The organism is Mesorhizobium denitrificans (genome assembly GCF_003403035.1).
GTDB lineage: Bacteria > Pseudomonadota > Alphaproteobacteria > Rhizobiales > Rhizobiaceae > Mesorhizobium_G > Mesorhizobium_G denitrificans.
Window position 1 is genome coordinate 223,749 of the sequence record NZ_QURN01000006.1, and the last position, 55,245, is coordinate 278,993.

General features: G+C 56.0%; 63 protein-coding genes and 1 tRNA gene (2 of these 64 running past the window's edge). 28 read left to right on the forward strand and 36 right to left on the reverse strand.

Annotated features, from left to right (window positions below):
• The 7 genes from DY251_RS09705 to DY251_RS09740 all read right to left on the reverse strand — a co-directional run.
• Positions 1–570: the 5' portion of a hypothetical protein gene (locus tag DY251_RS09705; protein WP_116623682.1), read on the reverse strand. It extends 264 nt beyond the left edge of the window; only the first 570 of its 834 coding nucleotides appear in the window; it begins with the start codon at positions 568–570; its stop codon lies off the left edge, out of view.
• Positions 571–583: 13 nt separating this feature from the next.
• On the reverse strand, positions 584–961 hold the full coding sequence (locus DY251_RS09710; protein WP_116623683.1) for a hypothetical protein: 378 nt from the start codon (positions 959–961) through the stop codon (positions 584–586).
• A complete protein-coding gene (locus tag DY251_RS09715) occupies positions 958–1,251 on the reverse strand; it encodes a hypothetical protein (RefSeq protein WP_116623684.1) in 294 nt (97 codons plus the stop codon). Before DY251_RS09715 ends, DY251_RS09710 begins: the two co-directional genes overlap by 4 nt.
• A gap of 719 nt (positions 1,252–1,970) precedes the next feature.
• The gene (locus DY251_RS09725) at positions 1,971–4,364 is read right to left on the reverse strand and encodes a phage NrS-1 polymerase family protein (RefSeq protein ID WP_147307432.1); all 2,394 of its coding nucleotides are present in this window, start codon (positions 4,362–4,364) and stop codon (positions 1,971–1,973) included.
• Positions 4,365–4,492: 128 nt separating this feature from the next.
• Entirely contained in the window at positions 4,493–4,687 is a 195-nt protein-coding gene (locus DY251_RS09730; protein ID WP_147307433.1) for a transcriptional regulator, read from the reverse strand.
• Positions 4,688–4,767: 80 nt separating this feature from the next.
• Complete coding sequence (locus DY251_RS09735; RefSeq protein WP_147307434.1) at positions 4,768–5,250, reverse strand: hypothetical protein; 483 nt, start codon at positions 5,248–5,250, stop codon at positions 4,768–4,770.
• Positions 5,247–6,368, reverse strand: coding sequence for a tyrosine-type recombinase/integrase (locus tag DY251_RS09740; RefSeq protein WP_245415910.1), 1,122 nt, complete (start codon positions 6,366–6,368; stop codon positions 5,247–5,249). The genes DY251_RS09735 and DY251_RS09740 overlap by 4 nt, the downstream gene beginning before the upstream one ends.
• Before the next feature lie 599 nt (positions 6,369–6,967).
• Between DY251_RS09740 and DY251_RS09745 the strand changes: the two genes are divergently transcribed.
• Together DY251_RS09745 and DY251_RS09755 are read left to right on the forward strand one after the other, a co-directional pair.
• The gene (locus DY251_RS09745) at positions 6,968–7,366 is read left to right on the forward strand and encodes a VOC family protein (RefSeq protein ID WP_116623690.1); all 399 of its coding nucleotides are present in this window, start codon (positions 6,968–6,970) and stop codon (positions 7,364–7,366) included.
• A 279-nt stretch (positions 7,367–7,645) separates the two neighbouring features.
• Positions 7,646–8,446: an inositol monophosphatase family protein gene (locus tag DY251_RS09755; RefSeq protein WP_116623692.1), complete on the forward strand. Its 801-nt coding sequence runs from the start codon at positions 7,646–7,648 to the stop codon at positions 8,444–8,446.
• Here DY251_RS09755 and DY251_RS09760 read toward each other — a convergent pair.
• From DY251_RS09760 to tsaA, 5 genes are all read right to left on the reverse strand, one after another.
• Complete coding sequence (locus DY251_RS09760) at positions 8,443–9,513, reverse strand: ABC transporter ATP-binding protein (protein ID WP_116623693.1); 1,071 nt, start codon at positions 9,511–9,513, stop codon at positions 8,443–8,445. The two genes, DY251_RS09755 and DY251_RS09760, sit on opposite strands and share 4 nt — an antisense overlap.
• Positions 9,514–9,534: 21 nt before the next feature.
• Positions 9,535–11,799, reverse strand: coding sequence for an ABC transporter permease (locus tag DY251_RS09765; protein WP_116623694.1), 2,265 nt, complete (start codon positions 11,797–11,799; stop codon positions 9,535–9,537).
• Positions 11,800–11,808: 9 nt separating this feature from the next.
• Positions 11,809–12,840 carry an ABC transporter substrate-binding protein gene (locus tag DY251_RS09770; RefSeq protein ID WP_116623695.1) on the reverse strand — a complete coding sequence of 344 codons (1,032 nt, stop codon included), beginning with the start codon at positions 12,838–12,840 and terminating at the stop codon, positions 11,809–11,811.
• A gap of 253 nt (positions 12,841–13,093) precedes the next feature.
• Entirely contained in the window at positions 13,094–13,582 is a 489-nt protein-coding gene (locus DY251_RS09775; RefSeq protein WP_137113619.1) for a hypothetical protein, read from the reverse strand.
• A 29-nt stretch (positions 13,583–13,611) separates the two neighbouring features.
• Entirely contained in the window at positions 13,612–14,103 is a 492-nt protein-coding gene (gene tsaA, locus DY251_RS09780; protein ID WP_116623697.1) for a tRNA (N6-threonylcarbamoyladenosine(37)-N6)-methyltransferase TrmO, read from the reverse strand.
• Between the two features lie 288 nt (positions 14,104–14,391).
• Between tsaA and DY251_RS09785 the strand changes: the two genes are divergently transcribed.
• The 3 genes from DY251_RS09785 to DY251_RS09795 all read left to right on the forward strand — a co-directional run bounded on the left by DY251_RS09785 (position 14,392) and on the right by DY251_RS09795 (position 17,133).
• Positions 14,392–15,237, forward strand: coding sequence for a hypothetical protein (locus tag DY251_RS09785; RefSeq protein WP_116623698.1), 846 nt, complete (start codon positions 14,392–14,394; stop codon positions 15,235–15,237).
• A gap of 190 nt (positions 15,238–15,427) precedes the next feature.
• A complete protein-coding gene (locus tag DY251_RS09790; protein WP_116623699.1) occupies positions 15,428–16,384 on the forward strand; it encodes a cation diffusion facilitator family transporter in 957 nt (318 codons plus the stop codon).
• 23 nt (positions 16,385–16,407) lie between these two features.
• A complete protein-coding gene (locus DY251_RS09795) occupies positions 16,408–17,133 on the forward strand; it encodes a hypothetical protein (RefSeq protein WP_116623700.1) in 726 nt (241 codons plus the stop codon).
• Positions 17,134–17,162: 29 nt separating this feature from the next.
• Here DY251_RS09795 and DY251_RS09800 read toward each other — a convergent pair whose 3' ends face one another.
• Positions 17,163–17,453: a hypothetical protein gene (locus DY251_RS09800; RefSeq protein WP_116623701.1), complete on the reverse strand. Its 291-nt coding sequence runs from the start codon at positions 17,451–17,453 to the stop codon at positions 17,163–17,165.
• A gap of 46 nt (positions 17,454–17,499) precedes the next feature.
• The gene (locus DY251_RS09805; RefSeq protein WP_116623702.1) at positions 17,500–19,503 is read right to left on the reverse strand and encodes a sensor histidine kinase; all 2,004 of its coding nucleotides are present in this window, start codon (positions 19,501–19,503) and stop codon (positions 17,500–17,502) included.
• A gap of 146 nt (positions 19,504–19,649) precedes the next feature.
• Here DY251_RS09805 and DY251_RS09810 point away from each other — a divergent pair, with 146 nt between their 5' ends.
• From DY251_RS09810 to phoB, 8 genes are all read left to right on the forward strand, one after another.
• On the forward strand, positions 19,650–20,009 hold the full coding sequence (locus DY251_RS09810) for a response regulator (protein WP_425373288.1): 360 nt from the start codon (positions 19,650–19,652) through the stop codon (positions 20,007–20,009).
• Positions 20,010–20,056: 47 nt separating this feature from the next.
• A complete protein-coding gene (locus DY251_RS09815) occupies positions 20,057–21,076 on the forward strand; it encodes a PAS domain S-box protein (RefSeq protein WP_116623704.1) in 1,020 nt (339 codons plus the stop codon).
• A 203-nt stretch (positions 21,077–21,279) separates the two neighbouring features.
• Positions 21,280–22,317 carry a PstS family phosphate ABC transporter substrate-binding protein gene (locus tag DY251_RS09820; protein WP_116623705.1) on the forward strand — a complete coding sequence of 346 codons (1,038 nt, stop codon included), beginning with the start codon at positions 21,280–21,282 and terminating at the stop codon, positions 22,315–22,317.
• Between the two features lie 100 nt (positions 22,318–22,417).
• Complete coding sequence (gene pstC, locus DY251_RS09825) at positions 22,418–23,872, forward strand: phosphate ABC transporter permease subunit PstC (protein ID WP_116623706.1); 1,455 nt, start codon at positions 22,418–22,420, stop codon at positions 23,870–23,872.
• Complete coding sequence (pstA, locus tag DY251_RS09830; RefSeq protein WP_116623707.1) at positions 23,869–25,185, forward strand: phosphate ABC transporter permease PstA; 1,317 nt, start codon at positions 23,869–23,871, stop codon at positions 25,183–25,185. The genes pstC and pstA overlap by 4 nt, the downstream gene beginning before the upstream one ends.
• 12 nt (positions 25,186–25,197) lie before the next feature.
• On the forward strand, positions 25,198–26,022 hold the full coding sequence (pstB, locus tag DY251_RS09835; RefSeq protein ID WP_116623708.1) for a phosphate ABC transporter ATP-binding protein PstB: 825 nt from the start codon (positions 25,198–25,200) through the stop codon (positions 26,020–26,022).
• 26 nt (positions 26,023–26,048) lie between these two features.
• Positions 26,049–26,756, forward strand: a complete 708-nt coding sequence (gene phoU, locus DY251_RS09840; protein WP_116623709.1) for a phosphate signaling complex protein PhoU — start codon at positions 26,049–26,051, stop codon at positions 26,754–26,756.
• 10 nt (positions 26,757–26,766) lie between these two features.
• The gene (gene phoB, locus DY251_RS09845; protein WP_116623710.1) at positions 26,767–27,456 is read left to right on the forward strand and encodes a phosphate regulon transcriptional regulator PhoB; all 690 of its coding nucleotides are present in this window, start codon (positions 26,767–26,769) and stop codon (positions 27,454–27,456) included.
• Positions 27,457–27,458: 2 nt separating this feature from the next.
• Here phoB and DY251_RS09850 read toward each other — a convergent pair whose 3' ends face one another.
• From DY251_RS09850 to DY251_RS09860, 3 genes are all read right to left on the reverse strand, one after another.
• A complete protein-coding gene (locus DY251_RS09850) occupies positions 27,459–27,905 on the reverse strand; it encodes a hypothetical protein (protein ID WP_245415911.1) in 447 nt (148 codons plus the stop codon).
• A gap of 60 nt (positions 27,906–27,965) precedes the next feature.
• Entirely contained in the window at positions 27,966–28,130 is a 165-nt protein-coding gene (locus DY251_RS09855) for a DUF1328 domain-containing protein (protein WP_116623711.1), read from the reverse strand.
• A gap of 89 nt (positions 28,131–28,219) precedes the next feature.
• Positions 28,220–29,023 (reverse strand): response regulator, encoded by an 804-nt coding sequence (locus tag DY251_RS09860; RefSeq protein WP_116623712.1) that lies wholly within the window; start codon positions 29,021–29,023, stop codon positions 28,220–28,222.
• Positions 29,024–29,248: 225 nt separating this feature from the next.
• Between DY251_RS09860 and DY251_RS09865 the strand changes: the two genes are divergently transcribed.
• Both DY251_RS09865 and DY251_RS09870 read left to right on the forward strand, forming a co-directional pair.
• Positions 29,249–29,425, forward strand: coding sequence for a NepR family anti-sigma factor (locus DY251_RS09865; protein ID WP_281004451.1), 177 nt, complete (start codon positions 29,249–29,251; stop codon positions 29,423–29,425).
• Between the two features lie 6 nt (positions 29,426–29,431).
• Complete coding sequence (locus tag DY251_RS09870; protein WP_116623714.1) at positions 29,432–29,980, forward strand: sigma-70 family RNA polymerase sigma factor; 549 nt, start codon at positions 29,432–29,434, stop codon at positions 29,978–29,980.
• On the opposite strand, the gene DY251_RS09875 is transcribed toward DY251_RS09870, so the two are convergent.
• A complete protein-coding gene (locus DY251_RS09875; RefSeq protein WP_137113620.1) occupies positions 29,966–30,346 on the reverse strand; it encodes a response regulator in 381 nt (126 codons plus the stop codon). The genes DY251_RS09870 and DY251_RS09875 overlap by 15 nt on opposite strands.
• Positions 30,347–30,567: 221 nt before the next feature.
• Here DY251_RS09875 and DY251_RS09880 point away from each other — a divergent pair, with 221 nt between their 5' ends.
• The 4 genes from DY251_RS09880 to DY251_RS09895 all read left to right on the forward strand — a co-directional run bounded on the left by DY251_RS09880 (position 30,568) and on the right by DY251_RS09895 (position 32,235).
• Entirely contained in the window at positions 30,568–30,891 is a 324-nt protein-coding gene (locus tag DY251_RS09880; protein ID WP_116623716.1) for an ElaB/YgaM/YqjD family protein, read from the forward strand.
• Positions 30,892–30,934: 43 nt separating this feature from the next.
• Entirely contained in the window at positions 30,935–31,342 is a 408-nt protein-coding gene (locus tag DY251_RS09885; protein ID WP_147307435.1) for a hypothetical protein, read from the forward strand.
• A gap of 80 nt (positions 31,343–31,422) precedes the next feature.
• The gene (locus DY251_RS21635) at positions 31,423–31,593 is read left to right on the forward strand and encodes a hypothetical protein (protein WP_170971352.1); all 171 of its coding nucleotides are present in this window, start codon (positions 31,423–31,425) and stop codon (positions 31,591–31,593) included.
• 108 nt (positions 31,594–31,701) lie between these two features.
• Positions 31,702–32,235 (forward strand): PRC-barrel domain-containing protein, encoded by a 534-nt coding sequence (locus tag DY251_RS09895; protein WP_116623719.1) that lies wholly within the window; start codon positions 31,702–31,704, stop codon positions 32,233–32,235.
• A 49-nt stretch (positions 32,236–32,284) separates the two neighbouring features.
• Here DY251_RS09895 and DY251_RS09900 read toward each other — a convergent pair whose 3' ends face one another.
• Positions 32,285–33,841 (reverse strand): alkaline phosphatase family protein, encoded by a 1,557-nt coding sequence (locus DY251_RS09900; protein ID WP_116623720.1) that lies wholly within the window; start codon positions 33,839–33,841, stop codon positions 32,285–32,287.
• Positions 33,842–34,030: 189 nt separating this feature from the next.
• Here DY251_RS09900 and DY251_RS09905 point away from each other — a divergent pair, with 189 nt between their 5' ends.
• From DY251_RS09905 to DY251_RS09915, 3 genes are read left to right on the forward strand one after another with little or no spacing between them, the layout of a single operon-like run.
• On the forward strand, positions 34,031–34,963 hold the full coding sequence (locus tag DY251_RS09905; RefSeq protein ID WP_116623721.1) for a VOC family protein: 933 nt from the start codon (positions 34,031–34,033) through the stop codon (positions 34,961–34,963).
• A 3-nt stretch (positions 34,964–34,966) separates the two neighbouring features.
• A complete protein-coding gene (locus DY251_RS09910; RefSeq protein ID WP_116623722.1) occupies positions 34,967–35,593 on the forward strand; it encodes an alpha/beta hydrolase in 627 nt (208 codons plus the stop codon).
• Positions 35,590–35,880 (forward strand): GNAT family N-acetyltransferase, encoded by a 291-nt coding sequence (locus DY251_RS09915; RefSeq protein ID WP_116623723.1) that lies wholly within the window; start codon positions 35,590–35,592, stop codon positions 35,878–35,880. The genes DY251_RS09910 and DY251_RS09915 overlap by 4 nt, the downstream gene beginning before the upstream one ends.
• Here DY251_RS09915 and DY251_RS09920 read toward each other — a convergent pair.
• From DY251_RS09920 to DY251_RS09935, 4 genes are all read right to left on the reverse strand, one after another.
• Positions 35,877–36,809: a phosphatidate cytidylyltransferase gene (locus tag DY251_RS09920; protein ID WP_116623724.1), complete on the reverse strand. Its 933-nt coding sequence runs from the start codon at positions 36,807–36,809 to the stop codon at positions 35,877–35,879. The two genes, DY251_RS09915 and DY251_RS09920, sit on opposite strands and share 4 nt — an antisense overlap.
• Complete coding sequence (locus DY251_RS09925) at positions 36,809–37,474, reverse strand: lysophospholipid acyltransferase family protein (protein ID WP_116623725.1); 666 nt, start codon at positions 37,472–37,474, stop codon at positions 36,809–36,811. Before DY251_RS09925 ends, DY251_RS09920 begins: the two co-directional genes overlap by 1 nt.
• 9 nt (positions 37,475–37,483) lie before the next feature.
• Positions 37,484–38,089: a CDP-alcohol phosphatidyltransferase family protein gene (locus DY251_RS09930; protein WP_116623726.1), complete on the reverse strand. Its 606-nt coding sequence runs from the start codon at positions 38,087–38,089 to the stop codon at positions 37,484–37,486.
• Between the two features lie 65 nt (positions 38,090–38,154).
• Positions 38,155–38,370 carry a hypothetical protein gene (locus DY251_RS09935; RefSeq protein WP_137113622.1) on the reverse strand — a complete coding sequence of 72 codons (216 nt, stop codon included), beginning with the start codon at positions 38,368–38,370 and terminating at the stop codon, positions 38,155–38,157.
• Positions 38,371–38,625: 255 nt separating this feature from the next.
• Here DY251_RS09935 and DY251_RS09940 point away from each other — a divergent pair, with 255 nt between their 5' ends.
• Positions 38,626–40,149, forward strand: coding sequence for an oligosaccharide flippase family protein (locus DY251_RS09940; RefSeq protein ID WP_158553243.1), 1,524 nt, complete (start codon positions 38,626–38,628; stop codon positions 40,147–40,149).
• Between the two features lie 15 nt (positions 40,150–40,164).
• Entirely contained in the window at positions 40,165–41,184 is a 1,020-nt protein-coding gene (locus tag DY251_RS09945; protein WP_116623729.1) for a glycosyltransferase family protein, read from the forward strand.
• Here the strand turns inward: DY251_RS09945 and DY251_RS09950 are convergent.
• From DY251_RS09950 to DY251_RS09980, 7 genes are all read right to left on the reverse strand, one after another.
• Positions 41,160–42,353 (reverse strand): glycosyltransferase family 4 protein, encoded by a 1,194-nt coding sequence (locus tag DY251_RS09950; protein WP_116623730.1) that lies wholly within the window; start codon positions 42,351–42,353, stop codon positions 41,160–41,162. The two genes, DY251_RS09945 and DY251_RS09950, sit on opposite strands and share 25 nt — an antisense overlap.
• 108 nt (positions 42,354–42,461) lie before the next feature.
• Positions 42,462–43,676 carry a DegT/DnrJ/EryC1/StrS family aminotransferase gene (locus tag DY251_RS09955; protein WP_116623731.1) on the reverse strand — a complete coding sequence of 405 codons (1,215 nt, stop codon included), beginning with the start codon at positions 43,674–43,676 and terminating at the stop codon, positions 42,462–42,464.
• A 7-nt stretch (positions 43,677–43,683) separates the two neighbouring features.
• Complete coding sequence (locus DY251_RS09960) at positions 43,684–44,298, reverse strand: acetyltransferase (protein ID WP_116623836.1); 615 nt, start codon at positions 44,296–44,298, stop codon at positions 43,684–43,686.
• Positions 44,299–44,311: 13 nt separating this feature from the next.
• On the reverse strand, positions 44,312–44,905 hold the full coding sequence (locus tag DY251_RS09965; RefSeq protein WP_116623732.1) for a sugar transferase: 594 nt from the start codon (positions 44,903–44,905) through the stop codon (positions 44,312–44,314).
• 143 nt (positions 44,906–45,048) lie between these two features.
• Positions 45,049–45,453 (reverse strand): hypothetical protein, encoded by a 405-nt coding sequence (locus tag DY251_RS09970; RefSeq protein ID WP_116623733.1) that lies wholly within the window; start codon positions 45,451–45,453, stop codon positions 45,049–45,051.
• 342 nt (positions 45,454–45,795) lie between these two features.
• A complete protein-coding gene (locus tag DY251_RS09975; protein WP_281004447.1) occupies positions 45,796–46,893 on the reverse strand; it encodes an MFS transporter in 1,098 nt (365 codons plus the stop codon).
• Positions 46,894–46,998: 105 nt separating this feature from the next.
• Positions 46,999–47,334 (reverse strand): hypothetical protein, encoded by a 336-nt coding sequence (locus DY251_RS09980; RefSeq protein WP_116623735.1) that lies wholly within the window; start codon positions 47,332–47,334, stop codon positions 46,999–47,001.
• Between the two features lie 56 nt (positions 47,335–47,390).
• Between DY251_RS09980 and DY251_RS09985 the strand changes: the two genes are divergently transcribed.
• Together DY251_RS09985 and DY251_RS09990 are read left to right on the forward strand one after the other, a co-directional pair.
• Positions 47,391–48,791, forward strand: a complete 1,401-nt coding sequence (locus DY251_RS09985; protein WP_116623736.1) for a sensor histidine kinase — start codon at positions 47,391–47,393, stop codon at positions 48,789–48,791.
• Positions 48,788–49,435, forward strand: coding sequence for a response regulator (locus DY251_RS09990; protein WP_116623737.1), 648 nt, complete (start codon positions 48,788–48,790; stop codon positions 49,433–49,435). Before DY251_RS09985 ends, DY251_RS09990 begins: the two co-directional genes overlap by 4 nt.
• A gap of 43 nt (positions 49,436–49,478) precedes the next feature.
• On the opposite strand, the gene DY251_RS09995 is transcribed toward DY251_RS09990, so the two are convergent.
• From DY251_RS09995 to DY251_RS10010, 6 genes are all read right to left on the reverse strand, one after another.
• Positions 49,479–50,045: a hypothetical protein gene (locus tag DY251_RS09995; protein WP_137113624.1), complete on the reverse strand. Its 567-nt coding sequence runs from the start codon at positions 50,043–50,045 to the stop codon at positions 49,479–49,481.
• 285 nt (positions 50,046–50,330) lie between these two features.
• Positions 50,331–51,005, reverse strand: a complete 675-nt coding sequence (locus DY251_RS10000) for a LysE family translocator (protein ID WP_245415913.1) — start codon at positions 51,003–51,005, stop codon at positions 50,331–50,333.
• Between the two features lie 180 nt (positions 51,006–51,185).
• Positions 51,186–51,359, reverse strand: coding sequence for a hypothetical protein (locus DY251_RS21460; protein ID WP_158553244.1), 174 nt, complete (start codon positions 51,357–51,359; stop codon positions 51,186–51,188).
• A gap of 270 nt (positions 51,360–51,629) precedes the next feature.
• On the reverse strand, positions 51,630–51,806 hold the full coding sequence (locus DY251_RS21465) for a hypothetical protein (RefSeq protein WP_158553245.1): 177 nt from the start codon (positions 51,804–51,806) through the stop codon (positions 51,630–51,632).
• 190 nt (positions 51,807–51,996) lie between these two features.
• Positions 51,997–52,073, reverse strand: a tRNA-Arg gene (locus DY251_RS10005).
• A 53-nt stretch (positions 52,074–52,126) separates the two neighbouring features.
• Complete coding sequence (locus DY251_RS10010) at positions 52,127–53,290, reverse strand: M20 aminoacylase family protein (RefSeq protein ID WP_116623739.1); 1,164 nt, start codon at positions 53,288–53,290, stop codon at positions 52,127–52,129.
• Positions 53,291–53,449: 159 nt separating this feature from the next.
• On the opposite strand from DY251_RS10010, the gene DY251_RS10015 reads away from it, so the two are divergent.
• Both DY251_RS10015 and DY251_RS10020 read left to right on the forward strand, forming a co-directional pair.
• A complete protein-coding gene (locus tag DY251_RS10015; protein WP_116623740.1) occupies positions 53,450–54,601 on the forward strand; it encodes a D-alanyl-D-alanine carboxypeptidase family protein in 1,152 nt (383 codons plus the stop codon).
• A protein-coding gene (locus DY251_RS10020) for a CobW family GTP-binding protein (RefSeq protein ID WP_116623741.1) crosses the window boundary here: on the forward strand, positions 54,598–55,245 show its 5' portion. The gene runs 453 nt beyond the window's last position; the window shows 648 of its 1,101 coding nt (coding positions 1–648); it begins with the start codon at positions 54,598–54,600; the stop codon falls past the right edge of the window. Before DY251_RS10015 ends, DY251_RS10020 begins: the two co-directional genes overlap by 4 nt.

A 55,245-nucleotide genomic window follows, 5' to 3' on the forward strand; every position in this document is an offset into this window, starting at 1 on the left:
TTGCTCGCGCTTGTTGACGGCTTCGGTCATCGCCTTCGCGACACGCTCAAGCTGTGCAGCCAAATCTCCGGATATGCCCGCGTGATCGACGCTGATTTCGACCAACGGCGGCTCGTCATCCAATGCCCGATGCGCGTCGATCATATTCCGGTTCGCAATCGAATAGGCTGTGATCGTCGCCGCCGCCTTTTCAAATTGCGGTGCGAGCGCGTGAAGCTTTTTGAGGCAGCTTTCGTAACTTTCCGCTGCCGACGCGCGGGCGGCAAGTTTGGCGGCGCGATCTTCGCTTTCCTGTCGCGCATCGCGCAATACCTCAAGGCGCGGAATGGCGTTGCGCATTTTTTCAAGTTCGACTTCGCCTTCATACAAAGCGCTTTGCGCAACGACTGATTTGTTCAAATCAATGGTGGGATCGCCGATAAATTTGTGTTCGTCGTCAAGGTATCCTTGAATATCCGCGACGCGCCTTCCCGCTTCCGCGATAAGGTCGGAAAGTTCGGAAGCGGTGTGACTGGCATCCGGTGCTAGAGCCTGCACGACGCGTCGCAAAATCGTTTCAAAATTATCCATTTTAGAATTCCTTTCAGTGTGGACCAGAATTAACCATTGCGGCGAAAGCTTCGGCTTTTTCTTGCGTGGTCATGCCGCTCAAAGCGCCGTGGTCAGTAACTGGCGGGCGGCGCGCGTCTTCGATTACAGTCCGATCACTCCAAATCGCCAAAGCGCGACCGGCTAATTCGATAGCGGCGGTCTTGGAATGCATGGTGATTGTAGGTGCGCCGAACCGGTCAAACTTGATTGAGGCGATGGAAAACTTTACCGCGTCCGGCAGACTTCGAAGCTTCTCCGGTACGGGTCGTCCGTCACTCACTGCGATAGCAGCAAGCGCATCGACGGGGTTCGCGGCGATCAATGTCGCCAGCGCCGCCATCAGAGTTTTCGGATCAAGATCGTCGCTCATGCGGCAAGCCCCTGAAACCGGCGATAGCGGTCGAGTTTTGCCAGCAATGATTCTAAACGGGTGAGCATCGCCGGATAACTCGCAGGGAGAGGCTTGGCGTCGTTAATCCATTCGCGTTCTGCGCTTTCGATCCAAGCAATCAAAATGGCGGCGCGCCGTGCGTAAATCAGGATGTCACCGGTCAACGGGACGCCGCGAAAGTCGTCAGCCCAACCGGCAAGCGTTTCCTTGACCTGACGCGCAAGGTTGGTCCGACCGTCCAGACGTTCGATTGCGGTAATTTCGCTCATTTTCGACCTTTTTCGCGCTAAGTTGGGTCTTTCGTAAGACACTAGCACGGTCGGCGGTCGCTAAGTAATTGGGAAGATTAGTCTAAGGACTATGCAAACAGCGTTCGTTTGCGCCTTGTATCAGCGCCAAGTGATTATGATCCACGGCATCGGCGAGGGCGAATCAAAAGCTGGTCGTGTTCCAAATTACAGCGGAAAGAGTTTGTGCAATGCTCTGAGCATGCGCTGACATTCTTCGGGATTATCGGACCACTTGCACTTTACGTTTTCCAACGCGTCGCGAGAATCGTCTCGTTTAATGGCGCTGACTTCCTCAAGAGATAACTCTCTCTTGATTCCGTCCGCTTCTTCGATCGTACACGCATTCTCTGTGCATCTAATGACCTTAGCGAAAGCTTGGGTAGAGACTAACCCAACAAATAGTATCACCGTTCCTAGTGATATTTTCCAAAACACAATTTAAGCTCCCATTTTTGATTATGCCAATTTTGAAGAATAATTTGTTGCCAAATTCTTATTCGTTTTATGTGTGGATAGACGATGGATACCCACACGTGGGGAAGTAATTGTAATAGTTAGATATTTTAATCGAAGCGTGTGGGTGTGTGGGTAAAATCCCATAGTGGGCAAACATATACCTATGACGCTCACAGTTTTGATTTCTAAAATTCCGATCCTTTGCTTTTCACATATTTAAGAATCTACCCACACTACCCACACTACCCACACGAATTGCGGGAGAACGCAGGAATTAATTGGGGATCAAACCGTGTGGGTAACTGTGGAGCTAATATACCGTTACCCACACTACCCACACCGCCGTAGTCATTGTCCGCCGCCATCTGTGCATTCCTAAATGCGTTTGCAGCGTCGATAATCTGCTGTTTGATGGTGCTAGGAGCCATCTTGGCGATGTCATCTTTGTTGATCGCCGTGTTAACGATAAGCACGCCGCACCATTTATCGGTGGTGCGCCTTAACTGTATTCCGGTTTGTCGAATTCCTGCCCGCCGCACCATGTGGTTCAAAGCAGCGTCCTTCGGCATTTCATCGGTCCGGGACGCAATATAACTTTTAAGATCATACATACCGGCAAGATCACCGGGCCAATTCGCCGCGAAGTCGATGACTGCTTTTTCGGCTTCGCTTCTCAAGGAATCTAGCGCAACGGCCCGCATTTCGTTTCGTGGGGCGTGCATACCGGGATTGAAGCCCTCAAGCGAATACATATACAAGAATGTCTGAATCGACGCGATGAATAGCGGATCGTGCTTGAGACGATGAAGTTCGGCATAAAAGCTTTCTTCGAGCTTGTGGTCCGGACCTTTGATGAAAACCCAACGTCGATCTGTTTCGTCAAATGCCATCCCGTCGTCATGGTTCGAACACACAAACCATCGGGTGCAATTCTGCTCGACGACCATCGCACCATATTTATTGTTGATAACGCGGTGGGAGGCGGTCAGCATAGATTTGACAGCGTCGATACGATCGTACTTGCCGCCCGTTCCTATCCGGATTTCATCCACAATCGCGAAGATTTTTTGTGATAGCGGCCCGTTAAACCCTGTCCCCAAAAGCATCTCTGGTTGGCAGCTAAGCGCGACGTACCCTTTAAAAGTTTCGCTGATGATTTCTGCAAGTGTGCCGCGTCCCGTTCCCGTGATCGGCGAGACGTGGAAGAATCCGAAATGTGGTAGGATGTCAGGATGCTGAAAGGCATGCGCGAGCCATTGAAGAAACAGCCGGCTTTCTTCCTCAACGGGAAATAGATACTTGACCAGATCGAGGAACGACTTGATCCGTTTTTCATAGTCAAGCGGCGGCAACATCAAATCGAAACCACGCCATAGGTTGACGCCCGATTTCCCATCAGGAGAAGCACAAAACGGAGAATGGTTTGGACGCCACGTCGCTACTTGAGCGAATTTTGCTGACTTGCTCTTGATCCAAACTGGAAGGGCCGGAATACTCTTTGGTTTTCCCTTGTCATCAATGGTTTCAGTTTCGCACGCTGCATAAACAACGGCTGCTGCTTTGTTGAGGTATGCTTCTTTCGTTTGCAGATCGACGGTATATGTTCCGCCTACCATAACTAGATGCGCTTCCATTTCAGCGAGCGTGTACAAAGGCCGTGGGTTTTCTCTGTCAGGTGTGCCGAAGTCATAGACTCTATCAACGCGCGCTCGCGCATCTTCGATTTCGTCACGCAATAAGGCATCGCGACCGTGGCGCTTCGTGTAATTGTTCCAGAAAGGCGACTCTCGCAATACCCTGTTCATCAGATCGGCATTCCGACCGCACCAAAAAGCAAGGTGATGGAGGAACGCCATCAGCGCCGCACTACGATCAAACGCATCGTTGCTGGACGCATATCGTTGCGCGAGAATTATCTCGCTACCTACCCAAAATGCTCTTAGTGGAATTTTCTCCGCGCCGACTGGCAAAGGTCCGTTGAACAGGGGTGCAGCGGACTGGCGATCACTGGCCGCCAACATCTTGTCTTTTAGCTTTTCGATGCTCCAATCGCGTCCCGTGTATCGTGGGTCAAACTCGCCGTCGAAATCGACCTCTCCCGCTTGTTCCTTGGTCGGCACATGTTGCAAGAGTTGGGCGCTGCAATCGACATCAAAGTCGCCGCTGAAACCGTAACCAAGCGCGACGAATCTTTTTGTCGTGTAAAATTCCTGCCACTTTTCTCCACTGCGTCCGGGCGAATCGAACTTGTGCGCGCGATCCTTCAAAAGCTGCTGATCGCAGCGCCCCATGACGTGATAGCCGGTCCCGCTGATCGACACTTCCGCAGCCGCACCCAAGTCGGCGAAGGATTTCAGAATCTCATACGCTTCCGGGGTGTAGTTGCCCGTCGCATGATCACGGCAAGCGTCGAGATCGTAGAAAAAGTATGGGTCGTCGTCACACAGAACGAAACCGACACGGCGACTATATTTCTGTGCTGCCGCTTGAGCGTCGGCGTGCGACATCCAATTGTCAGGGTCATGGGCGCTAATTTCGTAACCGTGTTCTGGATGGCAAGGAACCTTGCGCGGCTTTTTCCCTGTCTCCGGGACTTCCATCCAGCAAATGAATTGTTTTCGTGAGAAGATCGACACTTGGGGCGCTCCGATTGACAGTGCGCGCGCGGCTCTCTATAACCACAACTGCACTTGCGTTGCATTCGCAACTGTGTTTCTGATGAACTTGGATAAAAAAGGCGCGATGCTCGGTTCGCGCCTTTTTCTTATGCCGCTTGCGCGCCGTGATCGCGCTCGTTTGCGGCGATCCAGTCAGCCTCGGCCTGCTTTGAAATGAAAATTTTGTTGCCGATAAGCATGTCGCGGGGGGCTCGACCGTACTTGCGCAAGTTGTAATAGCTAGCGCGGCAAAGCTTCCATTTGGCGAGAAATTCCTTGAGGGTTAGGCGGTCCGTTTCCATTTGTTGCTCCGTGTCTTTGACTGCGATGAGCAACAAATGACACAACAGTGGACTGTGTCGGGAGGGTACGAATAACGTATTCAAACCCTGCGTTTGTTTTGCCGGCGCGACGCCTCTTTGCGCTGCTTTCTTGCAAGGTTCTTTATTGCTTCACGTACAGCGTCGCTGTCTATATCACCATCAAAAGAGCCCTTGGCGCATTGGCAAGCTCGCTCAACCATCTCGGATTTCGATGCGGTCGAAAGCCAAGGGTCATGAGGTAGATTCAGTTTTCGACGTTGCTCAAATGCTACGTATATCTCCACGGCGTGATGAACAGCGGCGTCCTTTTGACCGCCCGGTTTCTTCGACGACGCTAGAACCATGTCAGCATCAACGTCCAAACCCATCGCCCTCAACTCGCTCACGATACGATCGATTTTACCTCGCCTAAACTCTCGGAAAGCATGCACACTTATGCTGGAAGACTCCTTGTTGAGCCCTGTTTCCAACATCGCGTAGACGGTTCGGCTCATCTCACCCCATGGAGTCAGTTTAGGCAATGCTGGATTTCGCTTCGTCATCTTAGCACCGCCAAATTATCTTTCGCGAAACCGAAGCGCGGCGCGGATGCGCGAACTGCTTCGGCAACATACGACGGCGCAAGATGACCGTAATGCTTCTCGACCATCCGCGTGTCGGCATGTCCTAAATTGCGAGCAACTACCATCAACGGCATTCCGCCCATAACCGACAACGACGCCCACGTGTGCCTAAGACCGTGAAATCCGACGGGTGGTGAAATCTTGGCGTTCTTGCACGCCGCTGCCATTGGTCGAAGCTGATGGCAGTCGCCCCATGCGCTGCCGTCCTCCTTAAAGAACAACGTCTCTGATCCGGCTCGACCGGCAGTCAGTCGCTTAAAGAGTTCTGCACCATCGTCGGTCAGAATAATGTGCCGTGGTTTGCCCGATTTGCTTTGGCGGATGGTCACAGTTGCGTTGTCAGAATGAAAGTCGGCAACTCTCATCGCCGCCAGTTCGCTATAACGTGCGCCGGTTTCCAACGCGGCTTGCACAAGCTGGCGAAATGGCGGTTCGCATGCGTTCACGAGACGTTGGCATTCCTTCACTTCAAGACATTGCACGCGCGCCGCGTCGACGCCTTCAAACGGTTCGACTCTACGCCAAGCTATGTCAGATGAAACGTGACCCTCACGGAAAGCATGGTTCAATGCCGCTTTTAGAATCGTTGCAGTTCGATTTGCCGTGGCTTTCCTCTTGCGCAGCGCGTCGGGATCATCGCTAGGCATTTCCCGGAACTTAGGTTCGCTGCCTTTCTTTGAACGCAGGCGAGGGGGCGTCTTAATCAGCTTTTGAATCCAGTCGCGAATATCCTTTGCCGTCAGATCGGCGACTTGGGTTTTGCCGAGGGTAGGGATGATCAACGCTTCTGCACGATAGCGCGCATCCTGTGCAGATTTTCGATGTCCTTCCATCCATGTTAAATAGTCAGCGATGGCGTCCGCGACGGTGATTGGCCTTTTCGGTTCGCCAGCTTTCTTGTGAAGGTCGCGGATGTGATCTTGTGCCTGCCAGAAATCTAGAACGTCCTTACCATTTGCGTCAGCCGTATCATCGGCGGTCGCGAACGTTTCCAGCGAATAGTGCCCATCGCCTTCATAACGACGGACACACCACACGCCGCATGTGCGGTTCTTGCGGTAGCCAATGTAAAGCTCGCCCGTGACTTGCTTGAAATATGGCTTGCGACGGACCGCGAGTTTCTCGCGCGCGGTCCGAGATTCCAGCTTCGCATCACGAATGCGCCGTGCCATTTGCCAACCCCGTGTCCAACATGTGACCCAATGTACCGGGATGGACAGGGATTTGCAATAGACCGCACGAGGCTGTACAAATTTCTAGAAAACTTGTTAAATCAATTGGTTATATAGAACGTGGGTGATACGAGGATAGACAGTTTATAAGTTCTCTCACGGCGCAAACAGGGGTTCGATTCCCCTTGGGCGTACCAAAGATTCCAATCACTTAGCTGGCGCTTCCAGAAAACCATCAAAGAACGGTCAAATAAGTCATTTGAACCGCGCTTGTTTGAGCCTGTTGCGCTTCCAACCTCATGACGCCCCAATCGGTGCAGTTATAGGCCGGCCATTTGGTTCGGCTCCGCAAAGACACGAGACAAAAAATAAATCGCGATCGCGTGTCGGTCTTGCCAGCGCTCCGCCGTCTTTAAACTGAAGTTGCTTGCCGTACCGGCAACCCGGCGAAGAAAGAAGTGGTTATGAGCAAAAAGATTTTCATAAGCCTACCGGTCTCCGATGTGAATGCATCCGTGAAATTCTATGAAGCCCTCGGATTCAAGATGAATCCCAAGTTTAGCGGTGAGATGGCCACGGGAATGGTGTGGAGCGATGAGATCAACTTCATGCTGCTCAGTCGTGAAAGCTGGCAAATGATGACTACTCGTCCTATTCCTCCCTCAACGCATAGCGAGGTAATGTTGGCGCTTTCCCTCGATAGCCGTGAAGCTGTCGACGAGATGGCCGCTGCAGCCGCCGCGAATGGCGGCACTGCCGACATCAATCCAATTGAGGATCATGGGTTCATGTACACCCGCGACCTTGCTGACCCTGATGGTCACGCGGTGGGCGCGATGTGGATGGATATCTCTGCGATGTGAATAGCGCTGCATTTCAGCGCTATATAGCTCTTCGCTCCGGATCCTGCAGGCTGGCTTGACTGCCTTTGTCTTGCCAGCCGAGTTTGTGCTCGCGCTTGCGAGCCTTGTGTGTGCGCGCAGTTGGCCTAAGCTGAGCTCCTCCGAACAAGAATCTGTGGAGCTCGTTATCTTGAACCGCTATCTCGCGAATGTCCTATCCGATCTCACTATTGTTTTGGCGGCGGAGCCGCTCGCTGATGCGCCATCCTGCTTGCAACCAGCTTACCCAGAGAGCGTGTCGTGAGCGATCAAGATTTCAACAAGCGACTCGAATTTGCGGTTGATCTGGCGGAGCGGGCCGGTCAACTCGGTCTGAAATTTTTCCGCGAGATCGACAAGCTCACGATTGAGAGCAAGGGCCACCAGGATCTCGTCTCGAACGGCGACCGCGAGGTTGAGCTGTTCGTTCGCGCGGAGATTGCGAAAGCATATCCAGAGGATGGAATTGTCGGCGAAGAACATGCTCCGACCGTTGGCACTTCTGGACATGTCTGGATTATCGATCCGATTGACGGAACGGCAAACTTCGTGCGCGGCATTCCGCAATGGTGCGTGATTATCGCCTGCATGAAGGATGGCAAGACGCACACCGGCGTCGTGCACGAGCCGGTCAACAAGGAAACATTTTACGCCCATAAAGGGGGTGGCGCTTTCCTGAACGCACGACCGATCAGGGTGGCTTCAGTCCGTTCGATCGGTGAAGGGTCTATCGGCACGGGGTTCAACAACCGCACCGAAGCGGAGAATATCATTCCTGTGGTGGGCGCCATTGTTCGTGGCGGCGGAATGTTTTTCCGCAACGCATCGGGCGGGCTGATGCTGGCCTACGTCGCAGCGGGCCGCCTTATTGGCTATACCGAAGAGCACATGAACGCGTGGGATTGCGTGGCAGCCATGTTGATTGTCGAAGAGGCTGGCGGCAGATGCGAGCCATATAGCCGCGAGGATGTGCTAGCTGAGGGCACAGTGGTAATCGCAGGTGCGCCGGGCGTGTTCGACTGGATACGCAAAATTTCCTTCGAAGCGTTCGCGCTGAACTAGGCTCCGATCAGCACCGGACCGCTGCGGGCGAAGGCGACACCAACCGTCGCCTCGGGTGCGTGGATTTGGTCCACGTCTTGCGAGATGATGAAAATCTCGCCCTTGTCGGTCGAAACCACATATTCCGCATGACTGCCGACATAGGTGGATTTCGCGATTTTGCCGGGCAGCGTGTTTTGCGCGCCAGCCTTTGCCAATTCGATCCGCCGCGGCCGTGCTGCCAGCTTTGCCGGTCCGGGCGTCTGGCCGCGCGAGGGCAATTTGAGCGTCACGGGGCCGAGCTTGACCGTTGCAATTGCCTTCGAGACAGACTCAATCTCGCAATCGAATATATTTGCCTCGCCAATGAAGTCGGCCACGAAGGCGTTGGCTGGTGCTTCGTAAAGATCGCGAGGCGTCCCGTCCTGCGCGATGACCGCGTTGTTCATCACCACGATACGATCGGAAACGGCCAGCGCCTCTTCCTGGTCATGAGTGACGTACACGACAGTCAATCCGAGGTTTTGCTGTATCTCGCGGATTTCCTCGCGCACATGGCGTCGCAGCTTCGCATCAAGGTTTGACAGCGGTTCGTCAAACAAAAGCACCTGCGGCTCCAGCACAAGTGCGCGAGCGACCGCCACACGCTGCTGTTGGCCGCCTGAAAGTTCGGAAGGCAGGCGATGCCCGAACTTCGCAAGCCCCACAAGCTCTAAACCGGCTTGTGCTTTTTGCGTAATTTCCTTTTTCGGAACCCCGGAAAACTTCAGCCCATATTCGACGTTTTCCATCACCGTCATGTGGGGAAACAGTGCGTAGGACTGGAACACCATCGACACATCGCGGTCGGTCGCGGGCAGGCACGTAACGTCCTTGCCGCCGATCATAATGCGGCCCTCTGTGGCCATTTCCAGCCCGGCAATCATGCGCAATGTCGTGGTCTTGCCGCAGCCGGAAGGGCCAAGCAGCGTCACCAGCTTGCCCGCTTCAATGTCCAGCGACACATCATTGACTGCCGTGAATGAGCCGTATCGCTTCGTCACGTGATCGAACTTCACAGTGGCTGCATTGCTGCGGACTTCGCTCATGGTTCGGCTCCGCTTCTCATTTCATCCGGCCCCCGGCGTTTGCACAACAGGCGCAGCGACGTTGGTTCGCGATTGCGACATGTCTGATTCTACGCCGCGGCGACCGATCCGTCGCGACCCGACAACGAGTTGCATCAAGCCGATGACAATCAGCATCACGACGATCAGCACAGTCGAGTAGGCGATGGCGATGCCGTATTCATTGTTTTCAACTCGGCCAACAATATAGCTCGTCGACATGTCGTAGCGAGCGCTAACGAGAAAGATGATCGCGCTGATCGCTGTCATGGCACGCACGAAGGAATAGACCAGCGCCGCGAGAATTGCCGGGCGCAGCAGCGGCAAGATCACTTTGCGGAACGTCTGCCACGAGTTTGCGCCTAGCGTCAGCGAGGATTCATCCAGGCTCTTGTCGATCTGGGACATTGAGGCGATGCCCGCTCGCACCCCAACCGGCATATTGCGGAAGATGAACGACAGAACAAGGATGATGCCCGTTCCCGTCAGTTCGATGGGCGGGACGTTGAACGCAATCACATACGCCACGCCAATAACAGTGCCAGGAATGGCAAAGGATAGCATCGTGCCAAATTCGAACGCCTCCTTGCCCTTGAAGTGTTGGCGTACCAGCAGATACGCCGTGACGAGGCCAATCGCGGCTGTCAGAGGTGCGGAGATCAGCGCGATTTCTATCGTCGTCCAGAATGAACTCCACGCTGCGCCGGAGAAGTGGATACCATGCTCCGTGCGCCCTATGGAGAATGATTTCACGTAGTGTTGCAGCGTGAGCGAATAGTCGATGCCCCAGCGTGTGACAAAGCTGCCGTAGAAGATCGTTGCATAGACGAAGATCGTGAAAAACGCCCAAAGCCCCGCGACGGTAAATAGCCCCTTCTCAAGCAGGGATGGCAACCGTGGATGCACGCCCGCATCGCCCTTGCCTGACATCGTGGTGTATGATTTGCGGCCTAGCCAGAAGCGCTGCGCATAAAACGCGCCAAGTGTGAAAAACAGCAGCACGATTGCCAGAACGGCGGCCTGTGCGGGATCGTTTTGTGCCCCGACGATTGCGAAGAAAATCTCCGTCGATAACACGTCGAAATTGCCGCCGAGCACGAGCGGGTTGCCGAAGTCGGCCATCGACTCGATGAAGCCGAGCAGGAAGGCATTTGCGAGGCCGGGACGCATCAGGGGCAAAGAGACATTCCAGAACGTCTGCCAGCGATTTGCGCGCAACGTCTGTGAGGCCTCTTCCATTGAAGGTGATACGCCTTCGACCACTCCGATCAGCACCAGAAATGCAATCGGCGTGAACGCCAGCACTTGCGCCATCAGCAGCCCCGGCAGGCCGTAAACCCAGCGCGTTGGCTGGATGCCGAAAATGCCCGACACGAATTGCGTCACCGCGCCTGAAAGGCCGAACAGGAGTATGATTGCGAGGCCGATCACAAAGGGCGGCGTTATGATGGGCAGCACCGTCAGCGCGCGCAGAAGTCTGCGATAGCGAAAGCCGGTGCGTGTCGCGACCAGCGCAAACACCAACCCTAAAAGCGTCGTCAGTACACCGACGAGGATCGCCAGAAACAGCGAATTGAGTGCCACACCGCAGCGCGTTCCTGTAAAGCAGCCGAGGCTCCACAGCCGCTCACTGAAAATCTTCGATATGAAGCTTCCAAGCGAATAGCCGCCATCCGGCGTGACCAGCGCATTTGCCAGCATTTGAAGCACCGGCATGAAGATGAAAACGCCAACGGTCGCTACGACGAAACCGATGGCGGACACCACAAACACATCGCCGCCTACGGCGCCGCGCGCGGCAAGCCCAACGCAAAACAGGAACAGGAAGGCCGTGACCGTCAGCAATGCGCCGTAGCCCATTCCGAACTGTCGGTCGTCAAGCTCTCCGAACAGTTGGTTTAGCCACGCAAAGTTCCAGCCACGCAGGCCAATACCGAAGCCCTGCATGAAGAACCAGCCCATGCCGATTGCCCCGACTGCGATTAGCAGCTTGCCAAACAGCGGGTCATTCCTGTTGCGCCCATAGAGCGTCAGAGGCAGGGCGAGCAACAGCGCGAAGGGGGCGAGCCAGAGTTTTTGCCCCTGCAGATTTAAAAAGAGCGCAGGGGCAACATCATCATCGAGCGGATAGCCGTCGAGCAGCCAACCCAACAGGAAGAAATTGTCGTCCAACCCATACCAGGGCACGACAGCATAACCAATCCACCCGACCGCCAGCCAAAGCAAAACAGTCGGGTGAAAGCCGGCGGTTGAGGACTCCGCGCGCATCGCTCTCGCTTACTGCGGCAGCGAGGCTACGTCATTGTCCCACTTGGAAAGAAGCCGCTTGCGCTCTTCCGAGGAGCCATACTTTTTGAAGTCGTAATCAATCAATTTGATCTTGGAGATATCCGGCACCTTGTCGGAAATCTTGGCGTTCTTGTTCGACGGAATCTGGAAGGAATTCACTTCCGCCGCTTTTTCCTGAACCTTGGCTTGCAGCACCCAATTATAGAACTTCTTGGCCTCTTCAGGATTGCGCGCGCCCTTGATCAGCGACATGGACCCGATTTCATAACCAGTGCCTTCGCATGGCGCGACCGGCTCGATTGGGAAGCCAGCAACTGCCTGTGCTACCGCATCATGCAGGAAAACGATGCCGATGGTCGTTTCGCCGAGACCGGCCGCCTTGATCGGCGCAGAACCAGACTTGGTGTACTGATTGATGTTCTTATGAAGCGCCTTCAAATAGTCGAAAGCCTTCTCTTCGCCCATCAACTGCACGAGTGTCGCCAGCATGGTGTAAGCCGTGCCGGATGAGTTGGGGTTCGCAACCTGAATGTGGCCTTTATATTCGGGCTTGATGAGATCGGCCCAGCATTTCGGCTCCGGAAGATTGTTCTTGGCCAGCAGGTCCTTGTTATATCCAAAGCCCAGCGCTCCGGAATAAACGCCGATGGTGCGATTACCGGAAGCTTCCGCTTGCTTGATCGCCCAATCATAAAGCTCGGGGCGCAATGGAGAGTCCGCATAGACCTCAGTCAGGTCCTCGGCTGCTGCCTGCAAATGCGGGTCGCCAGTGCCACCCCACCAAACGTCTCCCTTGGGATTCGCGGATTCCGCTTTCACCTGTGCAAATGTTTCACCAGAACTTTTGCGTGTCATGTCGACGGTAATGCCTGTCTCTTCCTCAAAACCGCGCGCAAGCTGTTGGCACCAAGCTTCGTCTGCGCTGCAGTAGAGGGTAACGCTGTCGGCGCGTGCCGCTTGTGCTGCGGACAAAGCGCCGAACGCGACGCCAGCGGCAAAAAGCAAATTTCTCGAAATCATCTGCACTCCTCCCGAATCTTTGCCGTCTTATGAAACCGGACTGATTTCATTGCGGAATAGTGAGAAGATTGAGTGCTTTTGATTTGGATTGCAACCGACAATAGAAGCTTTTTGCAGCTTCTGTGAAAGTGGAACGCTGGCTAACGAGCCATGGGGAATATTAACGGTGCCTCAGCGCCCGCTGCGTGAAGCGCTGCTGATGCGTGTGCCTGGGACGCCTTCGACTTGATCAGAGCCTCGTTCAGACAGCTCGCTATCGTAGTTCAATGGACACAATATCGTGGATAGCTCGTGCGCCGCGCTTGTCTCCTGGAACGACAAATTGCCCACGGCCTTTGACTGGCTCACCATTGATTTCCGTAACGAGCATAACTGGCGAATTGCCGAAGTCGGGATGGATTTCTCCTATCGAGAAAACAATTTCGTAGCCGTCGCTCGCTTTGACCAGCAGCGTCTTTTTCAGTTCCGCGTTGTGCTGCAGACCATCGAAAGCCTTTTGCGCCTTCAGAACGTCCCAGACCAACACGCCCTTGTAATGGCCACTCGACATGCCTTTCGATGTCTGGAACGTGATATCGCGCTCTACCATTGGCAGACCGGTTAGCACCTCCGGCGTGATAGAAATTGCATTCGGCCCGATCCCTGAAAGGGATACGGCAGGCGGCATGGTGTTCGAATCCGAAAGCGCCGGGCTCTGCACCCAGAGCATAATCGCCATAACAACGAGAACTCTCGAAAACATGACAACCTCCATGACCAGCGACTGTTCGCTCAGCCGGTTTCGAAATCGCCCTTCTGGGGTGGCGCAATGGGGACAAACAAGGTCCTGTCCGGCTTCAGATCAAGCAAAGGAGTCCCATCGAGGCAATCCAAACCTTTGACGTCCAGACTGCCCGCGTTCACGGCAATAAGCTCGACCACCGAAGTGCCGATTGGATTTGGGCGCACTGGCGAGCGGAGCGCGAATGTTCCCCTTACCGCGCCGTCATTGGCGGGACTTTGCAAAACGAGATCCCTGCGCGACATGTGCAGCCAATACAGGACTTCAAGGCGGCCGTACCTTTTAATTCCTTCGAGCGCCGGTACCCACGGTTCGAAAACTTCGATACGGCATATGGGACCATCCGGGCGGCCTTGACGTGGTGCATCGAGCCTTGAAGTCCAAGGCGTGCGAATACGTCCGATGAATATGACTTCGGCATCGAATCGTTCCGGCAGCGCTACGGCGAGTTCATTCAGTCGAACTTCATTTTCCCTGACCATCAGCCGGCGGCGACTCCATTTAGCCCTTATTCAGGTCAATTGATGGGGCGAGAGTCAACCGCTATATTCGTTTGAATATCTCGAAATATGCCGACAGGACTGGACGACAACGGAGACTTTGATGGCGACGACTTCCCACAGAGTCTTCGCGTTGTGACGTCCTTTCGGTGGATATGGACGCGTCCGCTCGTGCGTAATATAGATTGAGCCAGGGCCCGCGGCGATGCTCTCATTTTACTGCGTCACTGAGGCGGGTGACGAAGACTTTCGATATCAGGAAGGATGACAATGAGCGACAACAAGCCGGAACGCGACGTCACCAAGGATTGGCAAGCATCGCAAGGGCAGAAATCCTCTGCGGCGACACTGCGCATCATGGCAGCTATATCCTGGCTCATCGCCATTGGCGGTGAGATATACGGCATTGTCATGCTCTATAAGGGCAAGTTCAATGAAGGTAATCTATCGCTTCTGATCGGCCTGCTGATCGGTATCGCGGTTTTCGCCATCATCGGAAACTTCCTTTGGAAGCGAGCCAACGAGCAAGATCCGGCCCGCGCATCGGATACGGCGCGTTTCTTCTTTCAGAATCAGCTCGGCGCCATCATCACGCTGATCGCTTTCGTCCCGCTGCTTCTTCTCATCCTCAACGATAAAAACCTCGATCCGCGAACCAAGAAGGTTGCCGGCGGTGTTGGCGCGGTGCTGGCTGTGATCGCAACGCTGATCGGTGTCAGCTATCAGCCTCCATCAGTCGAGCAATACACGCAGGACATGAACGAGTGCGCTACGCAGATCAGGTCGGGACAAGCAACGACGGCCTGCTCGCCTGAGGTCGCTGCTCAGGCGCAGGATATTGCCAGGGATACGGGCGCGATCACTGCGGCAACAAAGGACGCGAGCCATCCGGACGGTCAGGATATCGTCTATTGGATTGCACCAGAGAACGGCGCCAAGAAATCGGCCGATCCGCATGTTTTCCATCTCTGCGCCAATGTCAGCCCGCTAAAGGACAAAACCGTTAACAGCGGGTCGGTGACTGAGGCTTATGCGCAAAATGCCATCCGCATTACCAAGCAGATCGAGATGGAACAGAAGCAGTGCGGGTTCACTGGCGCCGCCAGCACGAATTAATTCCCCTTGCATACCGTCGTGTTCCCGAGGATGGAGCACGACGGCGTGAGGCCCGCGGGGCGCACCATTGAGAGTGGTGGCGAGTTGCCTCATCCAGCCTGCTTTATTGCACCTTAAATAACTGCGTTGAGATGTGGCGGTCTATGCCTCATATCTAGCGGGTCGCAAGGAAACAGGGGTAGCCCTAGCTATGAAGCCAACCGGCTCCAGGATTGTCATCTACGCTGCGCTCGCTGGAAATCTTGCTATAGCCGCGACGAAATTTGCGGCGTCCTGGTACACCGGCTCAAGTGCGATGCTGAGTGAGGCGATCCACTCGCTGGTGGATACGAGCAATCAGGTTTTGCTCTTGTTCGGGCTGAGGCGCGCGGCCAGACCCGCCACCCCGAACCACCCTTTTGGACACGGTATGGAGATCTACTTTTGGGCGTTCGTCGTGGCGCTGATGATCTTTGCGCTGGGTGGAGCGCTTTCGATCTACGAGGGCATTGCAAGGTTGCAAGAACCTACCCCGATGACAACGCCTTGGGTGAACTTTGCGGTGTTGGGCGCGAGCATCGTCATCGAATCATTGTCGCTTAGAGTGGCGTGGAAGGAACTCAGGGAGAACGACCCAAACGGTTCGGCGCTGAGTGCCGTTCGCGGCAGCAAAGACCCAAGCATCTTCGCAATATTTTGCGAGGATGCCGCTGCACTTGCAGGTCTTGCCGTGGCCCTTCTTGGCATTACACTCGCCGTGCTGCTCGACAAGCCTATTTTTGATGGTATCGCGTCAATCGCAATCGGGCTGATATTGATTGGCACATCCGGCTTTCTGGCGCGCGAAACACTCAGTCTCATGACCGGTGAGAGCGCCTCGAAGGAAGTGCTCAACGATGCGCGAGACGTTCTCGAATCTGACAAGCGAGTCGTGTCGGTTGAAGACATATTGAGCATGCATCTTGCGCCGGACGACGTCTTGCTCGCTGTATCCATCGACTTTCGGGACGACATGACGAGTGACGAAATAGAAGATGCCGTTTATCAACTCGGGGAGCGCCTTCGTGAGCGACAGCCCGTCATCAAGCGGATATTCCTGCGCCCTGTGGGTCGAAAAGATCATCCGCGCAGCATGAAGGCGCGCTCAACTGTTCAATCCAGCACGTGAATTGAGCGTCGTCGGAGCAATCAATGCGTAATTTCGATTTCAGTTCCTGGCAGGCGGTTCTCACCACACTTTTGGGTATTGCGCTGTTTGCGCTCATCAGCATGGGCATCCGCCTTCTTATGATGTTTACGGTGCAGCAGCGCCGCGAGCGCATGAACCGGCAGATCAACGAAAGGCTGCGTACGCTGATCGCGGCCTACAAGACGCTTGGCGGTTCCTTCACGGGCAATCTTGCGGTGAACCCCTCCCATCTTCGGGACCAGCGCGAGGTAAAGGAATCGCACGACGAGGGCGAGGGGATTGTAATTTCAGGTGGGTCAGAACGTTCTCGGCGGATACGTGATGCTGTCGAGGCTGCTCTTGCCGATATCATCCTTCTTGGCACGGAAGAGCAGGTTCGTCTTGCAGAGCGCGCCGCGCGAGACATGGTTGCGGGCAGGCCGGTGCATACCGCCGAATTGGTCGTATCGCTGCGAAGCTTTATCCGTATGGCGCTGGATCTCGCTCCGCTCCCGGCCGATTTGCAGGTCCCCGTTCAGGGTCCGGTGCGACCGTCAAGTTCGTCCGGTTCTGGAAAGGGCAGCAGGCAAGACGGCGAACGCAGCGGCCGGGGTGGAAGTGGCGGCATGGGAATGGGCGCTGGCATGGGTGCCGGTATGGGCGCTGGCATGGGGGCTGGCATGGGCCTCGGTTCTGCGTCAGCCTTACACTCCGACGAAACGACCGATCCCGATGAGACGGCAAAATAGCTTTGCCGCCACACTTCGTTATCGAATTTTTAAACGTCTGATGTCGCCGAATTTTGCAGCTTGGCGGATATGTCCGTCCAAAGGCGCTCGATGGTAGCTGCTGCGCGCAGCATCTCGTCTATCTCGTCGGAACTGTCGAGAATTCCCAATCGATCCATCAGCAGGCCAAGTTCAACCTGCTTGCTTTCGATTGCGGGCAGCATGCGCGCCTTGTGCTCCTCAGTGAGCGTCGATGTATCAACAAGTCTTGCAACGACCTGTGCCGTTTGGGAGGCCAATTGGCCGTTCTCGCGAAGCTGGTTCATCAATTCTTGTGACATGCAAAAGCCATTCGCAAAGGAATGTGGCGGTCTGTTGGTTCGATGTTCAGCGATCGAGATTGATCCCGAAGGAACACACAAGGCCCGTCTCCACGAAATCGAAGCGAACCTCGCCCGTTGGATCGGAATCCAATACTCTTTGTATCATCCGTGTGCCGAATCCCTTACGTGACGGCTGGCTTACAGTTGGCCCGCCCTTTTCCTGCCAAACGATCGAAAGCCGGTTATCTGTCGGCGCAAGGTTCCACGATACGGAAACAGTGCCTTTGTCATTCGAAAACGCACCGTATTTTATGGCATTGGTCGTAAGCTCGTGAATGCCGAGCGCTAGAGACAGTGCAAGGTTCGGCGCGATGCGCACAGGGCCGCCGCGGAGCGTAAAGCGATCGGGCTGAACCTGCGCGGTCATGGTGCGTTCAAGCAATTGGTGCAGGTCTGCGCCGCTCCAATTTTCGTGTGTCAGAATGTCGTGTGCCTTTGCCAGTGCAATCAGGCGCATCGACAACGCCTCCTGCGCCTCTTTCACACTTGGCGAGTTTCGCAATGTCTGGCTTGCCACCGCCTGCACCACCGCGAGGGTGTTTTTGACGCGGTGGTTCAGTTCATTCACAAGCAGCTGCCGCTGTTGTTCGCCGCGCTTACGCTCGGTGATGTCAAGGCTGATTTGAACGGCACCAACCAGCTTTCCGTCATTGTTGCGGATCGAGCGGGCGCTGCTCAGCAGTGTCCTTTGTGCGCCGTTCACGGTCACGTAGGTGTATTCTTCACTCTCCGTTTCATCGCCCCGCATTGCGCGGGTCAACGGGCGGTCCTGACGTCCTACGACCTCACCGTCGCGTGTGGCAAATGTTTCCGCGACATGCGCAGGAGCGCCGTAGGTCGTGCCTTCTTGCAATGGCAGGCCCATTAGCTGTGCGGCGTGTCGGTTTCGGATGACCTGTAGCGCGTCGGGATCATAGGTAAACCACACTCCGACAGGCACTGTGTTCATGACCGCCGCGAGTTCCTGTTCTCGCTCATGCAGTGCTTCGTCCGCATCCTTGAGCGCGTCGGCAATCGTTGCGAATTCAACCACGGACGTGGTCATTGGCTGCACCGATTCTCGCCTGCCCAACGCCGTCGCGCGGCCCGCGAGGTCACGCGCTGCTTTGGTAATGCGACGACCGACCAAATAGGTCAGGGCGGTCGATACCAGCGTTGAAATAAGCCCGATCAGCGCAAATTCGAGAATGGATCGGCGCAACGGTGCTTGTGCTACAGCAAGGGGAATGTTTGCCGAATAGAACCAGCCTGAATAATCGGAGCGGACATAACCTGCCAGAAGGGTGGTGCCCTGAAAATTTGTCGAGGTGAATGTGCCCGCGCTTCCCGTGATGTTTTCCAGATATTCCGGGAGGCCCGGCTTGCCTGTGGTTTCCTCATGCATTTTCGAGCGGGCAACATATTTCCCATTTCGGTCGCCAACACCTATTGTCCATTCTGCGGGGACGGCAGGCTTCATTGTATCCCGTATTTCAGTCGTCGGAATTGTGACCGCAAGAATCCATGGATCGAGATTTGGACGCAGTATCGCAATCGCGACAGCGATGCGCTGTTCGTTGGTGAGGTCGTCGAGATATACGCCGGTGACAATTGGCGCCCCTTTGAGAATTTTCTCGCGTTCTTCCGGTGAAAGAGCAAGCTGCGAAGCAGCATCCGTTCCCAGAGGGCGCCGGGTGTCGAAAACCTCTTGCCCGTCCAGCGGGAACATTATCAACACGCGGTCTGTCCCCGCCGCGAGCCGCTGCGCTTCCGCATAAACATTGGGCATATCGCCATCAAGAAGAGCGGACGACTTGGAAAGGCCGCCGGCAATCGCCTCGAGCTGGTGCAACTCCGCTTCGACAACAAGCTCGACCTGACGCGCTATCTGCTGGGCTTCCGCTTCAAATCGGTTTCGCGAATTCATCGCGTATACGAAGAGAAGATAGCCGACGAAAAGCCAGACCGGAACGAGAGCGACGGTTATCAAGCCAAACAAATGCGTTCGCGCTGAAAATCGCGACACCATCTCGCTCACTCGTCGCTTTGAAACGGGTAGGTCATAAGTCGCCGCTCAGCTTTTTTGCTTAAGATGGAACTTGCTCGCCACTTCTGCGTCTATCATTCCAGAAGGGGAAGCGCAGCTAACATTTGTCATATTCGGGGATGAGGGTCGTGACGAGCAAAGTGTTGGTGGTGGAGGATGAGCCGCTCTTGCTCATGAACATTGCCGATGAACTGGTGGAAGAGGGATTCGACGTGATCGAATCTCCGAACGCCGACCACGCCATGGTTCAACTCGCATCCAACCCCGAAATCGGCGTCCTGTTTACGGATGTTGATATGCCGGGTTCACTCGACGGTCTCGCGCTGAGTTCCATTGTTCATAAGCGCTGGCCACATGTGATCATCATCGTCACTTCTGGCAAGTTGTCTGCGGAGAAGGCCCAACTGCCGCCGGACGCGATCTTCATCGCAAAGCCTTATGCGGTGACGGAGCTCATATGCGCAATCAACGCGCAATTGGGAGAATAATGTCAGCAGGCGTTGCTCCATTCCGAGGCCGGTGTTAGCTATCGATCATGGTTTCTCGCGCCGATCCTCATGCTATTGCGCGCCTTGCTGCAATCGTCGAATGGTCGTTCGACGCTATCGTGAGCAAGGATCTGAACAGCATCATCACGAGCTGGAATCCTGCAGCCGCCAGATTGTTTGGGTACACGGAGGAAGAGGCTGTCGGCCAATCCGTTCGTATGCTCATACCGGAGCATTTGCAGGCGGAAGAGGAGACCATCATTGAGCGCATCAAACATGGGGAGGCAGTCGAAAGCTTCGAGACGACCCGTGTGCGCAAGGATGGAACACTTATTGCCGTATCGATCACGATCTCGCCCATCAAAAATGCGCGTGGGCGCATTATCGGCGCATCGAAAATCGCGCGCGATATAACCGTTGCAAAAGAGCATGAGCGCCGCATTCGGCTCCTGATGCGTGAAGTGAACCATCGCGTCAAAAACCAGTTTGCGGTCATTCTGTCGATGGTGCGTGAAACGACAAAGCGGTCCACCGACCCCGCGGAGTTGGAAAGCCAGATTCGCGAGCGTATCATGGCGCTTTCGCGCTCTCATGATTTGCTCGTAACGTCTGATTGGACGGGTGCAAGCCTGCGCGATCTTGTGCTGGAACATCTTCGACCCTTCGGCCATGAAGACCGCATATCCGTGTCCGGTCCCGACATTACCTTGCAGTCAAACGCGGTGCAGGCATTGGGCATGGCGTTTCATGAACTTGGAACCAATTCAGCCAAATATGGCGCTCTCGCGCACGACATGGGCAAGTTGACGGTCGGCTGGATGTTCAAAATCGGCTCGTCCGGCAAGAGGGAAATGGCGCTTTCGTGGGAAGAAGTGAGCCCCGGCATTTCTGCTGCCGAGGCTGAGGATGCGCGCAAAGGCTTTGGCACCGTCGTTCTGAAGCGTGTTGCGCCACAAGCGCTTAGCGGCGCATCCGTTTTGGAGCATGAAGCCGGTCGCTACGCATGGCGATTGGAAGCACCGCTTGAATCGGTTGCGGTGCAATCGCCTCTCCACGGCACGGGCTGATTTCTGCAGGCTGCGTGCTTCGCACAGTCATCTCCAGCTAGTGCTGCCGAACTGTCTCAATACTGTCATGTAGCTGTAACATTGGCTCGCTATTGGCTCCGTTAACGCCACCAAAGCGGCGTTAGAGGCCGGCCGTGACGGATTGTTCCCTGGCCTCGCACGAATTTTGCAAAACCAAAACTGTCCCAACAGGAGCAGGTCAAATGAACAAGCTATTCCTAACCGCTTCGGCTGCGGCGCTCACGCTGGCGCTGTCCGCTGGCGTTGCCGCCGCGCGCGATCAAATTCAGGTTGCCGGATCGTCCACCGTGTTGCCTTACGCCAAGATTGTTGCCGAGCGCTTCGGCGAGACTTTCACCAACTTCAAGACCCCGGTTGTCGAGTCCGGCGGTTCGGGCGCCGGCATCAAGGAATTCTGCAAGGGTGCAGGCGAAGACACCATCGACATCGCTAACGCTTCGCGCGCTATGAAGGACAGCGAAGTCGAGTCCTGCAAGAAGGCAGGCGTTACCGATATTCAGGAAGTGCGTTTCGGCTATGACGGCATCGTATTTGCGACCGACGCTGCTGGTCCGGATTGGCAGTTGACGCCAGTCGACGTTTACAAGGCGCTGGCCGCGAAGATCGCAGTTGACGGCAAGCTTGTCGATAATCCGAACACCAAGTGGAGCCAGGTCAACTCGGCGCTGCCGGATTGGGACATCGCAGCTTACATTCCGGGTGAAAAGCATGGTACCCGCGAAGTCTTCGAAGAGAAGATGCTGATCGCTGGCTGCAAGGAAGCTGGTGGCATTGAAGCCGCGACCGCTTCTGGTCTCGACGAAAAGGGCGCAGAAGCCGCCTGCAAGGCCGTGCGTAAGGATGGCAAGGCTGTCGATATCGACGGCGACTACACCGAGACGCTGGCTCGCATCGACTCCAACAAGCAGGGCGTCGGCGTATTCGGCCTTTCCTTCTACGAAAACAACGCTGACAAGCTGAAGGTTGCGACCGTTTCGGGCGTTACACCGTCTGTCGAGACTGTTGCTTCAGGCGAATATCCGGTTTCGCGTCCGCTGTTCTTCTACGTGAAGAAGGCGCATCTCGGCATCGTTCCGGGTCTTAAGGAATATGTTGAGTTCTTCCTTGACGACCAGATGGTTGGCCCAGAAGGCCCGCTCGCTGAGTACGGCCTCGTTCCGGCCCCGGACGCAGAACGTCAGGAACAGCGTGATGCCTTCACCGGTGGCAAAACAATGTAGTCAAATGGCAGGGCAGTGGGGAAAACCTCTTCACTGCCCTACCTTTTTAGCATCCGTGGGGGCATATGCGCTCTCGTTGAGATGAGTAGTCGGGGACACGATGTCCGGTTTAACAGCATTCCTGTTCGTTCTCGTTGTTGGTCTGATCGCCTTTTTCGCCGGTGCCGCTCGCGCCCGCGCATTGGATGACGGTAAGATCAAGGCGCATTCCCGTCCTCAATATCATGGTGCATGGGCCATGCTCCTGGCTGTTTTGCCGGCGCTTGGCTTTCTCATCGTCTGGTCCTTCGGTTCCGGTGCTTACCTGAACAAGCAGATCGATGAACGCGTTATTGCGCAGACCAGCGAAAAGTCTGCAGTTTCAGATACTTTGGTGAGAAGCCTGGCAGATGGAATCAAGCGTCTCGACGCGCCGGCCAACACCAATCCTCCGGCAACAATGTCGGAGTTGATGCCATTGCTGGCAGGAAAGGGCGTAACCCTTGCGCCTGATACGCAAGATTACATGATCCCTATCGCGCTCGATGCCAATTCAATGGCATCGCGATTCGGCTGGTTGGGCGGGCTCGGCGCGCTGGCGCTCGCGGTGCTTGGTGCGCTCTATGGCATCCGTCAGGTGGCCGTTCGCGAGCGCGCACGCCATAAGGTCGAGCGGGTAATGCTGGGCACCCTTTTTTCCGCTTCGACAATCGCGATCCTGACCACCGTCGGCATCGTTTTGTCGATGCTGTTCCAGACCATCGCCTTCTTCAGCGAAGTCTCGCCGTGGAGCTTCTTCTTTGGAACCGTGTGGGATCCGCGCTTTGCAGCCGCCGGGTCCGGCGGCTCACAGGGGCAGTTCGGTCTTATCCCATTGCTCGCCGGCACGCTCTACATCGCACTGGTTGCGCTACTCGTCGCGGTTCCTGTGGGCCTTATGTCGGCAGTCTACATGGCGGAATATGCCAGCCGGAACGTGCGCTCCATCGTCAAGCCGGCGCTTGAATTGCTGGCCGGCATCCCGACCATCGTCTACGGTATTTTCGCTCTGGTGACTCTTGGCCCTTGGCTGCGCGACATCAGCGCGGTTCTGGCGGGCGGCTCGCCGTTCATTCAGGCGCAGTCCATTCTGACAGCGGGTCTTGTCATGGGCGTCATGCTCATCCCGGTCGTTTCTTCGCTTTCCGATGACATCATCACCGCCGTACCGCAGGCGATGCGCGATGGCTCCCTGGGTCTGGGTGCAACACGATCCGAAACCATCCGCCGCGTCATTCTACCCGCAGCTCTGCCGGGCATTGTCGGCGCGATACTGCTGACTGCTTCTCGCGCTATCGGCGAAACAATGATTGTGGTGCTGGCAGCAGGTGTTGCGGCCAATCTTACCGCTAACCCGTTCGAAGCGATGACCACAATTACGGTCAAGATCGTCAACCAGTTGACGGGCGACCTCGAGTTCAATTCGCCCCAGACGCTCGTGGCGTTTGCGCTCGGCATCACCCTCTTCTTCGTTACGCTGGTTATGAACATCGCTGCGTTGGCAATTGTTCGCAAATACCGGGAGCAATACGAATGACCGACATCACGGCATCTTCTCTGCCGGTAGCTGCGCCCCCCGCGCGCCGCGACATTGGCCTCAAGAAGCGTTATGCTGCCGAAGCTCGCTTCAGGATGTATGGCATCGCGGCCATTACGTTCGGGCTCGTGTTTCTGGCGATCATGCTCGGCACAATCATCAGCAAGGGTCACACTGCCTTCTGGCAGACGACAGTTACTCTGCCGGTGACGTTCGATCCGACTTTGATTGATCCGCAGAACAAGCGCGAAAGCGATCCGTCGGTTCTGATCAAGGCCAACTATGACAAACTCGCGCAGCAGGCTTTGATTTCGAAGCTTGGCATCGATGCGAAAAGCAAGCCGGAGGTCGCGAAGCTAAAGGGCTTTTTGTCTGACAGTGCGCGTATCCAATTGCGCGATATGCTTGTCGCCAACCCTGCTTTGATGGGACAGACGGTCACTGTGCCGATCCTGGCCTCTGCAAACATTGACTCCGCCTTCAAGGGGCAGGTCGATCTGACGGTGCCGGAGGCTCGTCGCAAGGTTAAGGATCAGCAGATTACGTGGATGAATCAGCTCGCCGCAGAAGGCACATTGGCTGAAAAGTTCAACACAGGTCTGTTCACCTATGGCGCGTCCAGCCGACCGGAAACCTCGGGCGTCGGCGTGGCGATAGTCGGCTCGCTCTACATGATGGCGATCGTGCTCGTACTTGCGTTGTTGGTTGGCGTTGCTGCCTCGATCTATCTTGAAGAATTCGCAGCCAAGAACCGGCTGACTGATCTCATCGAGGTCAACATCAACAATCTGGCAGCTGTGCCGTCCATCGTGTTCGGTCTGCTTGGTCTGGCTGTGTTCATCAACTTCCTGGGCATGCCGCGCTCGGCGGCAATTGTCGGCGGCATCACGCTTTCACTGATGACGCTGCCAACGATCATCATTGCAACGCGTGCGGCGCTTGCCGCGGTGCCGCCGTCGATCCGGCAGGCTGCGCTTGGGCTTGGTGCATCGAAAATGCAGATGGTGTTCCACCATGTTCTGCCGCTCGCCATGCCCGGTATTCTGACTGGAACGATCATTGGCCTTGCGCGTGCGCTCGGCGAAACGGCGCCGTTGCTGCTCATCGGTATGGTGGCATTCGTGGCCAATTATCCGGCAACACCGTTCGATCCAGCCACAGCCCTGCCGGTGCAGATCTACATGTGGGCAAACGAAGCAGAGCGCGCCTTTGTTGAGCGTATGTCGGGCGCAATCATCATCCTTCTCGTATTCCTGATGGCGATGAACCTGACCGCCATCGTTTTGCGGCGCAAATTTGAGCGACGCTGGTAGAGGTATTGTTCCATGAACGTTATGAATGAGCAGAAGATCGAAGAAGCGGTGAAGGCCAGAATGACCGCCGGAACAAATGAAGTAATCAAAATGCGCGGTGACAAGGTCACCGTCCACTATGGCGAGAAACAGGCGCTTTTCGACGTGGATATCCTTATCCGCGAAAACCAGGTGACTGCGTTGATCGGGCCATCCGGGTGCGGCAAGTCAACCTTCCTGCGCAGCCTCAACCGCATGAACGACACCATCGCGGGCTGCCGCGTCGGCGGTAAAATCACTCTCGATAACGAGGATATTTATGACCGCGCGATTGACGTGGTGGAACTGCGCGCTCGCGTCGGCATGGTGTTCCAGAAGCCGAACCCGTTCCCCAAGTCGATCTATGAAAACGTTGCCTACGGGCCGCGCATTCATGGTCTGACCCGCAGCAAGGCAGATCTCGACGAAGTCGTTGAAAAAAGCCTCCAGAAGGCGGCGCTCTGGAACGAGGTGAAGGACCGTCTGCACGATGCAGGTACGGGTCTGTCGGGCGGTCAGCAGCAGCGCCTTTGCATCGCGCGCGCCATTGCTGTTTCGCCGGAAGTAATTCTCATGGATGAGCCATGCTCGGCGCTTGATCCCATCGCGACCGCACGTGTGGAAGAACTGATCGACGAGTTGAAGCAGAACTACACCATCGTCATCGTCACCCATTCCATGCAGCAGGCAGCGCGCGTATCTCAGCGCACCGCCATGTTCCATCTCGGCTATCTGGTTGAAGAGGGGCCGACGGAAAAGATGTTCACCAATCCTGACGAGAAACGCACGCAGGATTACATCACCGGCCGTTTCGGCTGAGGCGGATCACCGGCGAGGACAGATAAATGGGTGAACATACGGTTTCCGCATTCGATCAGGAACTGAACGAGATCGACCGTCTGATCCGCGAAATGGCGGATACTGCGGCGCGCATGGTCAGCGCCTCAATCAAGGCTTTGCTTGCGGGTGATGCCGCTGCCGCGCAGCGCGTGATTTCCGAAGACGCGGTCATGGACACGTATCAACGAGAGCTTGATGATCGGGCGATCACGCTCATCGGCAAGCGCCAGCCAATGGCGCAGGATTTGCGCACAGTGCTTGGCGCGATCCGCATGGCGGGCGACCTCGAGCGCATTGGCGATCTGGCGAAGAACATCGCCAAGCGCGTGAGCGCGGTTGGATCCATCGGTACGCCGAAGTCGCTTTCGCATGGCATCGACAGCATGGCTACGCTGGTGCTGGCGCAGGTCGGTTCGGTTGTGGACCGCTATGTGGCGCGTGACGGCGACGGTTTGCGCGTCATACGTGACGAAGATCAAAAGATCGACGTGAGCTATACAGCGGTATTTCGCGAGCTTCTGACCTACATGATGGAAGACCCGCGCAACATCACGGCCTGCACGCATTTGCTGTTCTGTGCAAAGAATCTGGAGCGTATTGGCGATCACGTGACCAACATCGCGGAAATCGGCTATTTTATCGTGACCGGAGCGCAGTTGCCGACGCAGCGCCCCAAGTTTGACGAGACGACTGCCGCGATTGTCGGCTCATGAGGAGTGAGCAATGCTTGCACCCAAGATCATGGTTGTCGAGGATGATGAACCCCTCGGCATCCTGCTGAAATACAATCTCGAAGCTGAAGGCTATCACGTCGAGGTCGTTGCACGCGGCGACGAGGCTGAGCTTCGCTTGCAGGAAAACGTTCCCGATCTTCTTGTGCTTGATTGGATGGTGCCTGCCGTTTCCGGCATTGAATTGTGTCGGCGTTTGCGTATGCGGCCTGAAACCGAGCGCCTGCCGGTAATAATGCTGACGGCTCGCGGCGAGGAAAGTGACCGCGTGCGCGGTCTTTCAACCGGCGCGGATGATTATCTTGTGAAGCCGTTCTCTACGCCTGAGTTTCTGGCTCGCGTGAAGGCGCTCCTTCGGCGCGCCAAACCGGAAGTCTTGTCGAGTGTGCTCAAGGTAGGCGACATTATGCTCGACCGCGAACAGCACCGTGTCTACCGTAAGAAGTCTGAATTGAAGCTTGGCCCAACCGAGTTTCGTTTGCTCGAATTCATGATGCGGCATCCGGGCCGCGTGTTCTCGCGCACGCAGCTTCTCGATAATGTTTGGGGCGAAACAATCTATATCGACGAGCGCACCGTAGACGTGCATGTCGGGCGTCTCCGCAAGGCGGTGAACACCGGGCGTATGCCGGATGTCATCCGCACCATTCGAGGCGCTGGCTATGCAATCCGCGAGGATTGAGGTTACTGGCGACGGCTGTTTGTGCTCTCGGAAACGGATGCGACAGTGGTGCCACCTGCAATGACGGATGCCTTCAAGCGGCCGTCAGGTGTGATGTCCCAGACCAGTTCCGCGTCCTCTTCCTCCATCGCAGGATCAACGTAAACGCATTGCGAGAACATGCGCGCTGAAAGCTTTCGAGTGTCATCGCGCGCTTGAGGCAAGTCGGCCGCGCAATCTTCCATGGTTTCGTAAATAACGGGACCGGGCGCAGGTATTTCCTTGCAATGGTCCAGATTGCCCGAACATCCGACTATCAGCAGCAAAGCAGCGATGTGTTCCATCTGCCATTCCTCCTGCACATAAACGGCGATTGGCGTGCGCAGTTCCGGCAAATTGCAAACAAATGCTTGTGAGGAAAATGGAAGTCCAGAAACGAGTTCCGCCGAGTTATGTCCGGCGAGGATCATAACCCGGCGGCCACTCAACACCGCTTGAGGGATACGGTGTCGGGTTTTCAGAAAGCCCGATCAGGCGCGACGTATGAAGCTCGCAATCAGCGAGATCACAAGGAACGCCAGGAAGATAAAGAACAGGATCTGTGCGATACCTGCGGACGTACCAGCGATGCCGCCGAAACCGAGCGCGCCAGCGATGATCGCGACGACGAGAAAAACAAGGGCCCAGTATAGCATGGCCACAACCTCCTAGATGATCTTGCGGGAAAAACGTGAATGGTGGGATTTGGTTCCGCCTGCCTGTTTCGCAGGCGGAAAAAATCCGTCTAGGCGGCGGCTTTTGCCTGACGGTCGAAGAACAGCGCCTGACCGATAAGCGCCTTCACCATTTCATTACTGAAAGGCTTGGTGACGAGGAAGGTCGGTTCCGGGCGTTCGCCAGTCAGCAGCCGTTCCGGGAAGGCGGTGATAAAAATCACCGGGATCGATGACACGCCGAGAATCTGGTTTACGGCGTCGATGCCCGAGCTTCCGTCTGCAAGCTGAATGTCGGCCAGCACGAGCCGAGGGCGCGTCTTTTCGAACATCGCAGTCGCTTCATCGCGTGTGCGTGCCACGCCAACAACACGGTGCCCAAGGCTTTCGACCATCTGCTCGATGTCCATCGCAATTAGAGGCTCGTCCTCGATGATCATCACATCGGTCGCCATCTGGCGCGAAAGTTCTTCACTGGCCTGCGCGAGCAGTCGTTCAAATTCCTCGTCTGAAACATCCAATATTTCAGCCGCCTCTTCTTCAGAGAAACCCTCGACCGAAACCAGCAGAAAAGCCTGACGGGGCAGGGGAGCTATTGCTGAAAGATTTGCAGCCGCGCGCTCTTCCCACCCCGAAACGGATTGCGCTTCCGCTGCAGGAATCTTGCGCGAAATGACCGTGAACAGCTTCCCAAAAAGTTGGTAGAGCGCAATGCGGTCGCTCGATGCCTTTGGGAAAATCGAGAGATCGGCGATGATTGCCTCAAGCAATGCGGCGACCATTGCATCGCCGCTGGCCTGTGAACCGGATACCGCTCGCGAAAAGCGTCGCAGGTAAGGAAGATGCGGTGCGATTGCCGCAGACAAATTAGGCATTGCTTACCCTCAAATTATTGGTTCTTCTGGATGGCCTGTTTAGGCATGATTACGCAACAATGCGCTGGAGGAAAAATTGTTCCAAACCTGTGGAACAATTTTCACGCATGCTCGTTAGGGCATATCTGGGCAGGAAACGACTTGTCCGGCAGGTTATTTTTGGGTCACCTTTGAGGGCCGGAGCGGACAGAACGAAATAAGGATACAGGACCGGTGTCGGAAAAGGTGTCGGAAAAGAAGCCCAAAGGCGGACAAGCAGCCGCCGCGCTGGGACCAAACGCGGAAATTGGCCGCAAACTAAAGCAATATTACGAGAGCCTGATCGTGGACGAAGTTCCCGACCGGTTTGCTCAGCTTCTGAGCCAGTTGGAAAGCGTCGAAACCAAGCTTGAAAAGGACTGAGACCCGATGGCCCAGCCCGAAAGTTTCAAGAAAGACCTGCTTGCTGCGATTCCAAGCCTGCGCGCGTTTGGCGTATCGCTGACTCAGAATGCGGATCGCGCCGACGATCTCGTGCAGGAAACATTGGTAAAGGCTTGGGACAAACAGGACAGTTTCGAGCCCGGCACCAACTTGAAGGCGTGGTTGTTCACCATTCTGCGTAACGAGTTCTATTCGCAAATGCGCAAGCGTGGTCGCGAGGTTCAGGACAGCGATGGCGTAATGACGCAGAAGATGGCGGTCCATCCCGGCCAGCTTGGCGTACTCGATCTTGCGGACTTCAAGGATGCGTTGGCGACCCTGCCGCCGGATCAACGCGAGGCCATTATCCTGATCGGTGCATCCGGCTTTTCATACGAGGAAGCGGCGGCAATCTGCGAATGCGCAGTGGGTACCATCAAGAGCCGCGTCAGCCGCGCGCGCACTCGCCTGCAGCAAATTTTGGCTGTCTCTGGTGAAGCTGATTTCGGTCCCGATGCAATTTCCGCGCAGGTTATTGCTTCAAATGCTGCCTGATCGATCGCGCACCGAGCGGATCGCATCAATCAGCTCCATGCCGGTGTAAGGCTTCTTTACCAGCGGTGCGTCGGGAAAGCGCTCGGCAAGTTGGCTTTCGGCATCGCCGCCTGTCGTGAATACGATGGGAATTTGAGCAGACTTGAGCCTGTCAGCCAATGGCAATGCTGATTTTCCGCGCAGGATCAAATCCACAACGGCGATATCGAACTGACCGGCAATTGCAGCCTCTGCCTCGTCGAATACGCTATGCGTGACGACTTCTTGCACGCCATTTTCGCGGCAAAGATCCTCAACTTCCAATGCAATCAGCGGCTCGTCTTCAAGCAATAGAATGCGCATACCCGCCAGCGAATTTGGTTTCAAATGGTTTCCGCCCGTTCTGAAAATTGTAACCGACACCTGCCCGTTACGCGTTCATACGGCGTGTGTGCGCGAAGTTACAATATCATTTGCAAATGCCATCAGTTGCGCCAGCTCGGAAGGGCCGTTGCATAGCGGTCATTGCTGCTTAGAATGGCAACAGGTGTGCGGAACTTCGCCTCGTTCGCTGCGTTGTAGATGTTCCGAAACGAGGGAGAATATTCATGGCGGCTGCAAGCAAGAGTTCAAAGGTCGAAACACCTGAAACAAGTCTGGAGGAGGATGTCCGCCAGCTGCAGCGCGACATCAAAAAGCTGACGGAACTGCTCGCCAAGACGAAGCAGGACTCCTATAGCGCGGCCAGCAAAGCAGCCAACGAAGGTATGGAACACCTGCGAATTCAAGGTGATGCTGCGATGGAAGGTCTGCGGCAGAGCGCTGAAGATATGGAGGCTCAACTGGTTGCGGCTGTTCGCGAAAAGCCGGTTACTTCGCTGGCAATCGCTGCCGGTATAGGCTTCCTTTTCGCGCTCATCTCTCGCCGGTAATCCCATGATCGGCGCATTGCTCGGGAGCTTGGCATCAGGCGAGATGGCGATCGCATTGCGTAGAGCAAAGCTAGCCGTCATTTCTTATGGGCTTATCGCCGTATTCCTGTTGTGCGGCATCGGCTTCCTCATTGGCGCTGGCTATATATATGCGGCTGACCGATATGGCAGCTTGCACGCTGCGCTTGGATTTGCTGGCGGTTTTGTCTTATTGGCGCTGCTTGTCTGGGTCATATTCAAGCTTTCCGCGCCAAGGCGTGAAAAGCGCCGCGCCGCGCTTCGAAAAAGTGAAATCTCTGCAGTAGCTGCCGCTTCGGGCATCGCGATAGCTTCAAATCTGCTGCGCAGTCGAGCTGGCATCGGGATGCTGGCAACTCCACTGATTGGCTATTTGGCCTATCAGATCATCAAGGAAAACAGCTCAAAGTCTCCGCCTCGCGACGAAGAATAATGCGGTTGGGCGGAACCAGGCATTTTCAGGATCATTGCCTCCATGACGATCGCGCAAGCGCGGCAGCTAAGGAGACAATTATGGTCAATATCGAACCCGAAAAAGCGCGGCAGGGCCGCTGGGGTAGTCATGTTCTGACGATTTTGATCATCGGGCTGATATTGGCTGTTATCGCATGGTTTGGGCTGGAGTTTTATGGCGAGAGCATCGATCCGCCGCACCCTGCAGAGCAATCACAACCATCTCAGTAAAATCAGAAATATTGGAGGAACCCATACCGAATTATGACGTTGGTCATACACGCCGCCCGGTTATTCGTTGAGGGTCGGGCAACGAGTTCTGACAATGGAGACGGTTTTATGTTTCGTAAATTGTTTATCACCACTGCCGCTGTATCGCTTATCGCCGGTGGTGCATTCGCACAGACAGCAACCACGCCAGCAGAGCCTGCACCTGCCGAAACCACGCAGCCTGCGGCCCCGGTGGTGAAGGCTGACGGCTTCCTTGCCGGCAATATCATCGGTGAGAGCGTCTATAATGGCACGGGCGACAATGCCGAAAAGATTGGAGATGTCAGCGATCTGGTGCTTGATTCCAGCGGCATGGTTAAGTCCATGATCGTGGGCGTCGGTGGCTTCCTTGGCGTTGGCCAGAAAGACGTTGAGGTCGACTATAAATCAGCCGAATGGGCTGAGAAAAACGGTGATCGCTGGATCGTCATGGCGATGACCAAGGAGCAGCTCGAGGCGCTTCCGGCCTTCGACCGCGCGCCTTATGACCCAACCCCGCCGACGGCAACCGGCAGCACCACTCCAGCCGCCCCGGCTGACACCACGACTACGACCCCGCCGGCTGCGGCGCCTGCAACGCAGGAACCCGCACCAGCTAACTAAATGGGTCGATTTGCGGAAGGAAAGCCCGTGCATTCGCGCGGGCTTTTCTTCATCTCCAACCAGAGCGCCAGTTCGGCGCGGCATAAGTACCGGCGATACCTTGATCGGTAAGTTCGCTGAGCGCGAGTGACTGGTCCAGATGCTCGGCGCGCCACGCGAGCAATCGCTCAGCCATTTCCAATCGAATACCGGTATGGGACGGATCATCCGCGCGATTGCGCAGTTCGCCCGGATCGTCTTTCAGGTCGAAAAGCAGGGGCGGTAGGCCGCCGCCAAAATGCACATATTTGTGCTGCTCCGTGCGTATTACTGCAAGATTACATTGTTGTGGTTTCAGCCCGAGCGGCTGCTTTTCCTCGCCACTCGAAATCGAGCGAAAATCGAACTCCCAATGCGCCGCATTGCGCCAGTCGGACGGCGTGCTGCCGTTCAAAAATGTTGCGAGCGAATGTCCGTCCAGATGCGCGGGTGCCGTGCCGCCAAGCAGTTCGATCACTGTCGGCATCAGGTCAACCGCCTCCGTGAATTGCTCAACGGATCCGCCCTTGCTCGCGTGTGCACTCGGTGACCGGATAATGAGGGGCAGATGATAGCTCTCGTCAAAATACCCACCTTTGCCAAGCATGTAATGGTCGCCCATCATTTCCGCGTGGTCGGAGGTGAGAACGATGATCGTATTGTCCCAATCTCCTGCCGATTTCAGCGTGTGCCAAATGCGCCCGAGCTGATCGTCGACCTCGGAGATCATGCCGTAATAGATTGATCGGATCGTACGGAAATCTCCTTCCGTCAGGTCGCGAACCGAACCCTTTTGGCCAGGCAGGAACTTGGAGCGCTTCTGCTTGGTCAGCTCGTATTTTGCATAAGGGTGTGAGCGCGCTTCGTCTTTCCATGACGCTGCCCGGTAAAATGCCGGTCCATCCGCTGGGTCGTACATCGTGTTGAAAGGTTCGGGCACGATGAATGGTGGGTGTGGGCTGAGATAGGAAATATGCGCAAACCACGGATCGTCCTGCTCGCCATGCCAGCGCAGAAACTCGCCCGTCAAAAATGCGGCCAATGTCTGTTCGCGATTGTAAACAGGGGGTGCATTGGTAACGCGTGAGACATCGCCATTGGCGGGGCGATGGATCTCGGGATAGCCATACTCGACCTTCACGCCCTGCCGACGCAGCCACGAAAGCCACTGCTTTTGATGCTCCGGCAAAAGTTGCCGTGCGAAGAAGCCAGGCAACACGCCTTCATACGAACGCAGAACTGGATCACCCGGTGCGAAGAAGCGCGGATCGGGAGAAACGTCGGTGTATCCAAAGAGGGTCGGCTCATATCCTAGCCCTCTGGCAGCTTGAGCAAGCGTGCCATGCCGCGCATCCATTGGCGTGCCGTTGCGGCAAACCCGATTATTCATCTGATAAAGGCCGGTGTAGATGCACGCCCGCGCGGGCGAACATGGCGCGGCTCCGGCATAATGTCGCCGAAATAGCACTCCGTCGCTTGCCAGCGCATCGGCGTTGGGTGTTTGCACAGTGGGATGCCCAGCCGCAGACAGGCATTCTCCCCGCCACTGATCGCAGGTGATGAAAAGCAGGTTAGGGCGCTTCAACATGCGTGATTTTCCCGATTTAAAATCTATCGAACGCGATTCTTGAGCCAAAGCAAATGGCTCCAATTATGAACGAGATGCCAAGACCGTTCACAATATGGATACAGTTCATTGCCATCTATGGGTCTTTCGCTTTTGGCAATCAGGACCGACATTCCGGGCAACAACTGAAACCCAAAAGGAGTTTCCATCATGTTGAACCAGATCAAAGGTCTTCATCACGTCACTTCGATGGCGTCGGATGCGCGTGCAAACAATCAGTTTTTCACCAATACGCTCGGCCTGCGCCGCGTGAAGCAGACGGTCAATTTCGATGCGCCGGACGTTTATCACCTCTATTACGGCGACGAACTTGGCACCCCAGGGTCGGTGATGACCTATTTCCCGTTCCCGAATATCGGTCGCGCCCGTCGTGGCGTGGGCGAAGTCGGCACGACCGCGTTCACCGTGCCGCAGGGTACGCTTGATTATTGGGCCGAACGTCTTGCGGCGCAGGGCGTGGCGAATTTGAAGCGCGATGAACTTTTCGGTGAGAAGCGCCTCAGCTTCGAAGGGCCGGATCACGATTCATTCGTGCTTGTTGAAGCTGCCGATGATCGCAAACCTTGGACTGGCGGAGATGTTCCCGCGGATGAGGCTATCCGTGGGTTCCACTCGGTGTCGATGCGTTTGCGGGATGATGGTCGCATGTCTGAACTGCTCAGGTTCATGGGCTATGAACAAACGGACAAGTCCGGTGCAGTCACGCGCTTCATCATGCCGGATGGCAATGGCGCGAGCGCAATCGATATCGAAACCTTGCCGGGAACGCCTTTCGCGGACCTCGGTGCGGGATCGGTGCATCACGTTGCCTTTGCGGTGAAGGATCGTGCGGAGCAATTGGCTGTTCGCAAATCGCTGCTCGACACTGGCTATCAGGTGACGCCGGTCATTGACCGCGATTATTTCTGGGCGATTTATTTTCGCACGCCGGGCGGTGTGCTGTTTGAGGTTGCAACGAACGAACCCGGCTTTGACCGCGACGAAGACCGAGCGCATCTTGGCGAGGTTCTGCAACTGCCATCGCAACATGCGCATCTGCGCTCCTATCTGGAAACGCATCTGCAACCGCTGGAGGCCGCGTAAGCCATGTCCGTCGAAAGCTACATTCACGCTACGTTGCCCGGTACGCCGGGCGGCCCACTCCTGTTTGTTTTTCACGGCACAGGCGGAGACGAGCATCAACTCGTGTCACTAGGCAAGGAACTGGTGCCGGCGGCGACGATCGTGTCACCGCGCGGCGATGTGTCGGAGTTTGGTGCGGCGCGGTTTTTCCGACGCACCGGCGAAGGCGTTTATGACATGGCAGACCTTGCCCGTGCCGTCGCCAAAATGAAGGGCTTTGTCGAAGCGCATGTCGCCGCGGCCAAACCTTCAGAGGTGTTTGGGTTGGGCTATTCCAACGGCGCGAATATTCTGGCTGCAACATTGTTTGCGGCACCGGAATTGTTCGATGCGGTTGCGCTGTTCCATCCGCTCATACCTTTTGAGCCGGAGGTTAGCGGGTCGTTGGCGGGCCGCAAGGTTCTTATCACCGCGGGTCGGCGTGATCCGATCTGTCCCCCGCAAATGACGTCGCGACTCGACGCGTATTTGCGAGCAGATGGAGCTGATGTCACACTGGATTGGCACGAAGGTGGTCACGAACTTCGGCCAAATGAAATCGAAGCAGCGCGGAAATTTTTCTCAAGCACAGACGGGAAGCAAAGCTCATGAGCGATACGATCCATCTTGACGAGACTGACACCAAGGGTCGCTATTGGTTTCGTAGTCCTGACGGCGATGAAGCTGAGATGACATTCACCAAGAGCGGCCCAAACACGATTATCATCGATCACACGATGGTGCCGGATGCGTTTCGCGGGCAGGGTATCGGCCTCAAGCTTGTCGAGCGAGGCGTCGCCGACGCTCGCGCCGCGGGCAAGAAAATCATCCCGCTTTGCCCCTTCGCGGCGGCGCAATTTCGCCGCCACCCGGAATGGGCTGATGTGCTGAAAGGCTAGGCGGCCCAGAAATATCTTACGATATGAAAGAAGATTGGGGCTGAGAAAACGAGGCTGTCGGCGCGATCCATCATGCCGCCATGCCCGCCGATCAAATAGCCCCAATCTTTTACACCTTGGTCGCGCTTGATAGCCGAGGCGACTAGTCCCCCAAAGAAGCCCATCAGGCACGACAGGAAGGCCACAAGCGCTGCCTGCCACGGATTGAACGGCGTTAGCCAATAGAGCGCTGCGCCCAGAGCCGTTGCGCTTCCAAGCCCGCCGACCAGACCTTCCCAGGTTTTCGAAGGCGAGACGCGCGGCGCAACCGGGTGCTTTCCGAACAGCTTGCCGAAAATATACTGAAGCACGTCGCTGCCCTGAACGGTGATCATCAGGAACGCCACCAGCAGCACGTTGCGCCCTTCATATCCGGGGATCGAAAGCGTGAGCAGGGCCGGCACGTGGCTCATGCAATAGACCGCAATCATCACAGCCCATTGCTGCGCTGCTATGCGTTCGAGGAAGTTTTCAGTGTCGCCATTGAGCGCTGTCAGCGCGGGCATGAGCAGGAAGCAATACACGGGTATGAAGATGACAAACAGGCCGTACCATTCCGTCCAGACCAGCCAATACTGCACGGGTATGATAATCAGAAACATGCCGAGTAGCACCCAGTAGTCGCTGTTGCGCGTTGCCGTCAGCGTCACAAATTCGCGCAACGAAAAGAATGAAATCAGCACGAACAGGATGACCAGACCTGTTTTTCCAAAGAGCAGGGCAAGCCCCAGCACAGCCACCATTACCCACCATGCGTTGATGCGCTGGGTGAGATTCGTGAGCGTTGCGGTAGGTGTTTCGGCGCGGCGGCTCAGCACTGCTGCGACCGTACTCGCAAGCGTCAGTATCGCAATCAGGCCGATGGCCAGAAGCTGGAAATCGGTAAGCATCAGGCGCTCCGCTTCTGCTGAGGGTCAAGCGCCAGTAGCGCTTCGCGAGATCGTTTGAGAAAGGCGTGCCGTTCTTCATCTTGCACCAGCGCGATTGGCTCGCCGAACACGACACGACATAGAAGTGGAACCGGGAGAAACTTACCTTTCGGCAAAACGCGCGACATGTTCTCGATCCAGCACGGAACCAACTCTACATCCGGTCGCGCAAGTGCGAGATTGTAGAGGCCGGAACGAAAAGGCAGCAGTTTCTGGTCTTCGTCTATATTGCGCGTGCCTTCGGGAAATATGATCAGCGAGTCGCCTTGCTCAAGCACGCTCAACATTGCCTCCATTGGATTTTGCGCCCCTTCCGAAACCTGCCGCTCGATCAGCACTGTTGATAGCAAATCATTCGCGATGAGCCGGCGCAGCGGAGTCTTGCCCCAATAGTCTGCAGCGGCGACCGCACGGGTGCGCTCGCGCTCCTGCCTTGGCAGACACGAGGACAGCAGAATGAAATCGCCATGGCTGGCATGATTGGCAAAGTAGATCCGTTGCCGATGCGAAGGCGCGGAACCCGCCCAGATTGGGCGAACGCCTGTAACTGCCCATGCGAAGCCTGCCAGCAACGAGCCGGTAAGCCGCTTGACGGACTTGTTTGCGCGGTTGCGTATCTCGTTCATCTGCGAGCCTCAGCGCACGTCAGCCAACGCCACGCGCACGCGGTTCGCAACCGTTACAAGCGAGAGTAGCGCCAGCGCAGGGAAGATGTACGGCGCCACTACGCCAATCGGTACGTGGAAAACCAGCAATACGGCAATCAATCCCAATGCGAATGCGCGGTCGCTCTTGCCGAACGGACCGTCATATCGCCGTGTCGAGCCGAGCGGCACACCGAGCAGTCCCACAAATTCCGTCAGAAAGGCGGTTAGCGCAAACGCTACGACACCCCACGCAGGGAACAGCGGCACTGCCGCAAAAGGCAGGATCAATGCAAGATCGGAAACGACGTCGCAGACTTCGTTCAGCACCAAGCCCAAACGAGACGCCTGCCCATGCTCGCGCGCCAGCATTCCGTCGATTGCGTTCAGTGCCATGCGGATGAAAAGCACGAGCGGCAACAGCAGGAACACCAGCGCGTTTGCTGGCCATATCGCCATTGCGGCGCCAGCAACGACCGAAATCAACGCGGCCGTTATCGTTACCTGATTTGCAGTTATCCCTGCCACAGCGAGGCGGCTTGTTAGCGGTCGCAGCTTCCCTTGGAATGCAGGCTTAACGTCATAAAGTGTAGGCATTCAAGAATTCCCCTCGTGTTATGAACGATGTTCAAAAACAATTGAGGCAGAATTTTGAACGTAGTTCAATAATTCAAAATTGTTGGAGGGCGATTTTCCTCTTTATCAAGTGCAGCGTGCAGTTCGAGGGACGAGCGTATGCCTGATTTATAAAAACCGATGAGCGAGGTGGCGACGGATTCGCGCCCAATGTCGGTTTTAATCCCACAGCTTTCGCAATGCTCTGCAAAGACGCGGCGCAACATGCCGATGTCTTCCGGCCTGAACACTGTTCTAGGCACCCCTGATCCTCCCTGGTTGGTGACTGCCGGGTAACTCCCTCGGTTAACCTTGGTTGCGCTAGATTAGCTCATTGCGCGCAACGTGCTGAACAATAATCGTTGAACAGCATCCTTGGTGCTCCAATATATCTATATATTTGGGTGCTTGTGCCGAAATGCGAGCATTTTCGGGCCGGTTTGAACGAAATAGCTTGCGCCTAGATACCCAATTGTGTTGCATTGCGGTATGTTTGCTGCACTGCAAGAGAAAATGCATTGAAGCCAGCCGATACAGATCGGGTGAGCGGCAAAACTCCCGATGCCGCGGTCGCTAGCTATGCTTATTCGACCGCGAATCGTGGCAAGGCGGCTATCAAGGGCGTGTTCTGGTCTGGGCTGAACGTTCTTGTTCCAACCACAGTTAGCGCAATTGTTTTCGTTGTCAGTTCGCGGATTTTGGGACCGACCGAATTTGGTCTCGTCGCGCTTGCAACGAGCATTGTCGCGTTCACTCTGGCTTTCGCGCCCGGTGCGCTTGGCGAAGTCCTCGTTCAACAGGCCAATCTAAAGCAACGTCATCTGGATTCCGTATTCTGGGTCTGCGTGGGATGTGGCACGGCCTTTTACATCCTGTTGCTGCTGGTCTTTTTCAGTTGGCCGGGAGATGTGTTCGTCGATCCGCAAGTCCGAACATTGCTGCCGCTTCTTGGTCTACGGCTAATTTTCGATCTCGCGGCGACGGTGCCGAACGCGCTTATCATCCGGTCCATGTCGTTTCACCAAATGGCATTGCGAACGATTTCGTCCTCGCTGATCTCGGCGTGCCTCTGCATCGCGCTTTTGTTCGCGGGCTACGGTATTTGGGCGTTGGCGATCTCCCAGCTGTCAATTTCCGTCGTTTCCTTCGTTGTCGCTTTCTGGTCTGTAAACTGGCGTCCCGGCCTGAATTTCTCGGCGGATGCCTTTCGCGACGTGTGGCGCACCGGCCTGTTCGCGTCGGGCAATCGCCTGCTTCAGATGATGAGCATCGACCAGATGCTTATCGGCTTCCTGGCAGGCCCCGCGGCGCTCGGCATATTCAACTTCGCGCGGCGTCTGTTCAGCCTCATCAACGACCTTATCGGCGCGTCATTCGCCAATGTATCGCATTCGCTGCTGTCGTCCTTGCAGTCAGAGCGCGACAAAGCCAAAGAAGCGTTTCTGTTGGCTTCCTTTGCCTCTGCCGCGGCCTCATTTGGGGCCTTCGGCGGGCTTGGGGCGATTGCCGGAGATGTGATCCCGGTTGTGTTTGGTGACAACTGGGTGTCTGCAGTTCAGCCCGTTCAGGCGTTCTGTGCGATGGGGTTGCTGAGCAGCATCGGCCTCGTTCAATGGGCGTTGATCTCAAGCCAGGGCCGCAATGATCGGTGGTTTTATTATCAGGCGATCTCGCAGGCTCTCACGCTCGTGGTGGTTTTGGCCGTCGCGGATCGCGGCGTGTTCGCAATAACTTGCGCCATTGCCGCCAAGACATTTCTCGTATTCCCGGCGGCCATCATGCTGTCCGTGCAGACGCTCCATATTGATGTGAAGCGCTATCTCGCGCAATTCGTCTCGCCCACTGTCGCGACGTTGGCGATGCTGGCCGTGCTTTATCTCATCAGTCCTTACCTTTCCGAAATGGCTGCGTGGGAGCGTATCGGCACCAAGATACTTCTCGGCGCGACTTGCTATCTCGCCGTGCTGCTGGTGCTTTCGAGGCAGCGCGTCCGGGTTCTCCTTGAATTGCTCGTGAACCGAAGAAAGGCGGCCGCTGCCTAGTGGCCTTCGGCGTCGATGAAGCTCATCTATCATTCCAATCCGCAAAAGAACTTTGGCGACGAACTCAATGTCGACCTCTGGCCGCGTCTGGCGCCGGATATGTTCGATGAAACGAGCCGCACCGGCTTTCTCGGCATAGGAACAATCGTCGGTCGCTCATTTGCAAATGTGGACCACCTCCACGTCTTTTCCAGCGGTGTCGGTTATGACTCGGTTGTCGATTGGAAGATGCCGCGCACCATCTGGTGTGTGCGCGGGCCGCTATCCGCAAAGGTGTTGGGCGCGGATGCCGATGCAGCGCTGACCGATGGCGCTATACTCGCGCCAAATGTGCTCGGCATCGACTCTCGCAATGTCGAGCGGAAAGGTGTCGGCCTGATCCCGCATTGGGAATCGGAGCTTGAGGGCGGCTGGAAGGAAGCCGCAACTCTGGCCGACATGGAACTCATTACGCCGATTGACGACCCAGTAAACGTCTTTCAAGCCATCAACAGAAAGTCTTTGATCCTCACCGAATCTCTGCACGGTGCAATCGTAGCAGATGCGCTTGGCGTTCCGTGGCTTGCCATCGGCACCAGCGGCAATGTGTCCATATTCAAATGGACCGATTGGGCGATGTCGTTGGGCGTCAAGCTGCGCATCTACCAGGTTCCTGCCCCAAGCGGGCGCGCCATCAGCAAGTTTGGGCGTTTTCGTTCAGCGAGTGCCGATCCTGTAATTCCCGACGCGGAATACGCAATCAACCACTACCGTGGGCCGGGCGAAGGAGGCGGCGGGCTTAGTAGCCTCAGATCGTTGTCGCGATCCGCCAAAAAAACGCTGCTCGAAAATCAGCTCTGCGCGCAACTTCTCGGCTTTTCCCCTGTTGCCATGGCCGAGCGGCTTGCAGCGGTCGCGAAACAGGAGCCGCAATTGAGCGAGGCAGGCACGCGGGCGCGGCTAGCTGAAAGAATGCTCGAACGATTTCGCGCTTTGCAGACGGAGCAATTGGAATCGGGCTCCTCGCCGCGTTATCGCGACAACGCTTCGAGATAGCGCCGGGCAATCGTTTCGTAGTCCAGTTTCTTCAGGGCAACCGCTCCGGTTGTTTTCGCGTCTGCCCGCAGTTTTTCTGGGTCTTCATCCAGGACCTGTCGCAGCGTTTGCGCGATGGATTGGGGATCGTCGGATTCGGCCAATATGCCGAGCCCCGTTTTTATGACTTCGACGAACGGCACTCCAAAGCGAATGAAATCGGTCACCTTGTTGAACGAGGTTCCGTATTTATACAGCGTCGGATAATTCTTCCCACCGGCATATCCGATGTCGGAAGCAGCCGTCAGCCATAGCGCTTCTTCCTTCGGCACGCGCGGGAAAAAGGCAACGTTGGACAATTCGGCGTTGCTTGCCTGCTCTTTCAGGCGTTCCGTTTCGCCGCCCGAACCAACTAGCAAAAGTCCAAGACGCGGATCGCTTTTCAGCAAGGCAACTGCATCAATAACCTTGTCGAGTGCGTTGGGAATGCCTTGCGATCCCGGATGGATCAGCACTTTGCGGCCTTCGCGCTGCCAGTCTTCTATTTGTTTTGCAGCGGCTCTGCCTGTTTCCGTAACGGGCCGTGTCGGCTGCGGCCCTGAAAGGTCGATGCCGTTTGGCGCGTAGATGAATTTGCCGGGGGTCAATCCTTTGCTGGCCATATAGGGCTCGGCGTGCTCAAGCAGGGATGCCACCACGTCTGCATGCTCATAGGCATAGCTTTGTGCGAACCCGGCCAGCATCACGATTGGATGAAGCTTGGATTTTCCTGCAATCTCGGTGATGGAAAGCGGCCAGAGATCACGCACCTCAAAAGCCAGCTTCGCTCCGTATTTTTGCGCCAGCTTTCTAGCCGGATAGATCGCGAACGGATGCGGCGAGGAGACAATAATTGCGTCGGGCTTCGCCTCCTGTACTGACTGCATGGCGCGGCAATAGTCCAGCATGTTCAAAAAGCGCGAAACGCCGTTCTCAGAATATTTGCGCGCAGGAAGCGAAAGATAGCGCACGCCGTCGATCATTTGCTCGGCTGGCAGGGGCTGGCCGGAAGTCAGAAGATGATGGAAGCGCGCAACAAAGATCGTTGTCTCATGGCCCATCGATGCCCAGTGGCGAGCAAGATAGTAGGAGCGCATCGCGGGCCCTATACCGGGTCCACCAGCATAGTGGTTGAAGTACCAAATATTCATCAATAGCCAATCTGGAAAATACGAGCGCTACCTCGATGTCAGTCTGTGCTCCTTCGGGGCCTGGAGCGTGAGGGGTATGGAACAGATAAACCTGATCCGAAAGACCAATTAATCGCTTTTTGCCTGTGCGAGTTGAAGAATGGTGGTGATCCCCACAGAAGCCTTCTCCATTTCAGCCTCGGTCAGTGTCGGATGCACAAGAAACATGATGCTTGTTTCGCCGAGTTCATGCGCAATCGCAAACGGTTTGCTCGGTCTCCACGGTGTGCCGTCAAATGCGCGCTCAAGATAAACCTCCGAGCACGAGCCTTGATAGCAAGGAACATCGAACTCATTGATTTCTTTAATGATTCTGTCGCGAGACCAGCCATCGTCCAGATTTTCCGGGCGCACATAGGCGTAAAGCTTATAGAAAGCGTGGTGCGAGTTGTTTCCCATCGAGTGCTTGTCAGCCAGCGTCGGAACGCGGACGGCGCCATTCTTGCCCGCAAAGCGCGCAAGCGCGTCAATAAGAACTCCGGCATTTGCCGTTCTCGCGGCTTTCCATTTTGGCATCCTCGCCAACTGGATGCGCCCGATCGCAGCCTGCATTTCCGTCAGCCGCCAGTTGGTCCCAAAGCTTTCATGGACCCAGCGGAAGCCGGGCGGATGCTTGCGCTCATAGACCGCTTCCCAGCTTTTTCCGTGATCTTTGAACGACCACATGTGTGACCAGAAATCGCGGTTGTCGGTTGTCACCATGCCGCCTTCGCCGCCGGTGGTAATGATCTTGTCCTGACAGAAAGACCAGGCTCCGATATGTCCAATCGAGCCAACCGACCGACCTTTATATTGCGCGCCATGGGCCTGCGCGCAGTCCTCGATCACCTTGAAGCCGTGCCGCTCGGCAAGGTCCATGATCGGGTCCATATCGCAGGGCCAGCCTGCCAGATGGACGGGTATCACCGCCTTCGTGCGCTCGGTCAGCACCGCTGCAATCGTCTCGGCGGTAATATTGCCACTGTCGCGGTCGACCTCGGCGAACACCGGCGTCGCGCCCGCGTTCACAACGCATGAAACCGAAGCCAGAAAAGTGCGCGGCGTGACGATCACTTCATCGCCGGGCTTTATCCCGATGGCGTGAAGCGCAAGGTCGAGCGCAAGCGTTCCATTGCCCAGCGCGATAGCGAATTTCGATCCGGCCCAATCGGCGAATTCACGCTCGAACTGGCGGCATTCCTCGCCGGTCCAATAGTTGACCCTATTGGATCGCAGGACGCTCGAAACGGCGTCGATCTCTTCTTCTGTGAATGAAGGCCAAGGCGAAAAGGGTGTGTTGAGCATAGTCGACTTATTTTCCCAAAGCTCGCGCAGGCACGCCGACATAGGTTTGCGCACCCGGAAGGTTTCCGACGACGGCTGCGCCGACGCCGATCACCGCATCCGCGCCGATCCGTACTCGTTGCCGCACGGAGCAACCGGTGCCGAGCCAGACTCGCTCACCTGTTGTAACCTCGCCGGACAATGTAGCGCCGGGTGCGATGTGGTTGGCTAATCCAATCTTGCAATCATGGTCAATGCTGACGCGCGTGTTGACGATTGTTGCATCGCCAATTTTCGCATCCGTCCCGATCACAGCCGCGCGTCCCACAAACACCCCATTGCCAATTTCCGCGCTTCTGCTGATTTGCACTGAAGGGTGGATGATACTAACCTGTTTGAGGCCATGACGGCCTATTTCGTCAAACAAGCGCAGCCGAAGCGTATTGTTGCCAACCGCTGCAATAGCCTCGGGCCACTCCGTCGCGAACTCGCCTAGCGATGAGAACGGCCCCAGAATTTTCGCAGACGGGTCACCCGTGGCATCGTCGAGAAACGCGATTTCCTCATAGCCGCAATCGAGCGCTACGTCGGCGACGGATCGGCCATGTCCGCCAAAGCCGAGAACGAGAAGCTTTCTGGTCATGATGCGATCTGGTTCAGCGCGTGTTGCCTGCAAATGGTTTCATTGTGGCTTCCCCTTGTGCTGAAATATCCGAACGCTTCAGCACGCGAATGAAGGTTAGCGCGAGAATCTTGATATCCAGCCAAAATGATTGATTGTCGACATACCAAACGTCGAGTTCGAATTTTTCAGGCCAGGAAATGGCATTGCGCCCATTGATTTGTGCCCAGCCGGTTATGCCGGGGCGCACTTCATGGCGGCGCGCCTGAAAGGCGGAATAGAGCGGCAAATACTCCATGAGTAGGGGGCGGGGCCCCACAAGGCTCATGTCGCCTTTCAGCACGTTCCAAAGCTCCGGCAACTCATCAAGACTCGTGGATCGCAGAAAACGCCCAAAGGCGGTGAGTCGCTCGCTATCCGGCAAAGCTTTACCATCGGCGCCGTGTGCGGCAATCATGGTGCGAAACTTGACCATTTCGAATGGAGCGCCGTTCAAGCCCGGTCGTTGCTGACGAAAGAAAACGGGACTGCCGAGCTTGCGGCGCACCATTATTGAAACGAGCACAAAAACAGGCGCCAGAACAATAAGCGCCACAAGCGACACCAAAATATCGAAAACGCGTTTCATCAAGCCACTATCGCACCGGGTTTTGAAAAGTTCGACGCATGATGCTGGCATAGCGCTGCGGTGGCGACCCGGCAACCTTAACCTGTCAAGCTGGTGCGGGGCTTTCTTGATTTACCCGGAGAGGGCCCCGGACAGGGTTCGTCTCAGTGCAACATGTTGCTGACCGGGGTCAGCCTGTAGTGGCTGAGCCAATTGAGGCCGAGATGATCGGCAACAACTTGCCAAAGCTCGCCATCACCTTGCTCTCTGCGGTCGAGTTCGAGCCTATCAAGCGCCTCTTGTATCTGGGCGAGTGTTTCTGGTTCATCGGAGCGATAGCTGATTGACTGCATCACGCTAACCGCTTCTTCGCCAAGGTAAGCGTGCGTCGCCTTCATGAGTTCGGTGCTGATTTTTTCGGTGACTGTGCTTGGGACCGTGTCCTTCTCAAGCGGTAGCTCTATCGCGATGTGTTTTCGCTGGTCCCATGACGCACGCAGACTCTTGCCCTTGAGAGAATACACCAGTGCGAATAGCTGTTGTGCCGACAATTCCAATCCGCGCTTCATGCTGCCTGACTCCTTCCATATTGAGTTGGCCAGCGCAATTTTGGGCGCACTTACACCTCAGTAAGTCAGCGACGCGACTTACTCGAACTGCTTGTGTCTAAATGATTTTTTGCGTTGGCCTGCTCGAAAAAGATCGTTTGAATTCGTTCTTCTTGGACCCGTTGAATGCAATGATGCCTAAAATTAGCACCGAGATTTAGCCCCAATTGTCGGCTGCTGCACAATCTCAAAGCATGTTGCTATTTTTTTTGAGTCTTTTCGCAAATGATAGGCGAGTGGCCGCCTGCGCGAGTGCGCATGAGGTGAAACTCGAATTAAGATCAATTGCTGCTCAGTCGCGCACTATCGGGCGATCTGTTCTGCCGAACGCAGCTTGTCGGCATCCTTCACAAATTTCCATGCAGCGAAAAACGTCGCTGCCGAGGCACATAGCAGAGCGATTGGAATAATTCCGAGTGCTGCGTGCAGCCCTGCTGCACGGAATACTTCTTCCATCGTTGGAGAGTTCGCAGCCAATTGCGCCTTCAATGCAAAATGATCTGAGAGCAGCCCGACGGCCACCGGTCCCAGCGATCCACCGATCAAAGTGGAGGCAGAAATGAACATCGACATTGATGTCGCGCGCAGCTCTGCAGGAATCACGTCGTGGAGTGCTGGGTATAAGCAGACGTATAGCGGAAATTGCAGCAGCCAGCCCAAAGCAAACAAGGCGACGAACAATTGCACATGCTCGACGCTCACCAGCAGCGCGCAGACGATAAGTGCGGCGGAGGCGATGAAACTGAACGCCGCCATAAGAATGCGACCTCTGCGATAAGAAGCCTGCAAATTGTCTGCGATCCAGCCGCCGGCGGTCAAACCAATCAGGCCAGTCACGCCAACGATCAGCCCCGTATACATGCCGGCCTGTTGCAGATTGACGCCGAAATGACGCTGCAACAGCGGCACCAGAAATGCGTTGGTTCCAAAAGTTACGAAGCTGCAGGCGATGCCCGCCAATGCTATGCTCCAGAATGTCGGCACGGCGAAAATAGCTCTGAACGGCCTCTTTATGGTGAGGCTTTCCTTTTTGGGCGCGCCGGGGATGGATCCACTCAGCGAGAATATCAAAAACGCCAGGATGATACCGGGCACAAACGAAAGCAGGAATGGCGCGCGCCAGCTATTGAAATGATGGGCTATCGCGCCCACGGTCGTAAAAGCAAGAAGTGAACCGAGCGGGATTCCCAGCATATATATGCCCGTAGGTTTCGCTCGTTGTTCTGATGGGAAAAGCCCGCTGATTATGGACGTTGCTGCCGGTGCGAGCGTTGCTTCTCCGATACCCACGCCCACCCGCGTAATCAGAAAGGCTGGGAAGCTCCACGCAAAGCCACTCAGCGCAGAAAAAAAGCTCCAGAAAAGCATTCCTGAACCCATTAACCGCACGCGAGAAGTCAAGTCTGCGAGCCTGTGAAATCGGCCGAATTGTGCACCATTTCAGACCAGCAGATTCATCACGGTGAGATTTTGGCTTTGGCGAAATAAATAGCGCTTCGCTGACGCTTATGGGTTCGTGCCTTGCAGTTCTTTGGGAAATGGCTGGCTTGAGCACTGCAAATGAATCTCACGGTCCAGTTGCTTTCGTTCCTTTGCCTGATGCTCCTTGCCAGCCGCCGCAAGCCCTAAGCCATATGGGCCGAGCACAGCGCCCGCCGACCAATAAATGCGTTGCTCACCAGCGTCATAGTCCAGCGCCGCTTTGCGCATTTTCTCGCACTCCGGCGTTTGCCATTTTGGGTCTTGCTGGGAAAGCCCGGCAACGTAGTCCGTGGGCGACGTGGCGCAACCAGGCAATATGCAGATCAGCGAGAAAGCAATCGCCTGCGAGATGCGTGTCATAAGCCTGCGCCTTTGTGCCGGGATAAAACGAGCCAATCGAAACGTTCTCCTCGTATATGTATTTAAAGCGCGCTCTCGATGCATGGAACAGTTTGACCCTTGCACGCCAGTTTTTGCTGGCCGGTGGCATGGTATTTCTGTTGGCCATGTTCGTCATTGGAAATCTTGTCTCCAGACAGATTGAAGAGGCGGTTACGCGCAATTCCGCGGCATCGACCGCGCTCTATGTCGATAGCGTGATTGCGCCGTTGCTGCCCGATATGCAGCGAGCGGAAACGCTTGACGATTTTGTCGTTCGCGCTCTGGACGAAACCTTATCGCAGGGCGCTCTTGGGCGACGCCTTCTCTCTTTCAAGCTGTGGAAGCGGGACGGAACAATTCTCTACGCCAAGGACAAGAACCTTGTCGGTCGCAAGTTTCCGCCTGGCGACGAGTTGAGCGCTGCGTGGAATGGTCAGTTTGTTGCCAAACTGGACCAATTGCATGGTGCTGAAAGCGAAGCAGAACAGCAGAGCGCGGAGCCGTTGCTGGAGATTTACAATCCTGTTCTTCAGCCGTGGTCAGGTGATGTAGTAGCCGTTTCAGAGTTTTACGAGATCGCTACGGATTTCAAACGCGATCTGGAGGCTGCCAAGCTGCGAAGCTGGTTCGTTGTGTGTGGCAGCGCGCTGCTCATATTCGCGATCCTGTCGATCATCGTGTTTCGCGGCAGTCGCACTATCGAAAGCCAGCGCCGCTCCCTGGCTTCGCGTGTTGGCGAATTATCCGGTCTGCTGGAACAGAATAGACATTTGCGCCAGCGCGTGCAGCGGGCATCGCAACGGGCTTCAGCGCATAATGAGCGCTATCTGCGCCGCGTTGGAGCGGAGCTTCATGATGGTCCGGCGCAATTGCTGGCATTCGCCTCGCTGCGTCTGGAAAGTCCAAATCTCTTGGGGTCTGCGCGCAAGCCCCCTGAAAGCGCCAAGGAAATCAATCTCATCAAGTCGAGTCTCGACGAGGCGATGGATGAAATTCGCAATATCTGCAACGGGTTGGTGTTGCCAAAGGTCGAGACGGCAAAACTGCCTGAAGTTTTGCGCATGGCGGTAGATGCTCATGTACGTCGCACCGGCTCGCTGGTCGATCTCAATATTACCGAACCGTCGCTAATGCTCGTCCCATCCGAGAAAATCTGCATCTACCGTTTCGTTCAGGAAACCTTGAACAACACTTATCGGCACGCGCCCGGCGCGCGCGCCTCGGTTACCCAAACCGTTGAAGACAACCGGTTGGTGATCGCGGTTACAGATTTGGGATCGGGCTTTGATGTATCGGACACCCGTCCCGAGGCTCTCGGGCTCGCCGGTCTGCGCGAACGTGTCGAAAGTCTCGGCGGTGAATTTTGCCTGAAATCCTCCCCGCAGGGAACGACCGTCACAATGGCAATACCGGTTGAGGAGCACGCAACTGCATGAACAGAAAGCTGCGCGTTGCAATCGTAGATGATCATCCGCTGTTTCGCGCCGGCGTGGCGCGCAGCTTGGAGGAAACCGGTGACTTCGAGATTTTGGGGGAGGGCAGTACTGCCGACGATGCGAAGCGTCTCGCGCAGGATTTGCGCCCCGACATTCTGCTGCTGGATGTCTCCCTGCCGGGTGGTGGACTGAACGTGGTACAGCCGATCATCGCCGAAAACCCGTCGCAAAAGATCGTCATGCTCACCGTCTCCGAGAGTAATGAGGATATATCGAAAGCTCTGACGAGCGGAGCCTACGGCTACATATTGAAGGGGATCGGCTCACGCAGCCTTGTCGAGATTCTAAAGCGCGTTTCCGAAGGCGAGCAATATCTGTCGCCTGTTCTTTCTGCGCGGCTCTTGTCGGGAATTGGAAAACAATCTGACGAAGCGCGAAGCGGCATTCAGCATTTAACCAGGCGCGAAAGCGAAATTCTCGAACTGGTTGGGTTGGGCTTGAGCAACAAGGTTATTGCCGGTCGCCTCGAACTTGAGGAAAAGACGATCAAGCATCACATGACACGCATTCTATCGAAGCTTGGCGTTACAAATCGAACCGAAGCTGCCTTGATGCTACGGGACACGAGAGACGCGCAGCAGTAACGCAAAGAGGCGGGCCATTTGCCCGCCCCTGGACATCGTCAAACTAACGCACCAGCCCATTCAAGCGCGAACGGTCCGCCGCAGTGGCTGTGCGCTCAACAATTGTGCGCCCGCGTGCGTCTTTCATCTCGTAGCGACCGTTTTCGATCTCTTCCTTGGTGCCGTTCGCATATTCGACTTCGATGTTGCGCCCGCTGATTTCGACCTTGGCGCCTGTGGCGGGATTGGTGTGTTCGGCGCCGCGGCGGCCGCCTTTGTCATCTCCCGGACCGTCATCTTGTCCGCGGCCGCGACCACCATTATCGTCGCCTGCGCCGTCATCGGAGCCGCGTCCACGTCCGCCATTATCATCACTGCCGCCGCTGTCGTCGCTGCCGCTGCGACCGCTGCCAGATCCGCTGTCATCGCCGCCGCTATCGTCGCCACCACCGCGACCACTTCCTCCGCTTCCACCACTGCCTCCGCCTGAACTGCCATCTTTGGCGGCGGCGGTCATTGCTTTAAGCAGATGTGCGCCATCGAACGAGAGTGTGTATGGCGAAGCAGCAAATGCGAGTGCCAAAGTCACGCAAGCGCATGACAGTTTCAGCTTTCGGGATATGGATTGCATGGAAACCTCCTTCATCAATCGAACTCTGATTGGAGGTTGATCGCGATTTGGATTTGATGCGAGAGGCCTAGAACCTCTGCGTGCCCTTCCTCGGACCTCTTAATGTCCCGGCTGCACCAAAGCCCTATCTGGCAGCCACAAAAGTAGGGACTTTCGTCTGACTGCAAATGCATGGTGATCCTGGCAGGAATAGAAACTGTGACCTGCAGATCAGGAGACTTCGCACACCAGCTTCGTGTTCGATGCCACTGCAAGCGATCAACGGCGATTGCGTCACTTGGGCAATTACCGAGTGGTTGACCACCCAAACCAGATCGCCACCAGCGCCAGCAACGCCGACAGCGCGCGGCGGGCGATCTTCTCACGCTGCGGATCGTTGAGCATTGGCTCGAGTGCCCCCGCCAGCACTACGATCAGCGTATGAACGATGGTGGCAACAGCTACGTAGACGAATGATAGCAAAATGGTCTGCGGCAGGGGCGAGCGCGTCGCGTCCAGAAAGGTTGGCAGAACCGCAACATAGAAAACGGCGGCCTTCGGGTTGAGAATGTTGGTCACAAGCCCGCGCCAGAAATATCGGACCAGTCCCTCATGTTTCGGCGCAGCAACCGTGATCTCTCCCTGCCGCCATCCGTCCCACGCCAGATAAAGCAGGAACAGCACGCCAGCCCACCGCAGGCCATCATAGGCAAGCCTTGACGCCTGAACGAGTTCTGCCACGCCAAAGGCGGCGAGTAGACCGATGATCGCCAAGCCCAGTGTTATACCGGCTACCGTAGCGAAACCGACCTTGCGCCCGTCGCTTGCTGAAACGAGGGCCAGATATGTCATATTAGGCCCCGGCGTGAGTTCGATAAGGAACGATGCCAACGCAAAGGAAAGCAGGGTAGGAACGGAGACGGCGAAGAAGTTCAGCATATGATGCTGATAGCGATTGGCATTGTGGTTTGGAAGCAGCAAGCAGACTTTCGCCGATGCAGACCACCCGATCGACCAAGCCGAGAATTATGAGCGCATGGTTCAGCGGGGCGGGGAGCGTTCTGGCGAGAATGGCAATGGCTGCCAGCGGCGACGCAAAGGCGATGAAAAGAGCGCCAAGCGTCGCTGCGGCGTGAAGTACCTTGTGCCTGGACTGGAGTTTTACGCCGCTTCGTCCATAGCAACCAGTGCATCGTTGAAAACGTCAGCTGCGATCCGGTCGGCTTGAGACATCGCAAAACCAAGCGCCATTATTTGATCGATGATGGCTTGGTGCAACTTATCCAGATCGATCTCGGGCTCTACAATTTCCATTTCTATCAGTGCGTCGGGCATTGTTCATTCCTCCCAGATCCAATGCATTGTGTTGCCGGTCCTGCGAAAGCATCGGTCGATGATCGGCAGGAATTGATCATTCAGCCGAAGATGGTGAAGTTGTGCTGCGAGCAAAAAAGCTTAGAAATTGGGCATAAACCGTGTCTTAACGTTAACATTTCGTTGAGTGAGGCCGTACTCGGGCAAGAACGGAATGCAGCATCGGACCTCGGTTCAGTGCGCCGGGCGATGGTTCAAAAGCTAAACCATTTGATGTCGGATCGTCTCAGATCAGGCGCGGGCCAGGCGCTGCATGAATGGTGAAAGTCCGGAATTGTCGGGTTTTAACTCATTCGCCGCTACCTGCCGGGAAACAACGAGATAGATCCTGATCAGCTCCATCCGTACAAGCAGGAGCAGGGTCCACGCGATAAAGCCGGTGAGCGCAATTGCTGTGCTCGAAATCATCTGATCTTCAGCCGCTGCTTCTGCTCCGCGAAATCTCCTGAGCAAAAGCTATCGGCGCGCTCCATGTCTTATATCATGTCGCGTCGAGTAGCCGCGCGCCAGTGGCAATCATTGAAAACATTGCGAAATCAGTTGCAACAAGATGCAACATGAAATCGATCGCTTGAAACAAGTAACCTCGTGAATTTGTTGGTGATCCCGACAGGAATCGAACCTGTGACCTACAGATTAGGAATCTGCCGCTCTATCCTACTGAGCTACGGGACCATGCGCCACTCACATAGCCGCTTCGAAAGCGCTCGACAATGGCCTGCTTGAAACTACCGTTCGAGAGCAGATTCAGCCAGTCGAACCCAGTAGCTTATGCCGTAAGGTATCGCCTCATCGTTGAAATCATAGGCGGGGTGATGAAGGTTTGCGCTGTCGCCATTGCCGATGAAAATGAATGCGCCGGGTCGCGCGTTGAGCATGTAGGAAAAGTCCTCGCCACCCATGAGCGGCTGCATGGAGCGCGTCAGATTTTGCTCTCCTGCAATGTCCGCTGCAATGTTACCGGCGAACACCGTTTGTTCGGGGTGGTTGAAAGTCACCGGATAGTTGGGGTCGAAATCAAGGTCGATGATCGCTTCATTGGCGTCCGCGACACCTGCACATATTGCGCGCAGGCGTTCCTCCGTGCGTCGGGCGACATCTTCTTTTAAGGTGCGCACCGTGCCGGCCAGTTCAACGACTTCCGGGATCACGTTGTACGCATCGCCGCCGTGAATCTTCGTCACCGACACGACAACCGATTCGAGCGGATTTGTCGTGCGCGAGGCAATCGTCTGAATGTTCATCACGAGTTGTGAGGCAATCACGATCGGGTCGATATTCTTGTGCGGTATGGCCGCGTGGCCGCCACGTCCGCGTACGTTGATCGTGAATTCGGCCGTTGCCGCCATGATCGCGCCTGAACGGATCGCGAATTGCCCGACCGGCAGGCCCGGCATGTTATGCATTCCGAACACCTGCGAGATGCCGAAGCGCTCCATCATGCCGTCCTTCACCATCTCGTTCCCACCGCCGCCACCTTCCTCGGCGGGTTGGAAAATAACGGCGATGCGGCCCGCGAAATTGCGTGTCTCAGCCAGATATTTCGCCGCACCCAGCAACATCGCGGTGTGGCCGTCATGGCCGCATGCGTGCATCTTTCCGTTAGTCTCGGATGCGTAAGGCTTACCTGTGGTTTCGATGATGGGCAGCGCGTCCATGTCCGCGCGCAGGCCCACCGTCTCGCCGCTGCCCTTGCTGCCCTGAATAATGCCCACGACACCCGTTCTGCCCAAGCCGCGAACGATCTCGTCGCATCCAAATTCCGCGAGCTTTGCTGCAACGAAATCGGAAGTCTCGAACACATCGAACATGAGTTCAGGGTTGCGGTGCAAATGACGTCGCCACTCCGTCACCTCGTTCTGCAGTTCGGCGGCTCTGTTCATTACGGGCATATTTTCACTCACAATTCAGAGGGCAAACCAATGCTTGGACACGAATGATCTGCCATTTTCGTGTCACATAGGGTAGATAGCACCCAAGCCGACCTGGCCGGAAGTGCTTTGACACAGGTTCCGCCCGGCTTTTCCGGCAATATGCTATCGGAACGATTGATGCGACCTAATTCATTTCTGCAATCTTTGCTCGTTGGTGCTGCGTTGATGGTGGCATCTCCGGCGCTGGCAAACCCAACCATGCTGTTCGACCTGCAAAGTGGCCGCGTCATTCATCATCAGGATGCGTTTCAGCGCTGGTATCCCGCATCCCTGACGAAGCTCATGACGGCCTATGTTACGTTCCGCGCGCTGGACGCTGGCGAACTCACTCTTGATTCGCCTATCCGCATCTCGAAAAATGCGTCGTCCCAGATACCCGCGAAGATGGGCTACCAGCCCGGTTCGGTCGTTAAGCTGGACAACGCGCTGAAGATGATGCTCGTGCGCTCGACAAACGACATCGCGATGGCGATTGGCGAGAATGTCGGCGGCACTCAGGAATTGTTCGTTCAGCGCATGAATACCGAAGCTGCGCGTCTCGGCATGACGGATACGCACTATGCGAATCCAAACGGCCTGTTCGCGCCCGACCAGTTTACGACCGCGCGCGATCAGGCGCTTCTTGTCACTGCGCTTCGGCGTGAGTTTCCCCAATACAGCGGCTATTACGGCATTGAAGGTCTGCGCGCAGGCAAACGTGTGCTCACCAATTTCAACCTGCTCGTCGGTCGATACAATGGCGCGGACGGTATGAAGACTGGCTTCGTGTGCGAATCCGGCTTCAATCTCATTGGCTCGGCCACGCGCAATGGCCGCACGCTGGTGGCAATCGTTCTGGGCGCAAAAGATGCGCAGACGCGTGCGGTCGACGCAGCGGCGTTGCTCGATGCTGGTTTCGCAAATCAGAGCGCGGGCGCGCAAACCGTTTCGGCCTTGCCGTTCTATGGTGACGCGGCGCGTGAGCCGATCAGTCAGCGTCCGATCATCTGCCCCACGCCCGTAAAAGGCCAGAAGCAGGCGCAGCCCAGCGAGCAGGCTGAAGAAAAGCAGGAATCGCCGTTCAAGAAGAAGCTCGACCACCCGCCAAAGCTGGTCGATGTCGGTTTGGGCGGCGCGACCGGACCGGTTCCGCTTGCGAGTCGTGGCAAGAGTGAGGAAGAAGTCGCAGACGTCCCGATCCCCTCCTGGCGGCCTGATCTGCCGATGCCCGATGGCTCTGGCGCTGCTGTACAGGGTGACTCTGGCGCGGCAGGTGATTTGCGGAAATGAGCAGCGAGCCGATTTCCGTCTCGATCCTCACCGGATTTCTGGGCGCAGGAAAAACCACGGTGCTTAACCGGCTTTTGAAGGAGCCGGAAATGACCGACACGGCGGTCATCATCAATGAATATGGTGATGTCGCCATCGATCACCTGCTTGTCGAGCAGGCGTCCGATGGTGTGATCCAACTCGCTGATGGTTGCCTGTGTTGCACTGTGCGCGGCGAGCTTGTGGACACGCTGGCTGATCTCGTCGACCGTATGCAGACAGGCCGTATCGGAAAGCTTCGGCGTGTTATCATCGAGACGACCGGCTTGGCCGATCCGGTGCCGGTGCTGCAATCGCTCATGGCGCATCCCGTGCTCGTGCAAGCCTATCGCCTCGATGGCGTGGTCACGCTGGTCGATGCGGTCAATGGAGCCGCAACGCTGGACGCCCATCCCGAGGCTGTGAAGCAGGTTGCCGTCGCGGATCGGATTTTGATCAGCAAGGAAGATATTGCTGACAGTGCTCAGCTTGAGGCGCTTCGCAATCGTCTGGCGCATTTGAATCCGGGTGCCGAGATTTTCTCCACGCGTGCCCCGCAGCTTGCCCCGATACTGACAGGCTGCGGCCTATACGATCCATCGACAAAAACGGCCGATGTCGCGCGC

Coding starts and splice junctions, on each gene's coding strand:
- DY251_RS09775 (WP_137113619.1), bottom strand. CDS start 13,582: ATGTTTTCGAGAGTTCTCGTTGTTATGGCGATTATGCTCTGGGTGCAG.
- DY251_RS09785 (WP_116623698.1), top strand. CDS start 14,392: ATGAGCGACAACAAGCCGGAACGCGACGTCACCAAGGATTGGCAAGCA.
- phoB (WP_116623710.1), top strand. CDS start 26,767: ATGCTTGCACCCAAGATCATGGTTGTCGAGGATGATGAACCCCTCGGC.
- DY251_RS09745 (WP_116623690.1), top strand. CDS start 6,968: ATGAGCAAAAAGATTTTCATAAGCCTACCGGTCTCCGATGTGAATGCA.
- DY251_RS09715 (WP_116623684.1), bottom strand. CDS start 1,251: ATGAGCGAAATTACCGCAATCGAACGTCTGGACGGTCGGACCAACCTT.
- DY251_RS09920 (WP_116623724.1), bottom strand. CDS start 36,809: ATGCTTACCGATTTCCAGCTTCTGGCCATCGGCCTGATTGCGATACTG.
- DY251_RS09860 (WP_116623712.1), bottom strand. CDS start 29,023: ATGCCTAATTTGTCTGCGGCAATCGCACCGCATCTTCCTTACCTGCGA.
- pstC (WP_116623706.1), top strand. CDS start 22,418: ATGTCCGGTTTAACAGCATTCCTGTTCGTTCTCGTTGTTGGTCTGATC.
- DY251_RS09970 (WP_116623733.1), bottom strand. CDS start 45,453: ATGAAGCGCGGATTGGAATTGTCGGCACAACAGCTATTCGCACTGGTG.
- DY251_RS09925 (WP_116623725.1), bottom strand. CDS start 37,474: ATGAACGAGATACGCAACCGCGCAAACAAGTCCGTCAAGCGGCTTACC.
- DY251_RS09855 (WP_116623711.1), bottom strand. CDS start 28,130: ATGCTATACTGGGCCCTTGTTTTTCTCGTCGTCGCGATCATCGCTGGC.
- DY251_RS09905 (WP_116623721.1), top strand. CDS start 34,031: ATGTTGAACCAGATCAAAGGTCTTCATCACGTCACTTCGATGGCGTCG.
- pstA (WP_116623707.1), top strand. CDS start 23,869: ATGACCGACATCACGGCATCTTCTCTGCCGGTAGCTGCGCCCCCCGCG.
- DY251_RS21465 (WP_158553245.1), bottom strand. CDS start 51,806: ATGATTTCGAGCACAGCAATTGCGCTCACCGGCTTTATCGCGTGGACC.
- DY251_RS09765 (WP_116623694.1), bottom strand. CDS start 11,799: ATGCGCGCGGAGTCCTCAACCGCCGGCTTTCACCCGACTGTTTTGCTT.
- DY251_RS09990 (WP_116623737.1), top strand. CDS start 48,788: ATGAACAGAAAGCTGCGCGTTGCAATCGTAGATGATCATCCGCTGTTT.
- DY251_RS09815 (WP_116623704.1), top strand. CDS start 20,057: ATGGTTTCTCGCGCCGATCCTCATGCTATTGCGCGCCTTGCTGCAATC.
- DY251_RS09995 (WP_137113624.1), bottom strand. CDS start 50,045: ATGCAATCCATATCCCGAAAGCTGAAACTGTCATGCGCTTGCGTGACT.
- DY251_RS09805 (WP_116623702.1), bottom strand. CDS start 19,503: ATGGTGTCGCGATTTTCAGCGCGAACGCATTTGTTTGGCTTGATAACC.
- DY251_RS09965 (WP_116623732.1), bottom strand. CDS start 44,905: ATGAAACGCGTTTTCGATATTTTGGTGTCGCTTGTGGCGCTTATTGTT.
- DY251_RS09955 (WP_116623731.1), bottom strand. CDS start 43,676: ATGCTCAACACACCCTTTTCGCCTTGGCCTTCATTCACAGAAGAAGAG.
- tsaA (WP_116623697.1), bottom strand. CDS start 14,103: ATGGTCAGGGAAAATGAAGTTCGACTGAATGAACTCGCCGTAGCGCTG.
- DY251_RS09945 (WP_116623729.1), top strand. CDS start 40,165: ATGAAGCTCATCTATCATTCCAATCCGCAAAAGAACTTTGGCGACGAA.
- DY251_RS09795 (WP_116623700.1), top strand. CDS start 16,408: ATGCGTAATTTCGATTTCAGTTCCTGGCAGGCGGTTCTCACCACACTT.
- DY251_RS09800 (WP_116623701.1), bottom strand. CDS start 17,453: ATGTCACAAGAATTGATGAACCAGCTTCGCGAGAACGGCCAATTGGCC.
- DY251_RS09980 (WP_116623735.1), bottom strand. CDS start 47,334: ATGACACGCATCTCGCAGGCGATTGCTTTCTCGCTGATCTGCATATTG.
- DY251_RS09730 (WP_147307433.1), bottom strand. CDS start 4,687: ATGGAAACGGACCGCCTAACCCTCAAGGAATTTCTCGCCAAATGGAAG.
- DY251_RS09820 (WP_116623705.1), top strand. CDS start 21,280: ATGAACAAGCTATTCCTAACCGCTTCGGCTGCGGCGCTCACGCTGGCG.
- DY251_RS09950 (WP_116623730.1), bottom strand. CDS start 42,353: ATGAATATTTGGTACTTCAACCACTATGCTGGTGGACCCGGTATAGGG.
- DY251_RS09915 (WP_116623723.1), top strand. CDS start 35,590: ATGAGCGATACGATCCATCTTGACGAGACTGACACCAAGGGTCGCTAT.
- DY251_RS09760 (WP_116623693.1), bottom strand. CDS start 9,513: ATGAGCGAAGTCCGCAGCAATGCAGCCACTGTGAAGTTCGATCACGTG.
- DY251_RS10010 (WP_116623739.1), bottom strand. CDS start 53,290: ATGCCCGTAATGAACAGAGCCGCCGAACTGCAGAACGAGGTGACGGAG.
- DY251_RS09770 (WP_116623695.1), bottom strand. CDS start 12,840: ATGATTTCGAGAAATTTGCTTTTTGCCGCTGGCGTCGCGTTCGGCGCT.
- DY251_RS09930 (WP_116623726.1), bottom strand. CDS start 38,089: ATGCCTACACTTTATGACGTTAAGCCTGCATTCCAAGGGAAGCTGCGA.
- DY251_RS09735 (WP_147307434.1), bottom strand. CDS start 5,250: ATGACGAAGCGAAATCCAGCATTGCCTAAACTGACTCCATGGGGTGAG.
- phoU (WP_116623709.1), top strand. CDS start 26,049: ATGGGTGAACATACGGTTTCCGCATTCGATCAGGAACTGAACGAGATC.
- DY251_RS09985 (WP_116623736.1), top strand. CDS start 47,391: ATGTATTTAAAGCGCGCTCTCGATGCATGGAACAGTTTGACCCTTGCA.
- DY251_RS09960 (WP_116623836.1), bottom strand. CDS start 44,298: ATGACCAGAAAGCTTCTCGTTCTCGGCTTTGGCGGACATGGCCGATCC.
- pstB (WP_116623708.1), top strand. CDS start 25,198: ATGAACGTTATGAATGAGCAGAAGATCGAAGAAGCGGTGAAGGCCAGA.
- DY251_RS10015 (WP_116623740.1), top strand. CDS start 53,450: ATGCGACCTAATTCATTTCTGCAATCTTTGCTCGTTGGTGCTGCGTTG.
- DY251_RS09790 (WP_116623699.1), top strand. CDS start 15,428: ATGAAGCCAACCGGCTCCAGGATTGTCATCTACGCTGCGCTCGCTGGA.
- DY251_RS09880 (WP_116623716.1), top strand. CDS start 30,568: ATGGCGGCTGCAAGCAAGAGTTCAAAGGTCGAAACACCTGAAACAAGT.
- DY251_RS09710 (WP_116623683.1), bottom strand. CDS start 961: ATGAGCGACGATCTTGATCCGAAAACTCTGATGGCGGCGCTGGCGACA.
- DY251_RS09870 (WP_116623714.1), top strand. CDS start 29,432: ATGGCCCAGCCCGAAAGTTTCAAGAAAGACCTGCTTGCTGCGATTCCA.
- DY251_RS21460 (WP_158553244.1), bottom strand. CDS start 51,359: ATGCCCGACGCACTGATAGAAATGGAAATTGTAGAGCCCGAGATCGAT.
- DY251_RS09900 (WP_116623720.1), bottom strand. CDS start 33,841: ATGTTGAAGCGCCCTAACCTGCTTTTCATCACCTGCGATCAGTGGCGG.
- DY251_RS21635 (WP_170971352.1), top strand. CDS start 31,423: ATGGTCAATATCGAACCCGAAAAAGCGCGGCAGGGCCGCTGGGGTAGT.
- DY251_RS09885 (WP_147307435.1), top strand. CDS start 30,935: ATGGCGATCGCATTGCGTAGAGCAAAGCTAGCCGTCATTTCTTATGGG.
- DY251_RS09850 (WP_245415911.1), bottom strand. CDS start 27,905: ATGATCCTCGCCGGACATAACTCGGCGGAACTCGTTTCTGGACTTCCA.
- DY251_RS09910 (WP_116623722.1), top strand. CDS start 34,967: ATGTCCGTCGAAAGCTACATTCACGCTACGTTGCCCGGTACGCCGGGC.
- DY251_RS09895 (WP_116623719.1), top strand. CDS start 31,702: ATGTTTCGTAAATTGTTTATCACCACTGCCGCTGTATCGCTTATCGCC.